Genomic DNA, 48,252 nt, shown 5'->3' on the forward strand with positions numbered 1-48,252 from the left:
GTTCTGCAGAACGTGATGTTCGGCCTTGAATGCACCAAGGCTCCGCTACTCGCACGCCTGTTCGGCGATGCGAAAAAGCGCGCCGCCGCCGAAGCCACCGCCATGCTCCAGGCGGTCGGCTTGGGTGATAGCCTGAACCTCTACCCTTCGCAGATGTCCGGCGGCATGCAGCAGCGCCTCGCCATCGCCCAGGCCCTGATCATGCGCCCACGCATCCTCCTGCTCGACGAGCCCTTCGGCGCGCTCGATCCCGGCATCCGGGCCGACATGCACGTGCTGATCCGCCAGCTGTGGCAGGACTTCGGCCTGACCATCATCATGGTCACGCACGACATCAAGGAAGCCTTCTCGCTCGGCACCCGCGTCCTCGCGCTCGACAAGCGCCGCCACGATCCCCACGCCCCGCACCGCTACGGCGCGACGGCGGTCTACGATCTGGAACTGCGCAAGGACGCGCCGACGCCCGAGCCGGAACCGGAAGCGGCATGATGTCCAGCGAACCCGCCAGCCTCGCCCGCCTCAGCATGAGCCTGCCTGCCGATCTGTTCCGCAAGCTCGACATGATGGTCGAGGAACGCCAGCTCCCCTCGCGCTCGCAACTCATCGCCGAACTGATCCGCCACGCTCTTGCCGCCCACGAGGCCTTGACCCGTCCGGACGAGATCCTCGCTGGCACGATCACCCTCGTCTATCGTGGTGACCGGGGCCGCGTCCGCCAGCAACTCGCCGGCACGCAGGCCGATTTCCAGACCGAAGTTATCTCCACCCAGCACGTCTTCCTCAAGGACGACCAGTCGCTGGAAGTCCTGCTCGTGCAAGGCCCCGCCGCCCGGCTCAAGGGTCTGGCCGATGCCCTGCGCCGCGTGCGCGGGGTCCAGCAGCTCCAGCTTGTCACCACCACCGCCCTGCTGCCGCCTCTGTCAGAGGCCGGCCCCGGATCGAAGAAAGGAGCCGCCGCATGACCGACGCGCCCACCTCAACATTGGCCAATCCCAACGCTGCCCGCGATCACGCCCGTTCGATGGCGGGAACGGTCGTGGAATCCATGCCGATCCTCCCGCCGGTCGCAGCCGACGTGCCGAAAGGCGTGAGCCCAGACGACCTGCTCTGGGAAGAAACCGTCGCCCCCGGCGGTTACGCCACGCGCCGCATCGCCCGCGGCACCCGCCTGCGCCTGATCGACGTCAAGGGCGACGCCTGCGCTTCCCTCAACATCTTCAACGCCGAAATGCCGACCGAGCGCCTGAACTTCGCCGATACGGTCAAGGTCCAGTGGAACGCTTACCTCTGCACCGGCAAGCTCCTGCTGTCCGACATGGGCCGCGTGCTGATGAGCATCGAGGCTGACGATGCGGCCACGCACGACTGCTTTTCCGGCACCTCGAACGCCGCCACCAACGCCGCCAAGTACGGCGAAGGCCGCAACAGCGGCGCCTATCCCAACGGGCGCGACCGCTTCCTCCTCGGTGCCGCCAAGCACGGCCTCGGTCGCCGCGATGTCCACCCCTGCATCACCCTGTTCAAGGGCACCCGCATCGAGGACGATGGCACCATCACCCCGCTCGTCGGCCCCTATGCGCCGGGCCGCAGCGTGATCCTGCGCGCCGAGATGGACGTGATAGTCGTTGTCACCAACGTCCCGCATGTCCTTGATCCAAGGCCGGAATACAGCGTCACCCCTTTGCGCCTCACGGCATGGCGCGGGCCGGTGACCAGCGAAGCCGACCCCATCCGCAACGCGACGCCGGAGGGCCAGCGCGCCTTCCTCAACGTCGAAGACTACTACCGCCGCTGAAAAGGACAGGCCTCATGACCGATCCCCACCTCTCCGGCCTTTCCGGCAGCATCGTCCACGACGAGATCATCCCTGCCCGCGCGCCCTGGGCCCACCACGTCAAGCAGGGCGAGACGCTGCGCATCGTCGATCTCGAAGGCAACCAGGCGGTCGACTTCCTGATCTACAGCGCCGCCGACGATTCCGAACGCTACAGCGCGCAGGATACCGTGGCGGCACAGGGCAACCTGTTCCTGCGCGAAGGCACCGTGCTGCTCTCGAACGAAGGCCGTCCGCTGATGACCATCACCGGCAGCGCGGTCGAATACCACGACACCATCGGCGGCGCCTGTTCCTGTGAATCCAACACCTTGCGCTACGGACATCACACCAAGTCGCAACATGCCTGTGTCGAGAACTTCCTTGAAGCCAACCTCTGGGAAGGCCGCGGAAAGCGCGACATCGTCTCCAACATCAATTTCTTCATGAACGTGCCGGTCGAGGCTGACGGCGCATTGGGCATCGTCGACGGCATCTCCGCCCCCGGCCTGACGGTGGACCTGCGCGCCGAGATGGACGTCATCGTCGTCGTCTCCAACTGCCCGCAGATCAACAACCCCTGCAACGCCTTCAATCCCACCCCCGTCCGCATGATCGTCGTCGCATGACCGCCGCTCCCGCTTTCGATACGGTCCTTATCGCCAATCGCGGCGCCATCGCCACGCGCATAATCCGCACCTTGCGCAAGATGGGCCTGCGCTCGGTCGCGGTCTACTCCGAAGCTGACGAAGCCTCGCTCCACGTCGCGCAGGCGGACGAAGCCGTGTGCATCGGCGGCGCGCGTCCGTCGGAAAGCTACCTCAACATCGCCGCGATCATCGAAGCGGCCAAGCGCACCGGCGCGGGCGCGATCCACCCCGGCTACGGCTTCCTTTCCGAAAACACCGAATTCGCCGCCGCTTGCGCCGAAGCAGGGATCGTCTTCATCGGCCCCACGCCCGACAACATCCGCACCTTCGGCCTCAAGCACAGCGCCCGCGAACTCGCCGCCGCCCATGGCGTCCCGCTCGCGCCGGGCAGCGACCTGCTGACCAGCGAGGACGAAGCCCTCGCCGCAGCCGAGGCCATCGGCTTCCCGATCATGCTCAAGGCCACTGCGGGCGGCGGCGGCATCGGCATGCGTGTGTGCGAGAACGCAGACGACATCCGCGAAGGCTTCGCCGCCGTCGCTCGCCTTGGCCAGAGCAATTTCGGCGATGCCGGGGTGTTTCTCGAACGTTTCGTCCGCCGCGCCCGCCACGTCGAAGTGCAGATCTTCGGCGATGGCCAGGGCCGCGTCGTCGCCCTGGGCGAGCGCGACTGCTCGCTCCAGCGCCGCAACCAGAAGGTTGTCGAAGAAGCCCCCGCGCCGCTCCTGCCCGCAGAGGTCCGCCAAGCGCTCTACACCGCCGCGATCCGCTTGGGCGAAGCGGCCCGCTACCGCTCGGCAGGCACCGTAGAATTCCTCTACGATTCCGAGCGCAAGGAGTTCTTTTTCCTCGAAATGAACACCCGCCTGCAGGTCGAACACGGCGTGACCGAAATGGTCATGGGCGTCGATCTGGTGGAATGGATGATCCGCGGCGCCGGCGGCGACTACAGCTTCCTCGATACCGCCCCGACCACCCCCAGCGGCCACTCGGTCCAGATCCGCCTCTACGCCGAAGACCCCGCGCTCGATTACCGCCCTACATCCGGCACCCTGACCTGCGTCGAGTTCCCCGACGACATCCGCGCCGAAACCTGGGTCATGGCGGGAACCGAAATCAGCGCCTGGTACGATCCCATGCTCGCCAAGCTGATCGTCCACGCCCCCACCCGCGCCGAAGCCGTCATTGCCATGCAGCAGGCGCTCGCGAAGTCCCGCGTCGATGGCATCGAGACCAACCTGCGCTGGCTGCGCAGCGTCGTCGCCGCACCGGCCTTCACTTCAGGTGAAGTCTCAACCCGTACGCTTGAAGACGTTGTTTTCAAGCCACAATCCATCCGCGTACTAAGCGGCGGCACCGCCACCACCGTGCAGGACTGGCCCGGCCGCCAGCACCTCTGGGCAGTCGGCGTTCCCCCCTCCGGCCCGATGGACGACCAGTCCTTCCGCCTCGGCAACCGCCTGCTCGGCAATCCCGAAGGCACCGCCGGACTGGAGATGACCGTCACCGGCCCCACCCTCCAGTTCGCCGCCCCGGCCACCCTCTGCCTGACCGGCGCGGACTTCGGCGCAACGCTCGATGGCCAACTAGTCGCTCACGGCCAGCCTTTCGCGGTTGAGGCCGGGCAAACGCTCAGCATCGGCAGGGCAAAAGGCGGCGGCATGCGCGGCTACTTGCTCGTCGCTGGCGGCTTCGACATCGCCCCCTATCTCGGCAGCCGCAGCACCTTCGAACTCGGCCAGTTCGGCGGCCACGCCGCGCGCCGCCTCGTCGCAGGTGACGTGCTCCACCTCGCCAACGAACCGACCGGCGATCCACTCGCCCCGCCAGCCCTGCCCGCACTCCCCACCGACTGGTGCGTGCGCGTGCTCTATGGCCCGCACGGCGCGCCGGACTTCTTCACCGAGGCCGACATCGACATGGTGGTCACCGCCGAATGGCAGGTCCACTACAACTCCAACCGCACCGGCGTCCGCCTCGTCGGCCCCAAGCCGGAGTGGGCGCGGCGCGATGGCGGCGAGGCCGGTCTGCACCCGTCGAACATCCACGACAACGCCTATGCCATTGGCGCGGTGGATTTTACCGGCGACATGCCGATCATCCTCGGCCCCGATGGCCCTTCCCTCGGCGGCTTCGTCTGCCCCTTCGTGGTCATCGCGGCAGACCGCTGGAAGATCGGCCAGCTCGTCCCCGGAGACCGCGTCCGCTTCGTCCCAGTCACCATGGACGAGGCCACCGCCGCCGACCGCGCCCAGCAGGAATACCTCGCCTGCGGGGCCAAGCCCCCATCGAGCCGCCCCTGCGATGCCGCCACGCAGACGCCGATCCTTGCCACAATACCCGAAGGACATGGCCGCCCCGGCGTGGTCTACCGCCAGCAGGGCGATCGCAACATCCTCGTCGAATACGGCCCGCTGGTGCTCGATCTCGAACTGCGCATCCGCGTCCACGCGCTGATGACCGAGCTGGAGCGCATGGCCCTGCCCGGCGTGATCGACGTCGTTCCCGGCATCCGCTCGCTGCAGCTGCACTTCGACGGCCGCAGCCTGACGCAGGCGCAGGCCCTCGCCGCGCTTATGGCCGCCGAAGAAGGCCTCGGCGATCTCGAGGACTTCGCCATCCCCTCGCGCATCGTCCACCTGCCGCTCAGCTGGCGCGATCCCGCCACGATCGAGACCATCGAGAAGTACATGAGCGCGGTGCGCGACGATGCGCCGTGGTGCCCGGACAACATCGAATTCATCCGCCGCATCAACGGTTTGCCCGACGCTGCTGCGGTCGAGAATCTGATCTTCGAAGCCAGCTACCTCGTCATGGGCCTGGGTGACGTCTACCTCGGCGCGCCAGTCGCCACCCCGGTCGATCCGCGCCACCGCCTCGTCACCACCAAGTACAACCCGGCCCGCACCTGGACGCCGCCCAACGTCGTCGGCATCGGCGGGGCATACATGTGCATCTACGGCATGGAAGGCCCCGGGGGCTACCAGCTGTTCGGCCGCACCGTGCAGGTGTGGAACACGCATCGCCAGACGGCGGACTTCATCGAAGGCAAGCCCTGGCTTCTGCGCTTCTTCGACCAGATCCGCTTCTATCCGGTCAGCGCCGAGGAACTGGCCGAATGGCGCCGCGATTTCCCCAGCGGCAAGCGCGCTTTGAGGATCGAACCATCCGAATTCCGACTGTCCGACTACCGCAGGTTCCTGACCGACAACGCCGAGGACATCGCCGCCTTCGAAGCCCGCCGCACCGCCGCCTTCGATGCAGAGCGCGCGGAATGGGAACGTCGCGGCGAGTTCGACCGCGTCAACGCGCTCACCGAAAGCGAGACCCCGGCGGAAGACGCAGTAGAGGTGCCCGAAGGCGCAGACCTCATCGAAGCGCCCTTCGGCGGCAGCGTGTGGAAGCTGCTCGTCCAGCCCGGAGACACCATTGCGGCGGGCGAGACCATCGCGGTGATCGAGGCGATGAAGATGGAATGCCCGGTCGAAAGCCCCGGCGCGGGTACGGTCGCCGCGCTCTACATCAAGGAGCGCCAGCCGCTGCAGCCCGGCACTCCCATGCTGGCCCTGCGGAGGAGCGCATGACCACGCTCGACCGCCGCAGCGCCGCCGCCATCGCCGCCGGGGTCAATGCCGGCACCACCAGCGCGGTCAGCGTGATCGAGGATACCCTCGCCCGCATCGCCGCCTACGATGCGATCCAGCCGCAAGTGTGGATCAGCCTCGCGTCGGTCGAGGACCTGCTCGCTCAGGCCAGCGCCATCGATGCGCGGGTGGCTGCAGGGGAGGTCCTGCCGCTCGCGGGCGTGCCCTACGCCGCCAAGGACAATATCGACGTCGCGGGCCTCGAAACCACCGCCGCCTGCCCCGCCTTCGCCTATGCGCCAGCCGAAGACGCCACCGTTATCGCGCGCCTCAAGGCAGCAGGCGCGATCTGCGTCGGCAAGACCAACCTCGACCAGTTCGCCACCGGCCTCGTCGGCACGCGCAGCCCCTATGGCGTGCCCCGCAACGCCTACAACCGCGACTATGTCAGCGGCGGCTCCAGTTCCGGCTCGGCCATCGCGGTTGCCGCAGGCCTCGTGCCCATCGCGCTCGGCACCGACACCGCCGGCTCGGGCCGCGTGCCTGCCGCGTTCAACCACCTGATTGGCTTCAAGCCCACCAAGGGCCGCTGGAGCACCAAGGGCCTCGTCCCGGCCTGTCGCTCCATCGACTGCATCACCGTCTTCGCCAGCGACACCACCGACGCCCGCCTGGTCGACCACACGCTGGCCGGGTTCGACGCGGGCGATCCATGGTCGCGCGCACTCTCCGACACCGCGCTCACGCCTAAACGCATCGGCGTGCCCCGCCGCGATCAGCGCGCCTTCTTCGGCGATAGCGAGTCCGAATTCTTCTACGACCGCGCCCTCGCCACGCTGGCGCAGAGCGCCGAAGTGGTCGAGATTGACATCGCCCCGCTGCTCGAAGCCGCGCAACTGCTCTACGGCGGTCCGTGGGTGGCCGAACGCACTGCCGCCATCGCGAAGCTGCTGAAGGACAATCCTGAAGCCGTCGACCCCACCGTCCGCACCGTGGTCGAAGCCGGTTGGGGCAAGACCGCCGTCGAACTGTGGAACGGCGTGTACCGCATGGCCGAACTGAAGCGCCATGCCGACCAGCTGTGGGAGAGCGTCGACATGCTAGCCTTCCCCACCACCGGCACGACTTATCGCGTTGCCGAACTGGCGGTCGCCCCGGTCGCGCTCAACAGCAACCTCGGGTTCTACACCAACTTCGTGAACCTGCTCGACATGGCCGCCGTCGCCGTGCCCGCAGGCGTGCGCCACAACGGCACCGGCTTCGGCATCACCCTGATCGGCCCCGCCGCCACCGACCGCGCCTTGCTCAACGCCGCCGATGCCTGGCTCGAAGCGGCCAACCTCACTCCCCCACCCCCGCTCGATCTGGAGGGCAAGATGCAGACCGTGAAACTGGCCGTCGTCGGCGCACACCTCGAAGGCATGCCGCTGCACTGGCAACTGACCTCGCGCGATGCGAAGTTCGTCGGCGCCTTCGAGACCGCCCCCACCTACAAGCTCTACGCCATCGCCAACAGCACGCCGCCCAAGCCCGCGCTGGTGTTTGATGAAGGCGGCGCGGCGATAAAGCTGGAGGTCTATGAACTCGGCCTCGCCGAATTCGGCAGCTTCACCGTCGAAGTTCCCGCACCGCTCGCCATTGGCACGGTAACTTTGGCAGATGGCACCAGCGTCAAGGGCTTCGTCGCCGAACCGCGCGCGCTTGCCGGTGCCGAGGACATTACGCACCTTGGCGGATGGCGCGCCTACATCGCTTCGCGTAGCTGAGTGGCTGGAAGGAATCCCATGCTCCGCAAACTGCTTCTCGCCGCCGCAGCCCTCGCACCAGCACTCGCCCACGCGCAGGTCGAACAGTCGCAGACCGTCCCCGGTTTCGCCGATTTCCTCGCCGTCGATGGCGATGCCGTCTGGGCCACCAATCGCGGCAAGGTGGAAAAGTGGTCACGCACCGGCAAGCTCGCCGAAGTCGCGATTGCCCGGCCCTGCGGCGCGATGACCGTGGCGTTCGGCTCGTTGTGGGTCGCCAACTGCGCCGATGGCTCGCTGGTGCGGATCGATCTTGAAACCGCGAAGATCACCGCCACGATCCCCACGGGCATCGCCAACCAGAAGCAGGGCGAGCTCATCGTCGCCAATGGCGCTGGCTCGATCTGGCTGGCGAGCAAGCCGGAAGGCGCCGTCGCCCGCGTCGATCCGGAGACCAACAGCGTCCTCGCCTCGATCCCGGTCGATGCCGACACCTGGTATGTGACCTTCGGCTATGACGCGGTCTGGGCGGTCAGCGCCACGAAGCAGACGCTGCAGAAGATCGATCCCGCCACCAACACCGTCGTCGCCCGCGCCGCCCTCGGCACGATGCCGGGCTTCCTTGCCGCGGGCGAAGGCGGTGTGTGGGTGCAGGAACAGGGCGACGGCACGCTCGTCCGCGCCGATCCGGCGACCGGGCAGGTCGTTGGTCGGGTCAAGGTCGGTGCCAACCTCAAGTGGGGCGATATCGATACCGGCGGCGGCAAGGTCTGGCTGCGCACCACCGACGATCAGGTCTGGGCGGCAATCGACCCCAAGACCATGACCGTCGCCCAGCGTGGCGGCAAGCCTGCAGGAAGCGGCGCGCTGCGCTACACGCCCAAGGGCATCTGGACCTCGGCACACGACGTCCACACGCTGTCGTGGTGGCCAGTCGCGCAATTGAACACTCCGCCCAAGCCCTGATTCCCCCCCGGTGCGCCAGTTTCCTAACACAGGTTTGCATTACCAGTCGGACACGCCGCCGACGCGACAATTTCGATGCGTTTTCAAGGTTCGGAGGCGTTGCGGGGATTGCCAGACGGCCAAACTCGGGCAAGATGATCGCGCGTAGCCATCAGGCCGCGTGATCGCTTGCCGAAAGGGCAATGGGGGATGCAATCCGGTCGCCAGGAAGGCGAGGCACACCTGTTCGGCCGATGGCCGTTCTCGCTGTGCCACGTCTTCATCGGACGGCCACTGCCAGGAGTGCTGTCCGCCCTCGCGCTGATCGCCGTCGCGCTGGTGGTTCGCCTTGCCATGGGCACGCCGCCACCGGCACCGCTCCTGCCGTTCTATCCCGCCATCGTCATCGCCACGTTCCTCGGCGGTCGCATCCCCGGCTACACTGCCGCGGTGCTCGCATGGCTTGGCGCCGGCTTTCTGTTCCTGCGCCCCGGCGCGGAAGTGGCGCTGCAATCGGGAGCGCCGCTGGCGATGCTGGTCTACATACCCAGCACGATCATCGTGCTGGAAGTGGTCCATTCGCTGTGCACCAGCGCGATGAGCCTGATTGCCGCCAAGGAGCAGTTGGAACGCGAAGGGCGGGAACAGGCCGAACAGAAGGCCCACCTGCTCGGCGTGATCGACGAGTTGCAGGCGATCTATGACGAAGCCCCCGTGGGTCTCGGCCTGCTCGATGCCGATCTGAAGTTCGCCCGCATCAACACCGCGCTCGCCGAGATGAACGGCTTTCCGGTGGACCAGCACATCGGAAAGTCGGTGTGGGAGCTTGTCCCCGATCTCAAGAATTCGGCTGAACCGCTGCTGCGATCCGTCATGGACAGCGGCGAAGTGATGCGCGGGGTCGAGATAACCGGCGAAACGCCCGCGCTGCCCGGCGTGCAGCGGACCTGGTCCGAAGTGTTCTACCCCGTCCACGGCCCGGACGGCCTGCGCCGCGGCGTAGGCATTTTCTGTGTCGAGATTACCGATCTCAAGCGGGCGCGCGAACGCGAGGACCTGCTAACCCGCGAGGTCGACCACCGGGCCAAGAACCTGCTCGCCGTCGTGCAGTCCATCGTCCAGATGATGAAGGCCCAAGGCACCGTGGCCGAGTTCAAGGACGCCTTGATCGGCCGCATTTCGGCGATCAGCCGCGCGCACAGCCACCTGTCGGAAAACCGCTGGAACGGCGTGCGTCTCCAATCCCTGATCGATGACGAACTGACGCCCTATGGCATATCGTTCGCACTGGCCGACGAGGCGAGCAAGGTCGTCCTCAAATCGAGCACCGCCCAGGCACTCGGCATGGTCCTGCACGAACTCGCGACGAACTCTGCGAAGTACGGTGCGTTGTCGACCGATGGCACGGTCGAGGTCACCTGCACCAGTCCCGGTCTTGAAGGCGATGCGATGCTGCTGCGCTGGACCGAAACCGGCGGTCCGCCCGTGGCCGAGCCAAAGACACGCGGTTTCGGTACGCGCCTGATCGAACGCTCGGTAACCCACGGCATCGGGGGAACGCTCGATTACCAGTTCCGCCCCGAAGGCGTGTTCTGCTCGATCGGCATTCCCCGGACGGCGCTGAGCTAGGGTCAGGACCTATTACTCACGCCTTCGAGGTTTGAGGCAAAATGGCCCAGCGCAAGGCGGATGGGCGCAGGAATAGTGGTTCTATTTCTAGCCCATCCAACGTAGCGATGGGCCATTTTGGTCAAATCCCCCCCGGGACGCCGGAATGGCTTCCATCTCGAACGGAAATCCGCTTGGAAAGGCAACCAGCCTTCCCGGCGCGCATTTCCGCCCGATATGTTCGCCATTCCGGCGCCTCGAAGGCGTGAGTAATAGGTCCTGACCCTAGATCATGCGCGGGCTGCCGGCACTATGCCCGCCGTTGCGCCGCAGGACATCGCTGACCTGACCGCTGTCGGCAAAGTCATCCTCTACCGTGACCAGCACGGCACCGTCCTTCATCCGGTCGTTGTAGTAGGTCGCATCGGCCTCATCGATGCCATGCTTGGTCAGCACTTCGTTGAGCGAGCCGCCGATTGCGCCCAGCGCCGCGCCGATGCCGATGGCTTCCGGCACCGCCGAGGCGGCAATCGCTCCGGCAGCCGCCAGCGGGCCGACGCCGGGAATGGCCAGCGCCGCCACACCGAGGCCGGCACCCAGCGCACCGCCGCCGATGATCCCGCGCAGCACGTTGCGGTGATGCTCGTCGGTCACCTCGCCATCGCCCGACCGGGTCGTGGTGGTGCCACCGTGATGCGCGATCACCGACATCTGCGTGTCACGCACGCCAAGCTCGCGCAGGTCGCTCACCGCGCGTTCGGCCTGGGCGTGGGTATCGAATATGGCGGATGCGGGCATCGTGAACTCTCCTCTGGGATTGGAACCCGAGGAAGCGCCCGCAGACAGGTGCGTTCCCGCCCGAAGGACCAGACGAGCCCGCGCTGCGATGGTGGCGCCGGAGCAATCCTGCGCCACCAACATGGATCAATGATTGGAGATGTGCGTGCCGAGATGCTTGCCAGCGAGATAGCCGAAGGTCAGCCCCGGACCGAGCGTGCCACCCGCACCGCCATAGACCTCGCCCAGCACCGCCGCCATGGCATTGCCCGCCGCATAGAGTCCCGGGATCGCGTTGCCGCTCCAGTCGACGACCTGCCCATCGGCGTTGGTCTTCGGACCGCCCGCCGTACCGAGCGCACCTGCCTCCATCTTTACCGCATAGAACGGCCCCTGATCGATCACGCCCAGCGTGCGATAGGGCGGGTCGAACGCCATGTCGCCCCACATGTAGAAGTTGTCGTAAGTGCTGTCGCCCCGGTTGAAGTCATCGTCATGGCCGTTGCGCACCATCTGGTTGAACCGCGCGACTTCGGCTTCGAGGCCCGCCGGATCGATGCCCGCCTTCTCCGCGAGTTCCGCCAGCGTCGCCGCCTCGATCGCATAGCCCGGCGTGGGTGAGCCGGGCTGCGAGTTGAACAGGGGATACTTGTCGCGATAGCGCTGGTCGATAATCAGCCAGTACGGCAGGTTGGCATATTCGTGCGTGCCGCCCTCGAAGGCATGGAGCGACTTGCCCAGCGCGTTGTAGTTCGCCGCCTCGTTGACGAAGCGCTTGCCCTTGCGGTTGACGAGGATCGCGCCGGGACGGGCGCGCTCGTCCGAACCCAGCATGTAGTTGGGCTTGGCATTGCGGTGCTGCGGCTTGAATTCCAGTGCGCTCTGCATCCAGAACGCGTTCTGCATGTTGCCGAGTTGCGCCCCTGCCTCGATCGCCATGAGCAGGCCGTCGCCTTCGTTCTCGGGCACGCTGACCGGGCCGGTGAGTGGTCCGCGGATGAAGGCCTTGACCAGCGTCTCGTTCCACTCGAACCCGCCGGTGGCGATCACCACGCCGCGCCGCGCCCGCACGCGGAAGTCCTTGCCGTTCTCGTCCTCGGCCACCACGCCGATGATGCGGTCACCGTCCTTGACCAGCTTGCGCGCGCGCTTCTCGAATTCGACCGGAATGCCGCGCTCGATCACGCCGAGGAACAGCGCGCCGACCAGCGCCTGCCCCAGCCCGCGATAGTCGCCTGCCTCGCGCTCGGCCAGCGTCGCCTCGTCGAGCGTGCCGCGCGTCGCCTCGATCAGGCTGCCGCGCAAGGGGTAGGCCATCTTGCTCGGGTTGACCCGCGCTGCCCACTTGCCCAGCCGCGCAAAGCTGAACGCCTCATTGTCGAGCGAGCGACCGCCATCGGGCTTGGCCCCCGGCGAATAGGGCTGATAGTCCGGGAAGTCGGAGAACGAGGCCATCCGCACCGGCGTATTGTCCTCGAGGAACCGCAGCATTTCCGGGCCGCCCTGCATAAATGCCCACAGCGTTTCAGGATCCAGCGCACCGGGCGCCAGACTGTCGAGGTAGGCCACGACATCCTCGTCGGACTCCTCGATCCCCGCCGCCAGCTGATGGTGGTTGCCCGGAATCCACAGCATCCCGCCCGACATCGCGGTTGTGCCACCGACCATGCCGGAACGTTCGAGGATCACCACCTCCTTCGCGCCATGGTCATGCGCGGCAATCGCCGCCGTCAGCGCCGCCCCGCCCGAGCCAAGCACGACAACATCCGCCTCGCGGTCCCACAGCATCTCACCGCCACTCATCTGATTTCTCTCCGGAAAAATTCTTCTGTTGTTGATGTTGTCAGCGGCCCTGCCGCCCCTCGATCCAGTCATTCAGCACTTCATGGAAGAACCGGATGCGCGTCTCCTGATCGGAAAGATAGGCGTCGGTATACCCGCGCGAATGCATGCCTGCCTGCATCGCCTCGGCCAGTTCCATGTCCTGATAGACGATCTGTCCGGCCAGTTCCGGCACCCCGCGCCCGCCGTCGAATACGCGGTGCTCGCACTCGGCCACCTCGCGCAAGGGCTTCATGCCTGCCATGATCGACTGCACCTCGCTCTGCCCCTCCACCGGAAAGGCCATGCACCACAGGTCGAAGTAGCACTTCTCCGGATCGGTCGGGTGCGGTTCGCTGCGGAACAGGATCAGGTTGTCGGGCAGGAAGCTGATCGTCACGTTGGGGAACATCACCGTGTGCGGGCTGTCGGTGATCTCCTCGTCGTCCATGTGCTCGTAGTGGAGATAGCCCTTCTCCCGCCACAGCTTCTGCTTGGCGGCTTTCAGATCGAGCCAGCCCTGCATCGCGAAGTCCTCGTACGTGGCGTAGGAGGCAGGATCGATGTCCCACTTCGCAAGCTCCGCCTCGAACATGGCATTGCCGCCGCCCTCGGGCCGGTCGGTGAGCGAGGGGCGCATCGGCTGCACCGTGCGGCCATGGCCCTTCGGCCACATCTCGTGCCGCGCGGAATCCACGTCCTGATCGATCCACGGCGGCACTTGCGGGTGCGCGGTGCGGGTGTGGTAGCTCTCAGAGAAGTTGTCGGTGACGAACTTCCAGTTGGCGTTGATCTCGATCCGGTACCACGCCACCCGCACGGCCTTGGCCATCGGGTAGTTCTTGTACAACTCGGGCATCGGCTCGAGGAAGTCCATCAACGAAGGACTGTCGTCCGACATCGAATACCACACGAACCCGCCCCAGGTGTCGCAGCGCAGTTCCTTCAGCTTCAGCTTGCCGCAGGGGTTGCCTGCCTTGAAATCGACATCGGCGTCCTGGGCATGGGCCAGCACCCCGTCGATGCCCCACTTCCAGCCGTGATAGGGGCAGTGAAACGCCTCTACCGAGCTGGAATCATGCACCATCCGCATGCCGCGATGGCCGCAGGAATTGTAGAACGCACGGACCGAACCATCCTCCTGGCGGACCGCAATCACCGATTCCTTCATGAAGTTATGGACGAGGAAATCGCCCGCCTCGGGAATGTCGGCGGTGCGCCCGGCGATGTGCCAGATGCGCGTCCACATGTGGTCCCATTCCTTCTGCGCGAACTCGGCGGAGAAGTAGCGGTCACCGGTGATCGCATCGCCGCGCAGGTGCGAAGGATCGCGCCCGTCCATCGGCAGGGGAACATGTCCACGAAGGCTCATGCGTGTTCTCCTCAAGCCGCCCAGTGGGCGTGGACCGGGTCCTGCGGCCCGAAGCAGCCCCGGTTGGTCAGCGCCTCGTAGAAGCCGTCGCGCTCCATCGTCGATTCATGCGAATGGCTCCAGTCGGCCACGAAGGTCCGGCTCTGGATCAGCCAGCGCCCGTCGCGGCGGACATAGCGGTCGATATAGCGCCCGCCGGTCAGCACTTCGGTGCCTGCCTGCACCATTTGCGCGATCACGTAATGCTCGCCCACCGCTTCATCGCCGCGCACGTCGACCCATTCGTTGGCCACCGAATGGAAGCACATCTCCAGATTGCCGGAGACGAACGCAGTGATCTCGCGGGCAAAGTCCTTGCCCGATCCGTTGACCACGCCCGAAATCACCGTGGAGTCCTCGGTGAAGATCGAGGCGAGCAATTCGGCATCGGCCCGGTCCACCCCGCGCGCATAGGCCATGCACAAGTCGTGGATCTCGGCGCGGGCGAGCGCTGCATCAAGAGCGGCTTCCCGGTTCTGGGTCGTGGTCATCGTGGTGTTCCTTGCACTTGCGGCGTGGAAGGCGAGCAGCGCCCGGCCCGGATCGGCGGCGCCCTTGCCGCCTGCGGGGACGAAATGTTCAAAGCCTGTCGGCGGATCGGCGCGCGCGGCGCTGCTCGGACGGTTCACATTGCCGTCGAGCACATAGGTCCGATGGCTCAGCCGCCACTCCCCGTCGCGACACTCGTGCCGGTCAAGGTAGCGCCCCAGCACGAACCGCTGCAGCTCCGCTTCCTCGACATAGGCGATCACATACGATTCCGAAGTCGCCCGCTCGCCATCGACCCTGATCCAGCAGTTGGACGTGCGATGCAGCGTCGGCAGCGCCCCCCTCTGCGCCCCGGCCAGAATCTCCACCAGCGTCGCGGCAGGCCCGGCATAGAACCCGTAATCCACCGTCGCATCGGCATGATAGGCCGACCCCAGCAAATTGGCATCCGCCCGATCCACACCCCGGCTGTGATTGGCCAGCGCATTGAGAATGCCATGGCGCGCGATCAGATCGTCGGCAGTCAACACCGTCCCGGCACTCCACTCTCCCGGCCCTTTGAATTCAGGACCTTGCTTTGAGCCACGGGAAAATCCGGCAGCCTTGCCGGTTTCATCGCAGAGGGGAACGGCCAATGCCTACTGGCGCTTTTGGCAGGATAGCGCGGATCAAGGCGATCCCTGCCCTTATCACAAAGCGCAAAAGGGCAGGATCAGCGGCAGCTGTCCGGAACGCTCTTCAAAATCGGCCGATCAGGAACCGACGCCGTTGCTCGATTGCGCACAAGGAAGCTATTGAACCCCATGAGCAGCCCATCCATTGAGAAATTGTGGTCGAGTCTTTGGTCAGCCCGCTTTGGCTTCGAGGACGTTCGACTACGTTTCGAACTTGGCGGCGAAGAGTTTGATAACACTGCACAGCCAGTTCCTCGTTTTCTTCAGGCGCACCGTCGGGCATCGGCCATCGCCGACGCGCTTTTCTCTGAAAACTGCACAGGCGTTGTGGCTTGGAACGGCCTCCTGCCAAATCAGACTGGTCTCCCTGAAGAAGTGAAAGACGGATTCGTGGCTCTTCAGTCCAGCGGATTTGATGCGCCACAGATCAGCGAATGGCAGGCAAGCCTTTATCCGGATCCCGACGATGAGAGTGAAGTCTGGGACATCCGCAGCTACGATCTGGGTCCTGACAAGAACGCCCGCGACGCCCTTCTGTGGCATGCGATAGCATCAGAAATGCCCATCTTTCCTAGCGCTCCAGTCGTTACCTTTCTGATCGACCCCAAAAAGTCTGTCATGCTGCACGTTTATGATGATCGCGGAATGGATGTTAGTGCTTATGATTCCGCAGCACTTCACGGGGTTTACTCTGGCTTTGCAGACTGGCTCCTCGACTACGATCGTGAGCGTATGTCGAAGCTGTTCTGACACTTGAGCGACCGGTGCTTCGCGCCCGAAAGGCGCGCATCCGGCCCCCACCTCAAACCCCGTCGTCCCGGACTTGATCCGGGACCCCGCTTTTCTGGCACCAAAGCGCGCACGCGAAGGAAAAAGCGCAAGCCCGGGAAGACGTAAAAGGAGGCGAACGCCCTCTCACCCGATCATCATCAAACTCGCATTGCCCCCCGCCGCGGTCGTGTTGATCGAGGTCGAGACCTCCTCCAGCAACCAGTCGCAATTCCACGCCAGCGGCACGCCCGGATCGGCCGCGTGGACGGTGACGATCGGCCCGTCCAGCGCCGCCACCTCGGCCAGTACCGCCCGCACCCGCTCCGCCCCGCCCTCGACCAGCGCGACCGACGCGCCTTGCGCATCGCCCGCAAACCGCCGCGCCACGCTCTCGGGCAACCCGCTAGGCAGGCTCATCCCGCGCACCACCCCGCGATTGCCGGTGGCGAGCACCGCCGCCATCTGCTCGAGCAAGCCGTCCTCGCTCACCGCATGCAGCACCACCACCCCGCGCGGATGCAGCGCATAGAGATTGCGCTCGCCCACCGGCCCCGCCAGCTCCAGTTCCGCCCCCAGCGCCGAGGCATCGGCATAGCGCCGCGCCTTGCGCGCCAGTTCGGCCTTGCCCTGCGCGTCGAGCCAGTCGGCAAAGTCGTGCACCGCGACGGACACGCGGCCCCCACGCGCGGCGAACACCGGCGCGCGCCGCACCAGTCGCCCGAGATAGAGCGGCCCGCCCGCCTTCGGCCCCGTTCCCGAAAGCCCGCGCCCGCCGAACGGCTGCACGCCGACAATCGCGCCGATCACGTTGCGGTTGATGTAGATATTGCCCACCCGAACGCGCGCGGTGACGTTCGCCACGGTCTCGTCCAGCCGCGTGTGCAGTCCGAAGGTCAGGCCATAGCCGCTGGCGTTGATGTCGTCGATCAGCCGGTTCAGCCCCTCGCGCCGGAAGCGCAACACGTGCAGCACCGGCCCGAACACCTCGCGCCCAAGGTCCGCCATGCTGTCGATCTCGATCACCGTCGGCGCGACGAACGTGCCATGTGCGCAATCCTCGGGCAGCGCCACCTGGCTCACCTTGTGCCCCCGCGCCCGCATCGCTTCGATGTGCCGCGCGATATTGCCCTGCGCCTCCGCCGTGATCACCGGTCCGACATCGACATTCAGCGCATCGGTCCGCCCGATCCGCAACTCTTGCAGCGCGCCCTTGAGCATCGCCAGCGTGCGGTCGGCCACTTCCTCCTGCATGCACAGCACCCGCAGCGCCGAACACCTCTGCCCCGCGCTGTCGAAGGCCGAAGCGATGACATCGGCCACCACCTGCTCGGCCAGCGCCGAACTGTCGACCACCATCGCGTTCTGCCCGCCGGTCTCGGCGATCAGCGGGATCGGCCTGCCATCTGCGGTGAGCCTGCCCGCCAGTTGCCGCTGGATCAGCCGCGCCACCTCGGTCGATCCGGTGAACATCACCCCCGCCGTCTGCTCGGCAGCCACCAGCGCCGCGCCGATCGCGCCATCGCCGCAGACCAGTTGCAGCGCGTCCTCGGGCACCCCCGCCTCGTGCAGCAGGCGCACTGCCTCGGCGGCGATCAGCGGCGTCTCCTCGGCAGGCTTGGCCAGCACCGCATTGCCCGCCACCAGCGCCGCCGCAACTTGGCCGGTGAAGATCGCCAGCGGGAAATTCCACGGGCTGATGCACACCACAGGCCCCAGCGGCACTTGCGCCGCGCCGAAAGTGCTGCGCGCCTGCGCCGCATAATAGCGCAGGAAATCAATCGCCTCGCGCACTTCGGCAATGGCATTGGGCAGGGACTTGCCCGCCTCGCGCATGATCAGGCCGAGCAGCATCGGCATCCGCGCCTGCATCGCACTCGCCGCCCGCTCAAGCCTTGCCGCCCGGCTTGCCACCGGCTCATCCGCCCACCGCGAAGCCGCCGCCCGCGCCACCGCAGCTACCGCCTCCTCAGCCGAAACCTCCGCCACATGCCCGACAACATCGCGATGGTCGGCAGGACTTAGCACCACCCGCCTCTCGCCTTCCCCCGCGCTCCAGTCCACTGCAGCACTGGCCTGCAACTCGCGCGTCAGCCCCTCCAGCACCGCCTCTGAAGCCAGATCCAGCCCTCCCGAATTGCGGCGGTCCGCATAGAGATCGCACGGCAGCGCAATCCCGTCATGCCGCGCCCCCGGCTGCGGCATCGCCCGCACCACCTCCACCGGATCGGCCACCAGCTCCGCCACCGGTACCGCCGCATCGCCAATCCGGTTGACGAAGCTGCTGTTCGCCCCGTTCTCCAGCAAGCGCCGCACGAGGTAGGCCAGCAGCGTCTCATGCGTCCCCACCGGCGCATAGATGCGGCACGGTCGGTCCAGCTTGTCCGCGCCGACCACCTGCCGGTACAGCGGCTCGCCCATCCCGTGCAGGCACTGGAACTCATAGTCCTCAGACCGATAATCCGGCCCGGCAAGATGATAGATCGTCGCCAGCGTCTGCGCATTATGCGTGGCAAACTGCGGGAACACCGCATCGGGCGCGGCCAGCAGCTTGCGCGCACAGGCTATGTAGGCAACGTCGGTATGGACCTTGCGGGTGTAGACCGGAAAGTCCTCCAGCCCCTCCACTTGCGCGCGCTTGATCTCGGCGTCCCAGTACGCTCCCTTGACCAGCCGCACCATCATCCGCCGCCCTGCGCGCCGCGCCAGATCGACGATCCAGTCGATCACCATCGGGCAACGCTTGCCATAGGCCTGGATCACGAAGCCCAGCCCCTGCCAGCCCGCCAGCTCGGGATCGGTCGCCAGGCTCTCCAGCAGGTCGAGCGAAAGCTCCAGCCGGTCCGCCTCCTCGGCATCGATGTTCAGCCCGATGTCATAGGTCATGCACAGCTTGGCGAGCGCCTTCACCCTCGGCAGCAGCTCGTCCATCACCCGGTCCGCCTGCGCCCGCGAATAGCGCGGATGCAGCGCCGAAAGCTTGATCGAGATGCCCGGCCCTTCGATGATGCCCCGGCCTGCCGAAGCCGCGCCGATCACGTGGATCGCCTTCTCGTAGTCGGCGTAATAGCGCGCCGCATCCGCCGCCGTCGTCGCGGCCTCGCCCAGCATGTCGTAGCTGTAGCGGAAGCCCTTTGCCTCAAGCTCACGCGCCCGGCCGACCGCCTGCTCGATCGTCTCGCCGGTCACGAACTGCTCGCCCATCATGCGCATGGCCAGGTCCACGCCGCGCCGGATCACCGGCTCCCCGGCCCGCGCCACCAGCCGCGTCAGCGCCGCGCCCAGGCCCCGATCGTCGACGCTGCTCACCAGCTTGCCGGTCACCGCCAGCCCCCACGAAGCCGCGTTGACGAACAGCGAGCGTCCGCCGCCAAGGTGCGCGCTCCAGTCGCCATCGGCGATCTTGTCACGGATCAGCGCATCGCGCGTCGCGGTGTCGGGAATGCGCAGCAGCGCTTCGGCCAGACACATCAGCGCCACGCCCTCCTCGCTGGAGAGTGAATATTCCTGCACCAGTCCTTCCACGCCCGTGCCGCGATGCTCTTGGCGCAGCGCCGTCACCAACCGGCTTGCCGTCGCACGAATGTCCGCGCGCATGTCGCCGGGCAGCGTCGCCGCACGCAGCAAGGGCGCGAGCGCCTCGGCCTCGTCGATCCGCGCCGCAGCGGTAATCGCGCGGCGCAGCGGCGTGGCAGGGCGGACAGGCGGGGCGAACGAGGCGAATGGCGTGCTCATGCGCATTGACATACCACGAGGCCACGCGGCAATCTGACCGAACAGGCTCCACAGATAGGACCATTTGCCTTTTAATCCGGCCTTGGAAGGACGATAATGCACAGAACAGGCCTGACATCGGTCGATCTGGACGACTATGACCGCAAGATCCTCAAGGCCCTCCAGGCCGACGGCCGCATCCCCGTCACCGCGCTTGCCGAGAAGGTCGGCCTCTCCAAGACCCCCTGCCAGGTCCGCCTCAAGCGTCTGGTCGAAGGCGGCGTGATCCGCGGCTTCGCGGCCCAGGTCGATTACGCCCGCCTCGGCATGGACCACGTGGCCTTCGCCGAAGTGAAACTGTCCGACACCCGCGACAAGGCCCTCGCCGAATTCAACGCCGGCGTCCTGCGCATCCCCGAAATCGAGGAATGCCACATGATCGCCAGCAGCTTCGACTACCTGCTGAAAGTGCGCACACCAGACATCCGCCGCTATCGCACGGTGCTGGGAGAGAAGATCTCCGCCCTGCCGCACGTGGCGAGCACATCGACCTTCGTGGCGATGGAGACGGTCAAGGAGTAGAGCGGGGTGGAGAAGGAGAGAAAGCAAGAGAGTGAAAGGCCTGCGGCGTAGCCGCTCCCAAACCTCATCTTCTTCTCTGGGCTCTCTGCTCTCTCTGCGCCTCTGCGCGAAACCCCTTCCCCCCTCGTCATTCCCGCGCTGGCGGGAATCCAGCGACAAGCAACACCGTCGCCCCGCGACGTCAAACCTTGTGCCATCTGGATTCCCGCCTGCGCGGGAATGACGAGAGGGGTGGGCAAGCACCTTGACAAAACAAACCATATAGGTTATATGCCCCGCCACAGGTCAGGAGAGGGCACAAGGCCAACCCGCTCCTCTCCCTTCGGAAGCTGAAGCTGTGTGCTGATGCTTCCGGCGCGATCGGTGCGGCAGGTACTCGCGGGTTCAATGCGGGGCGTTAAGCCCAAGACCCACCGGGCAATCCCTGCCGTTACCCAAGGACAGACAGGACACCCCAGGGCTGATAGCACGGCGCCGAACCCTGAGCGACGCTGCGGATGCGGAACCCGCCATGACTTGCGTGACGAAGTCTGCGCAAACGACAGGTTCTTTTCACGCAGCCGCTTGCCAGAAGCCAAAGCAGCCCCGCGAGCCGCTGCCACAGCTTCGTCCTGTCACATATGTCCGCCCTCAGGCTGAGCCGACCAGGGGCCCGGAACCGCCCCCCGGCCATTCGCAACCGGTCCCGCGCCCTCCCCGCGCGTGCCGCAACGGCACCCGCACCGGTCGCGCGATCTGTGCTTATCCCTCCGGCGTTACCGTCCGCACTCGCCAGCGGATGAGGCTTCATATCACGTATCCCGCTCATCCTGAGCTTGTCGAAGGATGCCCACCCCCAACCCCTCCCGCCTGCGGGAGGGGAGACAAGCGCAGCGTCTTGCCCTCCCGCAGGCGGGAGGGCCGCGAGACTTACTGAACGCAGTGAAGTTAGTCGCAGCGGGGTGGGCAAGCAGCGCCGCGCCAGACATATCTCACGCAAAGCCGCAAAGACGCAAAGATGTCACGTCCGCCGCAGGCGTCCGACATCCCCGACACGCCCCGATGCACAAGCACCGTAACCCCAAAGTGCAACATCTTCGCGCCTTTGCGGCTTTGCGTGACTATCATAAAGAACGACGCGGCCGACGCAGCGCGAAATCGGAAAGCTACTCCGCCGCCGCCAAGGCCTGCGCCAGGTCCGCCACAATGTCATCGCGATGCTCGATCCCGATCGACAGCCGCACCGTCGAATCGCGCACGCCGAACTTGTCGCGCAAGTCCGCCGGCACACCCGAATGCGTGGTTGTCGCAGGATGGCTCGCCAATGACTCCGTACCGCCAAGGCTCACCGCCAGCTTGAAGATCTGCAGCGCATTGAGAAAGCGGAACGCCGCCGGTTGCCCGCCGCAAATGTCGAACGAGAACGTGGATCCCGCCCCGCCGCACTGCCGCGCGAACACCTCAGCCTCCGCCGAACCACTTTCCGCAAACAGTGGCGAGGCCACGCTCTCCACCGCCGCATGGCCTTTGAGGAACTCCGCCGCCGCCACCGCATTGGCATTGGCCCGCTCCATCCGCAGCCCCAGCGTTTCCAATGAACGCCCCAGCATCCAGCAGCTGTGCGCATCAAGCTGCGTGCCGATCGCGCTGCGCAGCAACCGCACCTCGCGCATCAGCTTCGCCGACCCCAGCGCCGCGCCTGCCACCAGATCGGAATGCCCGCCGACGTACTTGGTCAGCGAATAGACCGAGATGTCCGCCCCGTGCTGCAGCGGCTGCTGGTACACCGGCCCGAGCAGCGTGTTGTCGCACACCAGCAGCGGTCGCTTCCCTTGCCGCTCTCCAATGGCCGCACACACCCGCGCCACCATCGCGATATCGACCAGCGCGTTGGTCGGATTGGCCGGCGTCTCGATCATCACCAGCCCCACGCTCCCGCGCGCCAGTGCCCGCTCCGCCGCATCCATGACCGCGCTTTCGCTCAGCCCATCGGAAAAGCCTTCCGCCCCGATGCCGAGATTGGCGAAGGTTTTCGCCAGCAGCGTCTCGGTCCCGCCGTAGAGCGGCTGCGAATGCAGGATCACCTCGCCCGGCTTCACGAAGGCCAGCAGCGTCGTGGTGATCGCCGCCATGCCGGAAGAGAACACCACGCCTGCCTCCGCCCCTTCGTAGACCGCCAGCCGGTCCTCCACGATCTCGCTGTTGGGGTGGTTGAAGCGCGAATAGACGAGGCCCCGCCCCTGCCCCGGCGGCGGCTCCTTGCGCCCTGCCACGTAGTCGAAGAAGTCGCGCCCCTCCTCCGCTGTCGGGAACACGAAGGTCGAGGTCAGGAACACCGGCGGCTTCACCGCGCCTTCGGACAGGTGCGGATCGTAACCATAGTTGAGCATCAGCGTCTCGGGATGCAGTGCATGGTTGCCGATCGCGGTCTTGCTCTCGCGCGGTGCGTTCATCGTATCCTCCTCCGGTCCATGTCGATCTTGCGCGATACAACGCGCGAGCGTTCGACCGGTTGCATGGGCCTTGCCTTTGCCGCGCACCGTCGCCAATCAGCCGCGATGCGCATCGCCCTGTTCGAACCCGAGATTGCCGGAAACGTCGGAAACGTCATGCGGACCGCCGCGTGCATGGGCGCCGATGTCCACCTGATCGAGCCGCTCGGCTTCACATGGGACGACCGGCGCGTGCGCCGCGCGGCGATGGACTACATCGACCACGTCCAGGTCACCCGCCACGCCAGCTTCGCCGCCTTCCGGGCAAGCGTCGGTCCCGGCAGACTGGTGCTGTTCACCACCAAGAGCAGCGCCTCGATCTACGATTTCGCCTTCGAACCCACAGACATCCTGCTGTTCGGCAAGGAAAGCGCAGGCGTGCCCGCAGAGGTGGCCGACCTCGCCGACGCGCGCGTGCGCATCCCGATGCGCGCGCAAGTCCGCTCGATGAACCTCGCCGCCTCGGCCGCCATCGCGCTGTCCGAGGCCCTGCGCCAGACCGGCCAATTGCCCTAGAAGCGCAAGCCCAGTTCGAACGCCTCGCCCTCGGCCAGTCCCTCGGCCTTGCGCACCGCGGCCTTGACCGGCACCATCCACCCTTGCGCCTTTGATGGAAACGCCGAGGTCCGCCACTCCGTCTCGCCGACGCGCGCGACGACCTTGACCGAGCCCCAGCCCGACCGTCGCCCGCTCTCCAGCCGCTGCATCAGCGCCGTCGCCGAAAGCGCCTCGCCCACCGCGCCGTCGATGCTCGCGAAGAACCAGTCGCCGCCATTCGCTCCGCCCGCCCAGCGCCACAGCGTCACGGTCAAGCAGTAGTAGTCCTCGCTGCCGCTCACTTGCGCCGCCGCACCGGCACCTTGAGATTGCAGATGTCCACCCCGCCTGCCGGCTGCACGTAGAACGGCTCACGATGATTGGCGCTCGCCTCGGCATAGCTGCGGAACGAGGCGCTTTCGGTCGACAGGAACTCGTAAACCGGCAGGTCCGCCACCTCGCTCGCCGGACGGACCGAAACGATCGGCGTCCGCTCGGCCGGATCGGCATAGACGCCCATCGGCGCGGGACCTCGCGGCAGCGAGGACATGAACGCCATCCCCTCGATCACCCGGCCAATCACGGCAAGGTTGCGATCCAGCTGGCGCGGCGCATGCCCGATCGCCACGTAGAGCTCGGCCCCGGTGCCGGTATCGGGCGGCATGTCGCGCGCAACGCCGATGCTGCCATAGCAATGCACCGGCCACGCGCTCGGCCCCGCTTGCGAGGCAGCCACCGGCCAGCCGCGATAGAAGAAGGTCTCGTCGGCATAAGGGTCGGAATCCTTGACCTTCGCCCCCTTGCGCGCCAGCGCATGCCATGCGCCGTGCGTGCCCTCGATCGTGGCCAGCCAGGTGTCGAGCTCTTCGTGCGTGGCGCTGCGCTCAGGCCCTTCGGGACGCACGACATAGCGTTCCTGCGGAACCTTCTCGATGCCTGCCGGCAAAGGCTTGGCCTTCGCCGCATCCTCGCCATCGGCATCGCCCCACTGCGAAACCCAGTTGTCCTGCACGCGGTAGACGGTCAATCCGTCCCACCAGTGCGCGCCCGCCAGCGTGCGCACGTTCGCCACCCAGCCTTGCGAGAACGGCTCAGGCATCAACTGGATCACCACGCGCCGGGGCTTGCCACCGGCATCGGGCGCAAGGTCCATGACCAGCAGGTCATCAGGCGAAATCGCCTGCCAGTCGGTCGCCGGGGAAGCCGCCACGACCTCCCCCGGAGACAGCGCGACGGCAGGCTTGGAAGCGGCGGGCGAAGCGGCAGCGGCGGCCAATGCAAGAAGAAGCGACATAACTTCATCATTGCAGGAAGCCACGCCTTGCGAAAGCGATCTTGTGCGGCTAGGGGGCGCCTTCCAGAGCGATTTGGTTGATCGCCTGATTCACGTTTCCTGCTTCGCAAGAAACGATCAGGCTTATGCGGAGCGGTGGCCGAGTGGTCGAAGGCGCTCGCCTGGAAAGTGAGTATACGTCAAAAGCGTATCGAGGGTTCGAATCCCTCCCGCTCCGCCACCGACTGTCCAGCACGGTCCCGCACCATCGCGAAACCCCCGGAAATCCGCCGTTTATCAAACTTGGTGTCCACGACAGTTTCGCGCAGTTTCCTGCAATCCTGGCTCTGGTGTTCTGCTCCCGGCCGCTAGCGCCAGGATACTGGCTAGAATTCCGACCAGTCGTCCGCCAGGGCCAGATTGCCGCTCACCGATTGACGTAAGACCGGCAGCTCCTCTGTCCGGATCCCGGGTGACCTCGGCGCCAGCAGGTCGGAGGAGGCAGGCGTTGGCAACCGTTGGTTCTTCGGACCGATCCGGAAACTGGAGAAGGCGTTGGAAAGCTGGCCTGCTTCCTGCGTCAGGTTCTTCGTGGCGGCGTTGGTCTCTTCGACCATGGCCGCGTTCTGCTGGGTCATCTGGTCCATCGCACTGATGGCGCCGTTGATCTTTCGCAGGGCAATGCTTTGCTCGCCCGCCGTTTCGGCAATGGTAGAGATCGACGAGGTGACTGCGCCGACGCGGCTAATGATCGTCTCCAGCGCCGAACCGGTCTCGTTGACCAGCGACACGCCGGACCGGACATGGCTGGTTACGGCTTCGACGCGCTGCTTGATGGCGTTGGCAGCTTCCGTGGCGCGCAGGGCCAATGCGCGGACTTCGGAGGCGACCACGGCGAAACCCTTGCCCGCCTCACCTGCCCGCGCCGCCTCCACGCCGGCGTTGAGCGCAAGGAGGTTGGTCTGGAAGGCGATGCCGTCGATCATGGTCGTGATCTCCGAAATCTCGGTGCTGGCACGTTCGACATTGTCCATGGCTTCGATTGCCCTGCTGACGACCTTGCCCCCGTTCTCGGCCTCGCCGCGCGCATCGATCATCGACCCGCTGACCTCTGCGGCAATCTTGGCATAGTCCTCGATCTGGGTGGTCAGGTGCTCCATCGCGCTGGAGGAAGCCTGCAGGCTGGCCGCCTGCTGCTCGCTGCGAGCGGCCAGGTCAGTGGTGGCTTGCTGAATTTCCGAAGACGTGAGGTTGATCGCAACGATGCTGTCCTGCACCAGCCCCATTGCCTGGCACAGCCGTTCCATCGCTTCGTTGAAGTCGTCCGCCACGCTCTGGAATGCGGGCGGGACCCCGGTGATGCGCACCGAAAGGTCGGCGTGGGCAACGGCCGAAAGACGCTCGCCGATTTGCGCCATGGCACGTTCGCGATCGGCGACAGCGTTCGCGCGGTCAACAGCGGCATCGCGGAAGACAAGAACGGCCCGTGCCATGTCGCCAAGCTCGTCGGCACGGCTGGTGCCGGGAATCGGCGCGTCGTTCTGGCCGTCTGCCAGTGCAGTCATCGTTCTGGTCAGTTCCGAAATTGGCACCGCAATCGAGTGCGCAAGCCGTCGCGACAGCACCAGGGCCAGGCCGATCAGGGTGGCGCCACCAATGGCCAGCGCGATCCAGGCAAAGAGGATCGCACTCTCCTGGCGCGCGGTCTCTTCGGCGATCTCGGCGGACGTGGCGTCCTTTATCGCGCGCAGCGGCAGCACGGCGTCGCTGACCAGAACGGCCTTGCCTGCCGCACGGACCGCTTCCTGCGCCGCATCGCGCTGGCCACTCTTGACCACGTCAATGTACTTGTCGCCCCAGTTCTCGCGCCATTTCAGCGTCTCGGTGCGCGAACGGCGCACCAGATCTTGCAGCGCAGGGTCGGCAAGACGGGCTTCGAGAGCGGCCGAGGTCTTGTCGTAATCGTCGCGGCCCTCGTAATAGGATTTGAGATAGCTTTCGTCTGCTGTCACCAGAAAGCCGCGCAACTGGCTGTTCTGCCGCAGCAAGGCGGTTTCCAGCGCCAGCGTATCCGCCAGTACTCCCTGGCTTTCCGTGTTTCGCGCCGAGACGCTCGATACCATCGCCAGGCTTGCACCGAAGACGACCATCATAAGGGCCGCCGTGACATTCAGGGCGACAAAAGACAGGCCGAGGCGGCGCGGGATGTTCATGCGGTCGAACACTTTGGTATCCTTGGCAAACGTCGACTATGACGGGGGTGGCGGCCCGCCCGATCAAGGGCAGGCCGCCGGGGGTTCAGAACGAGAAGCGGAGCGCGGCGGTAACGGTGCGCCCGTTCATGACCTGGGCGTTGGCCAGTCCGCCTGCCGGGATGACGGCAGATGCGATCTGGACCACGGCCAGCTTGTTGAACACGTTGAAGGCGTTGAGCGAGAGTTGCACGCGATCGACTGGTCGCACCTGCAGGAACGGGCTGACAAGGACATAGCCAGGCTGCCTCAGGATGTTGCTGTCCTGCGCAAAACTGCCGGTCGTGCCATTCACCACCGCGCCGAAGGTCACTTTGTCCAGTTCGACCTGCGGACGAGCCTGGAACGAGAACTTCGGGATATGGCGCGGACGGTTTCCTTCGAGCGCCGGGTCGGTACGGTCCTTGGTGATCTTCGCGTCGGTCCAGGTCGCGCCAAGAGCAAGCGCGAAGGGACCCTCGCGCACTTCACCCTCCAACTCGATGCCCTTGGCGCTGTAAGTGCGATTGATCGGGATGACCACGACCTGACCCGAATTGTCGGCGCCAATCTGGTAGTTCCGTTCGCTCGTCGATGCCCAGAACCCGGTGATATAGGCGGTAAGACCGCCCTGGCGGAACTTCACCCCGCCTTCGGCCTGCTTGACCGGGTTGTACGCCGTCGATGGATCGGTCAGCTTGCCGGTCAGAGGGTTGAGCGAGCCTGCGCCAAGAATGCGCTCGGCATTTGCGCGACCGCCGCGGCTGTAACGTGCGAACACCGAAAGAGGCTGCGAAATGCGGTAGTTCACGCCTGCCGAGTAGGACAGGTAGTCATAGTCGTAATCGACGTTCGCGGCCTGGCCCAGTGGCAGGATTGCCACCTTGGTTTCCGCCTCCGAGATATCGCCATCGCCGTTCATGTCGACAATCGCAGAACCGGGACCCATGAGCGATGCAGACAGGATGTTGCCCGAAACGCGGCCCTTGTCCCAGCGCACACTGCCACCGATGGCAAGCTTGCCGATCTGGTAATTGAGCGAGCCATAAGGCGCGAGGATGCGGTAGTTGAGGTCGTACCGGGTGTGGTAGGCCGCGAGAGGCACGCCAAAGCCGAAACCATACGCATAGACGCCAGCGTCGCTTTGCGGCACGCCGCCGGCGTCGGCAAGATTCAACGGGTTGTTGCGCCCGTTCCCCGCCAGGTCATTGAGCGTGTTGGCAAAGTTCCAGTACATGTCGACTGATTGCGATGCGGCGTAGATGCCAGCGGTGGTCGTCAGCTTGCCACCACCGGTTGCCCAGACACGACTGGCGCGCAGGTCGTTCGTGACGTTGTCGATCTTGTTCAGACGGGCATTGATCTTGATCGAGATCGCAGCCAGCGCCGCAGGGCTGAACGGGTTGCCCGCATTCGGTCCGCCAGCGTAGGTGAACGAGCCGCCCGGGCTGCCGAGGATTGCGCCAAGGACGGCGGCCGGGGCCGTAACCATCGGAATGGATTCGTTGTACTCGCCGCTCACATCGGCATAGCGGAAGCGGTTGCTGATGGTGAAGCCGCCAACCTCGAACTGCGCTTCCAGGCCGACCGCCTTGTTGATCCCGCGGAGCCCGACACGGCCGTCCAGGGTCGTCCGGTTGTTTTCCTGGTCGAGCGCAAGATGGCTGGCTGTCAACGGCGATTCATAGACATCGCCGCGCACGCTGTTGCCCGGCAAGTCGTTGATTTTCACAGCGTCGTTGGTGCCGGTCAGCAGGACGGGGTAAAGCGAGTAGTTCGGCTGGCGATCGTCGAGATATTTGCCGTAGAAGCGGACGTAGCCACCGGAAAACTGCTTTGTGACGTTGAGCTTCACCTGGCCACCGCGGAACCCGTCATAGCCAATGTCGCGCGGCCCCTCACCCTGGCGGTAGAAGCCTCCGACATGGAAACGCCAGCCGCCGCCCAGCGGCGCGCCGTAAGTGAAGTCGAGCCGCTTGAGATCGTACCCGAGGCCGCTCGAAAGCTGCACCGCGCCGCCTTCGGTCTCGCCGGTCCTGGAGATGAAGTTGACCACGCCACCGGGCGAATTCGAAGCAAACGTCGAGGCCGAGCCGCCGCGGATCGCCTGAACCTGCGAAAGCGAGAGATCGGCACGAATGAACTGGTCGGCCGAGGCAAAGTGCAGGTCGCCGAACTCCAGGACGGGCAGGCCGTCTTCCTGAAGTTGCAGGAACTTCGAGCCATCGGCCGAAAGCGGCAGGCCGCGCACGGTAATCGAGGAGAAGCCGTCGATGTCCGAGGTCTCGGCGCGGATGCCTGGAATGTTCTGCATGATCCCGGCAACCGAACTGACCGACAGCTTGGGCAGGTCCGCCTCGTCGATCACGCTGGCGGAAATCGCCGTGTCCAGAAGGTCGCGACCCTTGGCAACGCCGGTGCTGAAGGCCTTGCCCGCGGACTTGCCCGGAGTCTCGACTGCCCGCGCGTGGGCCGATGCTGGAGCACCGGCTTCAGTATCGGCATCTTCGTCAGCAAAGGCGGGGGTTGCAAGGCCGAAGCCGAGAACCGTGGCGGCGAGCAACTGCCATTTACGCATAACATTCCTCATGTGGTTTATCTTGTTCACCACAGTTAGCTGTGAGCGATTAATTCACGGCGAGGAGGTGCTTACGTAATGCTACGCCCGAAAACCGCCGAGACTGTTGCATCTTCCTTCAGCAATACGGAGAAACCGAAAGGGAAGTTTACCGGCTTCTTGGGGATGTTCGGCTAGGTTCATAATCGTCCGGGTGCATTGCCAACATCGTGAAAGAACAAGCCCTTGCCCATCACCGCCATTGCCGAGCCAGCTTGTCCGCCGGCTCCTGTCCGAGGGCGGGCAGCAAAGCAGCTTGGCATTGAAGCAGCCAAGGCGCGCAGCTTCGGCAAAGTCTTCGTCGCAGCTGTTCTGGAAAGCGTGGCACGGACCCTGCAGCAGGCGCCGTGCCTTGCCCATGCAATCGAAACCTGGCCCGCAGATCTTGCCAGCGCCGGCGTGATCTTCCGGCTCAACGCGGGGCTTCATGCCATGGCGCGTTCGGGGCGGCATCCGGATCTTGCCGCCATCTATTGCGACGCGCGCGCAGATACTGCTCCTGACCAGCTGCTGCTCGACTTCACGCTGGCGCGGGTGCTCCGCGACAGTGAGCGGGACCTTCTGCAATGGATGTGCGGGCCGACCCAGACCAACGAAGTGGCGCGCGTTGCGGCGCTTGCCGCCGTGTTGCTGGAACTTGATGCCCACGCACCGATGCGGACGAGCGTGCTCGAACTGGGATCGAGCGCCGGATTGAACCTCAATTTCGAACACTACGATATCCACATGGGCTCGCAGCGCTATGGGAGCCTGTCCAGCGAAGTCTGCATTGCGCCACGCTGGACCGGGCGTGCACCGCTTCCTGGCCTTACGCGCATCTCGAGCGCGAAAGGCGTTGATCTCAACCCGCTCGACGTACGGCACGAAGCCGACAGCGAGCGACTGCACGCCTATATATGGCCAGGCGAACGCGCACGCTCGGAACGCCTGCGCGCGGCCATTGCACTTGCCCGTCTCCACCCGCCCCAAGTAGACAAGGGCCGCGCCGGCGAGTGGCTGCAACAACAGCTTGCCCTGCCGCAGTTACCGGGTGAAAGACGCGTCGTCTTCCATTCGATGGTCGCACAATATCTGCCGGAGACGGAACGCCGCATGATCGACCGCATGCTCGGGCAAGCAGGTCGCGCGGCTACAGCATCGACGCCTCTGGTGCGCATCGGCCTGGAATGGAACGCCGGCCGCACCGAGGTGCAAGTTTCGGTTACGCAGTGGCACGGGCAACCAGGGCCGGCGCTGCATGCAATCGTGGCCGAATGCCACCCTTACGCTGAATGGTTCGCCTGGGCCGGTCTCTGACCTCGTTCCGTCGCGATCCGAGATGCGCGTTTCAATCTCATGCTGCTCGGCCATAGGCTTCATCGGAGTATCAATGCATTACCCTCCGGAGAGGCCCCGCTTCAGCAAGTCTATGGGCAATCGTCCACGGATGGTCAGCCTACGTCCTCGCGTCCTTGATGCAGTCTGCCGGGAGCCGGTAGCAGTGACGCTCCGCAGCTCCCACCAGCAATCACCTTGCCATGCGACACGGCCCTACACCGCAACAGGTGCAAGCTTCGGGCACAGCAGATGCACAACTGCCAGGGCAAGCAAGTAGCTGCAGGCACAAATGGCGAAGAGCACTTCGTAGGAACCGCCGGTCTTGTCGAGGATGTAGCCGGTGAAGAGGGCCATGCCCATGCCTCCCAAGGCTCCTACGGTCCCGCCGATGCCGACGACCGAACCTACGGCGCCGCGCGGAAAGACGTCTGACGGGAATGTGTAGAGGTTTGCAGAAAAGGCCTGATGTGCTGCGGTTGCAAGTCCGATGATGAGGACGGCAGCCCACACACTGTCGAGGCTTTGTGCAAACCAGATCGGCAGGACCGCCACGGCACACAGCAGCATCGTCGCCTTGCGGGCAAAGTTCGGGGTGCGTCCAGCCTTGATCAGGCGGGAGGACATCCAGCCGCCGAAGATCGAACCGCCATCGGAAATCAGGTAGATCGCGGCCAGCGGCAAGCCGAAGGTCTTGAGGTCCATGTCGTAGCGCTCGAACAGGTAGCCGGGCAGCCAGAACAGGAAGAACCACCAGATAGGGTCGATCAGGAACTTGCCGAGGGCATAGGCCCAGGTCTCGCGCACGGTGAGCAGGCGGGTCCAGCCGATCTTCTCTACCGGATCTGCCGGGTCCTGCTGGATCCAGGCAAGTTCGGCGGGCGAGACCCGGCTGTGCTCCGACGGGTGGCGGTAGACCAGCCACCACGCTGCCAGCCATACCACGCCGAAAATGCCGGTAATGAAAAAGGCCGCACGCCAGCCGAACCACAGCACCAGGGCTGGCACCAGCAGCGGCGTGATGATCGCGCCGACGTTTGCTCCTGCATTGAACAGGCCGATGGCATAGGCCCTCTCGCGCTGGGGGAACCAGTCGGTCACCGCCCGGATGCCGGCGGGGAAGTTGCCGCTTTCGCCCACGCCAAGGCCGAAGCGCGCCGCGGCAAAGCTCGCCAGCCCGCTGGCAAAGCCGTGGGCGACGTGGCCCAGTGTCCAGACCACGATGGCAATGGTGTAGCCCAGCCGTGCGCCCACGACGTCGACGATCCGCCCGAAGCCGATGTAGCCGATCGCATAGGCGACCTGGAACCAGAACACGATCTGCGCGAAGTCGGTCTCGGTCCAGCCGAACTCGGCCACCAGCGTTGGCTTGAGCACGCCAATCATCTGGCGATCGATGTAGTTCACCGCCGTCGCCGCAAACAGCAGCGCGACGATCACCCAGCGATAGCGCCCTGCCCTTCCGGCAGCGGCATCCATGGCGGCGTTGGAATTTTCGACCATTGCTACTCTCCCGGAAGGGTGCCCGGCTCTGACCGGTCCACCGCCAGTTCTCTCAACGCGCGCTTGCCGCGACGATCCGGCAATTCACCTCGCCGCAGCCATCGAAGGCTGCACGGAACGACTGGCCCGGCGAAATCTCGTGCACGCCGGTGATGGCGCCAGATGAAACCCACAGCCCGCGCGAGACGTCGAAACCGCGCGCGATCAGGTTTGAAAGCAGGAAGCGAACGGCACCGTAAGGACCGTCGAGCATCGTCGCCGCCGTGGCCTCGCCCACGCACGTGCCATCGATCTCGCTGCGCACCTGGATTGCGCAGAGATCAAGCTCGCGCCATCCCGCGATTGCACCACCTCTTACAAGGCCGGCATTGTTGCCGAAGTCGGATACGGTGACCAGCGGCCCATCGGCATTGATGCCACGATAGGGCGAACTGGCGATCTCGATGCCGAGCCGCACATCGTCGAGGATGGCCTTGGTGCCGGCATCGTCGGTCGGCACCGCACCGGAAAAGCCGGGGGCGATGTGGAGCAGAATCTCGGCCTCGGCAGCGGCGAATCCGCCAGCAAAGACAGCCATCGCCGGAACTTCGTTCGCAGCGGCATCAACCACGCAGTCGGCAAAGATCGGGCCGGAAAGGCGGTTGGCACCGAGCTGGCCGTCAAGCGGCGGATTGATCCGCCCGACCTTCCAGCCGATCACCGGCCTTCCATCCACCAGGATCGCTCGGTCCTGAATGCCATAAGCAGGACCCAGCGCCTGTGGTGCTTCACCGGGATAGGCATCCAGCGCACGCGCCTGCCGCCGGGCACTGACAAAGGCCTGTGCGACAAGTTCCGCATTCTCGTTCAACTCGATCCCCATCCCTTGGTCCTTCATTCGTCCGGCTGCGTAATGGAAACCGGTGTCATTCGCAAGTCTCGGTACATTCATTCGATTGGTCTCAAAGCGTCACGCCGCGTTTCCAGATCGCGATTGCGCGTTGCCCGTTGCGCTCCGCTGCGGTCGGCTGGCCCGAGGCGATGGCGAGCAGGCTTTCGAGGAATGCCGCATCAGCTGCCTCCCTGCCCTCATCAAGGACCCGCGAGGCGTCGAAATCGATCCAGTGCGGCTTGGCCTGTGCCAGCGTACGGTTGGACGCCACTTTCACGGTCGGCACCGGAACGCCGAGCGGCGTGCCGCGACCGGTCGTGAACAGCACCAGCGTGGCGCCAGCGGCGGCAAGTGCGGTCGAAGACACCGCATCGTTGCCTGGCGCCTCCAGCAGGGCGAGGCCGGGCTGACGCGCCTGCTGCCCGTAATCCAATACCGAAGCCAGCGGTGCCGTTCCCGCTTTCTGCACGGCGCCTGCGGATTTCTCCTCGAGCGTGGTGATCCCACCGGCAATGTTGCCGGGCGAAGGGTTCTCGGACACTGGAAGCCCCTGATCGAGGTAGTAGCGCTTGAAGCGGTTCACCAGTTCGGCGGCAGCCTCGAACGTCGATGCATCGACCGCGCGTTCGAGCAGAGCCTGTTCTGCGCCGAAGATCTCGGGGATCTCGGTCAGCACCGGAGTCCCCCCGGCTGACGCCAGCCGCTCGCTGAAGCGCCCTAGCAGCGGGTTCGCGGTAAGGCCGGAAAACCCGTCCGACCCTCCGCACTTCAGACCGACCGTCAAGGCCGATAGCGGCAGTTCCTCACGCCGGGCCGACGCGGCATCGGCTACCAAGGCGTCGATGATCTTCGCTGCAGCGGCCATTTCGTCGCCGACGCCTTGGGACGAAAGTGTGCGGACCTTGGCGCGTACCGCCAACGGAATGGCTTCAAGCAATTCTGCCAGCTGGTTCGACTCACAGCCCAGGCCCAGCAGCAGCACACCCGCTGCATTGGGATTGGCGGCGAGCCCCGCCAGCAAAGCTCGCGTACCGCCAAGATCGTCGCCGAGTTGCGAGCAGCCATGCGGGTGCGCAAAGGCATGGATGCCATCAATCCCGCCCCGCGCGATAACGTCGGCGTGCCGCGTTTGCGCGGCGCGGACCACCTGCTCTGCGGTCAGCCCGACGCAACCGACCGTGGGAAGCACCCAAATCTCGTTGCGCGTTGCCGCGCGCCCATCGGAACGGCGATAGCCGAGCCACGTCGCGGTCTCGACGGGCGTCTTGGCTTGGCGCGCCGCACCTGATCCGCCAGCGTAGGTGCATTCTCCGACCAGCGCCGTGGCAAGGTTGTGGACGTGGACATGCTCGCCAGTCGCGATCGCGGCCGAAGCGCGACCGATCGGCAGGCCATAGCGACGCACTTCGTCGCCGGTGCGATGGTCGTGCAGCGCAAACTTGTGCCCCTGCGCGATGTCCGCGCGGAGCGTGATCGCACGACCTGCGACGAGCACTTCCTCACCACCCCGCAAGGGACGCAGGGCCACGGCCACGCCATCGGTCGCATGGACCTGAAGCGCATCGGGCACAGTGGCAAGGTGGCTGGACAAGCGTGATTCTCCTGCGGAGGGAATACATGATCGCGATTTAGGTAACCGGTGTCAATCAGGTGCCATTGCAAAGCGGGGCACGGACGCGCTAGGAGATCCACGCCCATTGACACCGGTGTATGGCACTGGTCCAACGGCGTATCGGAGCTTGGGGGCGCACGCGTGAAGAAGGCAAGGGACGGCAAGCCGACGATCAATGATGTCGCGCGGATCGCCGGAGTTTCCAAGAAGACCGTCAGCCGCGTGATCAACCGCTCGCCCCTGCTCAACGAGGCGACGCGCGAGAAGGTCGAGGCGGTAATCGCCGAGCTGGGCTACGTGCCCAACCCGCAGGCGCGCGCACTTGCGCTGCGCCGGAATTTCCTGATCGGCCTGATCCACGACAACCCGAACGCGCAGATGGTGCTGGGCGTGCAGGAAGGCATCCTCTCGGCCATTCGCGATACCGAGTTCGCGCTGGTCGTCCGCCCGGTCAACCGCCGTTCGCTTGACATGCTCGACGACGTGCGCGCCTTTCTCGAACAGCAGCGCCTGTTCGGAGTCATGCTGCTGCCGCCGATCTCGGAGAACGATGCCCTGGCGGAATTGTGCGAAGACCTCGGCGTCACCTACGTACGCATGGGGTCGGTCAGGCTGGACGAGGACGAACACATGGTCGCCTCGAACGATCGTGAGGCCGTGGCCAATGCGGTGGGCTATCTGGTCGAGCGCGGCCACCGGCGCATCGGCTTCGTCGCCGGCCCCGAAGGTTTCCGCTCCGCCGCCGAACGTGCGCTGGGCTATCGCGACGCACTCGAACAGGCCGGCCTCGCCCTCGATCCGGCGATCATGGCCGAAGGCAGCTACACGTTCGAGACCGGCATTGCTGCGGGCGAAAAGCTGCTGTCCGCATCCACTCCGCCAAGCGCCATCTTCGCCAGCAACGACGAGATGGCGGCAGGCGTGCTCCACGCCGCACGCACGCAGGGGCTTTCGGTGCCCGAGGACCTGTCGATCGTCGGCTTCGACGATACCGCGATTGCTGCACACATCTGGCCTCCACTGACCACCGTGCGGTGGCCGATCCAGGCCATGGCCAAGGCAGCAGCGATCAAGCTGATCGACCCGGCGCAGGCCCGCAAGCAGCCTTCGCATTTCCTCTCCGACCTGATCGAGCGCGCTTCCGTCCGTCCGGCCTGAGCCTCGCCGGGAGACGTCAGAAACGTCTTGCGCGAATTTATGACACCGGTTACCTAGGCACCAATTCGACAACGCAAAAGCTGCGCGAGATGCGCGCGAATCCAGAGGATTTCCCATGAAGATCGCCCTGATCATCGAGAACAGCCAGGCCGCCAAGGCGAGCATCGTCCACGAATCGCTGGTGTCGGTGGCCGAGCCGCTGGGCCACGAAGTGCACCATTACGGCATGTACACGCCCGAGGACAAAGCCTCGCTGACCTATGTGATGAACGGGTTGCTGACCGGCATCCTGCTCAATTCGGGCGCGGCCGATTTCGTGGTGACCGGTTGCGGCACGGGCATGGGCTCGATGCTGGCGGCCAACAGCATGCCGGGCGTGTTCTGCGGTCTGGTGATCGACCCGACCGACGCCTTCCTGTTCGGCCAGATCAATGACGGCAATGCCATCTCGATGCCCTATTCCAAGGGTTTCGGCTGGGCCGCCGAGCTGAACCTGCAGGACGTTTACCGCAAGCTGTTCGATGGCGAACGCGGCCTCGGCTACCCCAAGGAACGCGCGGCGATCATGAAGACCAACCGCGGGATCCTGAAGGGCCTCAAGGACGCCTCGTGCCGCGACATGCTGACCGTGCTCAAGACCGTCGACCAGGACCTGCTCAAGGCAGCGATCGCCGGCGAGAAGTTCGCCGAGCTGTTCTATGCCAACAGCAAGGACGAGGCGATCTCCGACTATCTGCGCGGCCTTTCGGCCTGACACCCCCGACCAAGGGGAGAGGATAACGATGAGCACGTTTGACCTTTCGGGCCGCGTCGCGGTCGTCACCGGTGCCAACACGGGCATTGGCCAGGGCATTGCCGTTGCGCTGGCGCAGGCCGGAGCGGACATCGCCGCTGTCGGCCGCTCGCCCGCCGATGAGACTGCAGAGCTGGTCCGCGCACTCGGGCGCAAATGCGAGCTGGTGGGCGCGGACCTGTCGAGCATCGCCCCGGTGCAGACCGTCGTAGACTATGTGATCGAAACGCTCGGCGGGCTCGACATCCTTGTGAACAACGCCGGTATCATCCGCCGGGCCGACGCGGTGGACTTCACCGAGGAAGACTGGGATGCGGTGGTCGACACCAACCTGAAGACGGTGTTCTTCCTTTCGCAATCTGCCGGGCGGCACATGATCGCCAATCGCGAAGCGACCGGTCGTCGCGGCAAGATCATCAACATCGCCTCGATGCTGAGCTTCCAGGGCGGGATCCGCGTGCCAAGCTATACAGCAAGCAAGAGCGGCGTGGCTGGCCTGACCAAGCTGCTCGCTTGCGAATGGGCAGCCAAGGGCGTCAACGTCAACGCCATCGCGCCGGGTTACATCGCCACCAACAACACCGCCGCCCTCCAGGCTGACGAGACGCGCAACCGCCAGATCATGGAGCGCATTCCCGAAGGTCGCTGGGGAGATCCTGCGGACATCGGTGGCGCAGCGGTGTTCCTCGCCAGCAGTGCTGCGGACTACGTGCAGGGGCACGTGCTGGCGGTCGACGGCGGCTGGCTGGCCCGATGACTGGTCAGGTCGTCTGCTTTGGCGAGATGCTGCTGCGGCTTTCACCGCCGGGTGCGCGCCTGATGGTGCAGGCGCAAAGCCTCGAGATGGTCGTGGGCGGAGCGGAAGCCAATGTCGCCGGAGCGCTCGCCTCGCTGGGGCATGAGGCGCGGATGGTGACGTTGCTGCCTGCCACTCCGCTGGGCGACAAGGCCCGTGCCGAACTTGGTGCGGCAGGCGTGGACACGCGGTTCGTGGCGCGCGCAAGCGGACGCATGGGGCTCTACTTCATGGAGCCGGGCGCGGGCCTCAGGCCATCGTCCATTACCTACGACCGCGCAGGTTCGGCCTTTGCCGAGGCGGACGCGCAGACCTTCGATTTCGCTGGCGCTCTTGCCCGGACGAGCCTGCTGCACATGTCTGGCATCACCCCTGCGCTGGGGCCGAACGGTGTCGCGCTGGCACGCGCTGCCGTTGCTGCCGCACAGTCAGCTGGCGTGCCGGTGTGCTTCGACGGCAATTATCGTGCGCAACTGTGGGAAAGCTGGGACAGCAATCCACGCGATGTACTGACCGAACTGGTCGGTGCAGCGACCGTGCTGATCGGCAATCACCGCGACATCTCGCTACTGCTGGGCCGGACGTTTTCCGGCGACGGGGCGGAGCGGCGCAGGGAAGCGGTCGAGGCTGCCTTTGCCGCGTTTCCGAAGCTCGAACTCGTCGCCTCGACAGCCCGCCACGTGGTCAGCAGCGATCACCATCGCATCGCCGCACGGGTCGATACACGTGAGGTCAAGCACCAGACCGCAGAGATCGACGTCACCGGCATCGTCGACCGCATCGGCACTGGCGATGCCTTTGCCGCTGGCGTGCTGCATCAGTACCTGCAGGGCGGCGACGCACAGGCCATGGCAGAATGCGGCCTTGCACTGGCAGCGTTGAAGCATTCGCTCCCGGGCGACTTCTGCCTGATCCGCCCGGATGAACTGGCGGCATTCTCGGCCCAAGGCGGCGATGTCCGGCGTTGACCTGACGCGCCGCACCCTGCTCGGTGCAGGCGCCGCGCTGGTTGCGATGCCGGCAGTGGCACGCAGCCGGGACCCGCGAGTCGGGCCATTCATCGGCTTGCGCGAGGATGGCGTTCTGGCCTTCAAGGGCATCCGCTATGGCCGCGCCGTTCGGTTCGAACGTGCGGTGGCAGAGCCACCTGCAACTCATCCGATCAAGGCTCAGGCGTTCGCCCCGATCGCGCCCCAGCGCGGCAATCCCGACATGGCGCAGAACGAGGAGTGCCACTTCCTCAACGTCTGGACGCCGGATGCGAACCCGTGCGCGGGTCGCGCGGTCATGGTCTATTTTCATGGCGGGGCCTATTCGAACGGCACGGTCACCGATCCCCTCACCCACGGCGGGAAGCTGGCTGCCCAGGGCGACGTCGTGGTCGTCACCGTCAATCACCGCCTCAACGCGCTGGGCTATGCGTGGCTCAAGCCCTTCGACCCGCGCTATGCCGACAGTGGCAATCTCGGCCAGCTCGACCTGATCCTCGCTCTGGACTGGGTGCGCGACCATGTCCGCAACTTCGGCGGGGATCCGGCTCGCGTGATGGTATTCGGCCAGTCGGGCGGCGGTGCGAAGATCGCCACGCTCATCGCCATGCCCGCTGCCCGCGGCCTGTTCCACAGCGCGGCGACCATGAGCGGGCAGCAGGTCGTGGCAAGCGGGCCCAACAACGCATGGAAACGCACGCAGTCGTTGATGGCGGCGCTCAAGCTGGCGCCCGGCGACGTCGAGGCCTTGCGCACCATGCCGGTCGAGCGGATCATCGAGGCCTTGGGCGCAACCGATCCGGTCATGGGCGGGAGTCTCTACTTCGGCCCTGTGCTCGACATGACCAACCTGCCGCGCCATCCGTTCTGGCCCGACGCTGCGCCGCAATCGCTGCATGTGCCGATGATCCTTGGCAATGTGCGCGAGGAGACACGGGCCTTCATCGATCCGCGAGGACCCAAGCTGCGCGGGCTCGGCTGGGACAACCTTGCCGCCCGCATCGCACCCGAAATCAAGATCGATCTCGATGTCGACTGGGTGGTGGCACGCTATCGTACGCAGTACCCGCAATGGACGCCCGAGCAGGTGTTCTACTCCGCAACCACGGCGGGACGCTCATGGCCGGGACAGGTGATCGAGGCCGACGAGCGCGCCAAGGCGGGTGCTGCAGCCACATGGGTCTACCAGCTCGATCGCCCCTCGCCACTCGATCCCTTGCGCGGCGCTGCGCATACCGATGACATTCCCTACGTGTTCGGAACGCTTGACGCGCCCGGCAGCATGAGCGGCCTGGATCAAGGCGCGCGGATGACGCGGGATCTGATGATGCAGGCGTTTACTGGCCTTGCGAAGACCGGCAGGCCGGGGCTTGCAGATTGGACGCCCTACACCCTGCCCGGCCGCGCCACGCTGGTGGTCGGTGATGGCACGGCGCAGGTCGTTGACGACCCGCGCCGCTGGGAGCGCGAGCTGTGGGCTACGGCGCCTTACGTTCAACCGGGTAGCTGACGATCAGCGCCAGCGGCTGGTCGCCGGTCTGTCGGATGCCGACGACCGCGCCCTCGTAGAGATATGCGGTCATGCCCTTGCGCAAGATCGCGCGCTGCCCGTCCGAGACAACTTCACCCTCGCCCTCCAGCACGTAATAGACTTCGTCATGCGCGATCGGGTGCTCGCCGATGGCAGCGCCGACATCGAGCGTGCGGCGACGGAACTCCATGCGGCGCGGCTGGGGCGCAAAGTCGCTGATGCGCCAGGCCGTGCTCTTCCCGATCGCCCCATGCGGCGGAGGTTCCCGCCGCACGGTATCGGCCTCGTCGATCACCGCCATCGGCGGTGCGGCGGCGAGGATCAGGGCAAGGACCGCGCTCATGGCTGGCGCATCGCGGCATCGCGGGTGGAGAGCTTCTCCTGCGCGCCTGCCTTCTGGCCGGGATAGCGGCCGGACTTCGGCGTCATGGTATCGAGGTTCCAGTCGGCTTCCACGAAGGGCGCGAAGGTTGCCACCGGGTGGGGGTAGCCGCCAACCTGCTTCTCGTCGTCAATGATGTCACCGCGCCCCTCGGCAACGAAGAACAACACGCGGATGTCGTCGGGGGCGCGGTCCCACGGGCGCGCGCCAACCGTCTGGAGAACAGAAGTCTCGACCTCGCCCGAGGGCAGGACGGAGTAGCGCGACACGTCGGTCATCGGGGCCTTGGCCGTGATCAGCCTGGCCTTGGTCTCGCCATAGCGGCCGAACTGCGGGAGCGGATTGCCGTGGCGGTCGACCGCGCGGTTGTCCTTGCCGAAGTATTTCAGGTCGCCGTCACCGCCGAGCATCAGGAACGGCAGACCCGGATCGGTATCGTTGCCGCCGCGCATCACGTTGCCAACTGCCGTGATCTCTCCCGTCACGTAATCGTGGCCGGTCCATTCGAGGTTCATCAGGTTGTAGTGCACCGCGCGGTGGCCGGGGTTGTAGATTACATTGTTGATCATCGTGACCTGCGCCCCACCCTTCACCAGCGGCGCGCGCTCGACATTGTGCGCCCAGACGTTGCGATAGAACGTGATGTTGGTCGCATTGTCGTGGATCAGCGATCCCTTCGAGTGCTCACCCTTGGGATGGCTCGAATTGGCGAGCCCCTCGGCGGCGAGGTTCTCGCGGAATACCACGTCGTGGCTGGTGCCTGCGCGCCACTCGGCCACGCTGTTGCCGGTAAAGCGCGGGCCTGAGGCGGACATGTTCTCGTCCAGCGCCCAGAGGAAGCTGCAGTGCTCTACCACCACGTTGTGCGCGGCGACGGTGGAGAAGGCGTCGGCCTCCCAGCCTGAAAGCTTGGCCTGACCGTCCGCGCCGGTCATCACGCGCAAGTGCGAGAGCACGACATCGTGGGTCTTGAGGTCGATTCCGCCTTTGATAATGGTCACGCCAGGCGAAGGCGCGGTCTGGCCAGCGACGGTCAGGAACGGTTCAGTGATCTCCAGCGTGTCCCGCCCAAGGTCGATCACCCCGCCCACTTCGAACACGACCGTGCGCGGGCCTTTCGCCGCCAACGCTTCGGCCAGCGATCCAGGCCCCGCCTTGGCAAGCGTGGTCACGCGGATGATTCGCCCTCCTGCACCGCCTTTTGTCGGATCGGCCGGGTGAGGTTCAGCGTGAGCCACGCCGGCCAGCAACGTGGCGAGCATGGCGGAAATGGCGGCTTTTTGCAGTGTCTTGCGCATCGGCGACTCTCCCAATGCCATGGTTATTGACAGACCCGCGAAGCGAGGGCAATAAATAATGACACCGGTTACCCAAGTGACAGTTCTTGCTTCGGCAAGCTGATCGAAAGGAACCGGATCGACTGCCGGTGCCCTGCGGGTTGCAGCATCGGCGTGCGGGAGCAGTGGTGCACAGGAAGGTTCAGCGCAGATGCGCGTTCCCCTTTGACACCGGTAGCAATAGCCCTGAAAAGGGTCACGAGGGGATTTGGCATGCGTAGTTCACTTTCGCGCGTTTCGCTTTTCAGGATGGCCTTGCTGGCTGGCGGCGCGCTTGCCGCTGCAGGCACCGCGCAGGCACAGGATGCCGCCGCCACGGAACCGCAGGTCGCCGCCGAAGACGCCGCGCCCAACGACGCGATTGTCGTCACCGGTTTCCGCCAGTCGCTGCAGGCCGCGATCAACGTGAAGAAGAATGCGGTCGGTGCCGTTGACGCCATCGTCGCGGAAGACATCGCCAAGTTCCCTGACCAGAACTTGGCCGAATCGCTCCAGCGCATCCCCGGCATCTCGATCTCGCGCGATGCCGGCGAGGGCCGCGCAATCACCGTTCGCGGTCTGTCGAGCCAGTTCACCCGCGTCCGCGTCAACGGCCTGGAAACCGTCGCCACCTCGACCGACGGTGCCTCGGCCAACCGCGACCGCGCGTTCGACTTCAACGTCTTCGCTTCGGAACTGTTCAGCTCGATCGTGGTCCACAAGACCGCCGAGGCCAGCCTCGATGAAGGTTCGCTTGGCGCCGTGGTCGATCTCAACACGGGCAATCCGCTGGCAGCAAAGGCCGGTTTCACCGCCGTCGCCTCGGTCGTCGGCAGCTACAACGACCTCTCGGACTACTTCGGCCCGCGCCTTGCAGGGCTTGCCAGCTGGCGCAACGACGCCGGCACGTTCGGCGTCTCGCTTTCGGCTGCCTACCAGAAGACCCGCGTGCTCGAACTGGGCAACAACACCGTGCGCTGGGCACAGGCGCGCTTCGACTCGGTCGACGGCGCGCCATGCTTCACGCAGAGCGCAACCAACCTTGCCGGTCGCCCCAATTCGGGCGGCACCTACACGGTCGGGCGCAACGCCGCTTGCGACAAGGCCGCTCTGGCCTTCCATCCGCGCATTCCGCGCTACGGCGAGGTCAAGCATGACCGCGAGCGCCTTGGCCTCACCGGCTCGGTCCAGTTCGCGCCGACCGACGCCACCAAGATCTCGATCGACGGCTTGTTCTCGCGCTTCAACGCAAGCCGCGAAGAGCAATGGGGCGAAGTGCTGCTGCGTTCGAACGAGCGTTCGATCGATGTCGTGAACCCGGTCTACGACAGCAACAACAACATGATCTCGGCCACCCTCAACGACGCGTGGGTGCGCACCGAGCATTACCTGCGCAAGAGCAAGACCGAGTTCTATCAGGTCGGCGGCACCTGGGATCAGGATCTGTCCGACAGCCTGCGCTTCACCCTGCTCGGCGGCTTCTCGAAGTCGACTGCCGACATCCCTGTCGAAACCACGATGATTTTCGACGATCGCGACGCGCAAGGGTACAGCTTCGACTACACCGACATGAAGCGTCCGAAGCTGACCTTCGGCACCAGCGTGACCGATCCGGCCAACTTCCAGCTCGCCGAGATCCGCGACCGCCCGTCGAGCGTCGTCAACAAGTTCAAGACCGTGCAGCTGCGCACCGAATGGGACGTGGCCGATGGCTTCACCATCAAGGCCGGCGGCATGTGGCGCCGCTTCAACTTCGATACCGAAGCCTACACCCGTGATACCGCGGTCTGCGGCAACGGCGGCGTCGATCGCATCTTCGGCACGATCAACTGCTCGGCCTCGTCGGTGTTCGGCCCGACCGCCGTCTATGGCATTCCCGTAACCGCGCAGCTGGCCCAGCTGTTCAATCTCGGCAACGCCGGACAGCCAGCCGGCAACACCAACTCCTGGCTCGTCCCCAACCTCGATGCCACGACTTCGCTGACCAAGCTCTATGAGCGCGCGCTGGTCGCCGATGCTGGCAACATCCGCGGCGTGCAGGAAACCACCAAGGGCGGCTACCTCCAGTTCGACGGCAAGGGCGAACTGCTCGGCCTGCGCTTCGCGCTCAACGCCGGCATCCGCTACGTCAAGACCGACCAGTCGTCCTACGGCCTCGTCAGCGGCGTCCAGGCAACGGTCAAGCGCAGCTACGAAGACTGGCTGCCCTCGGCCAACCTGGCCCTGTACCCGACCGAGAACGTCATCATCCGTGGCGCCATTGCCGACGTGATCACCCGCCCGACGCTGGGTTCGCTGACTCCGGGAGGCTCAGCCGACGGCTTCAACTTCCGCGTCAACAGCGGCAACCCGTTCCTCGAGCCGTTCCGCGCCACCAACTACGACCTCGGCATCGAGTGGTACTTCGCGCCTCAGGCCCTGATCTCGGTCGCGGGCTTCATCAAGGACGTGAAGAGCTTCACCCAGTCGGCCGCGATTACCGAGGCGACCTTCGCCCAGACCGGGCTGCCGGTGTCGGTGCTCAATCCGTCCTCGCCCGCCGCGCTCAACCCGGCGCTGCTGACGCAGCCGATCTGGACGCTGACCACCACGGTCAACGGCACCGGCGCAAAGCTCAAGGGTATCGAACTGGCTGCGCAGGTGCCGTTCAAGATCTTCACCGAAGGCTTCCTCGGCAACTTCGGCGTGATCGCCAACGCGACCTTCATCGACAGCAACGCCGACTATACCCTGCAGGGCCCGGCCACGACGCCAGGCGGCGCACTGGTCAACGTGACGCGCCGCGCCGCGCTCGCCAACGTCTCGAAGCGCGCCTACAACGGCACGTTCTATTATGACGACGGCAAGTTCTCGGCCCGCGTCATGGGGACTTATCGCAGCGCCTACCACGAAGGCGCGAGCGGTACGGGCAACGTTCTGGAAGGCTACGGCCCGATGTGGAACGTCGATGCGTCGATCCGCTACAAGGTGACCGAGTGGCTGGAAGTCTCGGTCGAAGGCAACAACCTGCTCGACACCTATCGCTACCGCTACACCGACATCGATACCCAGCGGAACTACGAGAACAATCACTTCGGCCGCAACTTCCTCGTCGGCGCGCGCCTGAAGTACTGATCCAGACTACCCTGCCGGGCGCATCCCTCCTCGCGCCCGGCCACTTTCAAGGAGCTGCCATGACTGTCGCCGCATCGCTTGATCGTCGGTACTTCATGGCGGCTTCTCTTTTATCTCTGGGTCTTGGGCCAATGGCGCGCGGCCAGACGCCACCGCCCGCTGTTCCGGGTGGCCCCCTGCCCCCCGGCCTGCCGCAACCGGCCGAGACGATCGACCTCTGGCCCAATGGTGCGCCCGGCCAACCCGCCAGGGCGCTGATCGAGACGGTCCAGGAACGCTCGACCGACCGTCTCGTCACCGACCGCGCCGTCTTCGGCATTTCCCGTCCACGCATGGCCGTGTTCCGGCCTGATCGTCCGAACGGTGCCGCGGTCCTGATCACGCCGGGCGGGGGCTATCGCTGGGTCGTGGTCGACAAGGAAGGCTACGAGATGGGCCGCTGGCTGGCCGCGCGTGGCTTCACCGCCTTCGTCCTGTTCTATCGCCTGCCCGGTGAAGGCTGGGCGAGCGGCCCCGATGTTTCCCTCTCCGACGCACAACGCGCCATGCGCCTGATACGGCACCGCGCGCGCGATCTTGCCATCGATCCCGAGCGCGTCTCGGCCATGGGCTTTTCTGCCGGCGGCCATCTCTGCGCCGATCTCGCCACCCGCTTTGCCGCAAACACGTACGCGCCCGTAGATGCCGCCGACGCGCTCTCGGCAAAGCCCCACAGCGCCGCGCCGATCTACCCGGTCATCTCGATGTCTGCCCCCGATGCCCATCCCGGCTCGCGCGAACTGCTGGTCGGCAAGAGCGCTTCAACCGCGCTCGAAGCCGCCCACTCGCCACAACGCAATGTACCCAAGGACGCGCCGCCCTTCTTTCTGCTCCACGCCGAGGACGACGACGCCGTGCCAGTCAACAACACCTTGCTCCTGCGCGCCGCGCTCAAGGCGCAGGGCATACGCGTCGAAACCCACCTGTTCGAATACGGAGGCCACGGCTTCGGCCTGCGCAAGGCCATCGGCAAGCCGGTCGAGGTCTGGCCCGAGCTATGGCGGGCCTGGGCGCGTACAACGGGATTGGCGCTATGACGATCAACCGGCGTGACGCGCTGAAGTCTGTCGCCCTTTCCTCCCTCGGCCTTGCCATCCCTCTCCCGGCAAGCGCCGAAAGTGCCCCGGCGCTGCGACCAATCTTCTCGCGACGCCGGGGCTTCGATAACCAGCGCATTGCCGATCTGGGCGATGGTACGTTCCTCAATCCGGTCCTGTCCGGCGACCGGCCCGACCCGGCGGTCCTCAAGGACGGCAAGGACTACTACCTCACCTTCTCCAGCTTCGAGTCCTACCCCGGCCTGCTGATCTGGCATTCGCGCGATCTGGTGAACTGGCAGCCGCGCAAGCCCGCGCTCACCCGCAACATCGGCTCGGTCTGGGCCGTCAGCCTCGAGAAGCACAAGGGCCGCTACTTCCTCTACATCCCGGTCAAGGCTTCGCCGCGCAACGAGATCTACGTGATCCACGCCGATCATATCGACGGACCGTGGAGCGATCCGGTCCCGCTCGGCCTGCACGATCACATCGACCCGTGCCACGCCGTCGGCGAAGACGGGTCGCGCTGGCTGTTCCTCTCGGGCGGAGACCGCGTGCGCCTCACCGACGACGGGCTGAAAGTCGCAGGGCCGGTCGAACACGTCTATGATCCATGGCGCTATCCCGATGAGTGGGACGTCGAAGGCTTTTCCCCGGAAGGGCCCAAGATCCACCGCGTCGGCAAGTGGTTCTACATGATCACCGCCGTGGGCGGCACGGCAGGTCCGCCAACCGGCCACATGGTCATCGCCGCGCGCTCGAAATCGATCCATGGGCCGTGGGAGCAGCACCCCGGCAACCCGCTGGTTCGCACCACTGACGTGCGCGAGGCGTGGTGGTCGCGCGGACACGCCAGTCTGGTGGAAGCACCCGATGGATCGTGGTGGAGCCTCTACCACGGCTTCGAGAACGGCTTCTGGACACTGGGTAGGCAATGCCTGCTCGATCCCGTCCAATGGACCGCCGACGGCTGGTTCCACATGACCGGAGGCGATCTGTCGCAACCCCTGCCAAAGCCGAAGGGGGGGCAGGTTCTGCCCCACGGCATGCCACTCAGCGATGACTTCTCCTCGCTGCAGATCGGCACGAAATGGTCGTTCTTCCGCCCCGCGCCCGACGAGGCGGATCGCGTGCGCGTTGCCGACAAGACCCTGTTCCTCAAGGGCAAGGGTCTCGCCCCCTCCTCATGCTCGCCGCTCCTGCTGATCGCGGGCGATACCTCCTATCAGTTCGAATGCGACATCGAGCTGGCCGAAGGCGCCACCGCTGGCCTCGTGCTGTTCTATGACGACAAGCTCTATGCGGGCCTCGGCTTCGACAAGCACCGCTTCGTCACCCACCAGTACGGCATGGAGCGCGGACGGCCCGCCAACCCGCACGGGCCTGTCATGCGCATGCGCGTGACCAATCGCCGCCACATCGTCAGCTACCACACCTCGGGCGATGGCGGCCGCACCTGGCGCAAGTTCGACCGTGGCATGGAAGTCTCAGGCTACCATCACAACGTACGCGGAGGCTTCCTGATGCTGCGCCCGGGCCTTTACGCCGCAGGCCCCGGCGAGACGCGGTTCCGCAACTTCACATTTACCGCACTGGACGACTGATGCCCCGCAATCTTGAGCTTCACCCTGACCGTCTGTTTCCGGCCGAGCCATCGTTGCGCGCGATGGCGCGAGAGTTGTATGCGGGCGTGGCGGGGCTGCCGATTGTCAGTCCGCACGGGCACACCGATCCGCGCTGGTTTGCCGGGAACGAGACTTTCGGCAATGCGAGCGATCTGTTGCTGGTGCCCGATCACTACGTCTTCCGCATGCTCTATTCGCAAGGGGTGGCGCTCGAGGATCTGGGCGTGCGCAATCGTGGTGTCGATCCGCGTGCGGCTTGGCGGTTGTTTGCGCAAGCGTATGGGCTGTTCCGGGGCACGCCGTCGCGGATGTGGCTCGACTGGGTGTTCGCCGAAGCCTTCGGCATGGGCGTGCAGCTTTGCGCGGAGACCTCCGACCTCTACTTCGACACGATCACCGAGATGCTCAGCACTGAGGCTTTCCGCCCGCGCGCGCTGTTCGAGCGCTTCAACATCGAGGTCA

At 65.6% G+C, this 48,252-nt stretch carries 36 protein-coding genes and 1 tRNA gene (1 of these 37 only partly in view); 22 read left to right on the forward strand and 15 right to left on the reverse strand.

The genetic code is table 11. From position 1 onward, the window contains the following. The 8 genes from I2488_RS14605 to I2488_RS14640 all read left to right on the forward strand — a co-directional run. Positions 1 to 489: the 3' portion of an ABC transporter ATP-binding protein gene (locus I2488_RS14605; RefSeq protein WP_196276551.1), read on the forward strand. 270 nt of this gene lie to the left of the window's left edge; the window shows 489 of its 759 coding nt (coding positions 271–759); its start codon lies off the left edge, out of view; it ends in the stop codon at positions 487 to 489. Next, on the forward strand, positions 489 to 962 hold the full coding sequence (locus tag I2488_RS14610; RefSeq protein ID WP_062347447.1) for a CopG family ribbon-helix-helix protein: 474 nt from the start codon (positions 489 to 491) through the stop codon (positions 960 to 962). The genes I2488_RS14605 and I2488_RS14610 overlap by 1 nt, the downstream gene beginning before the upstream one ends. Next, a complete protein-coding gene (locus I2488_RS14615; RefSeq protein WP_196276552.1) occupies positions 959 to 1,795 on the forward strand; it encodes an urea amidolyase associated protein UAAP1 in 837 nt (278 codons plus the stop codon). The genes I2488_RS14610 and I2488_RS14615 overlap by 4 nt, the downstream gene beginning before the upstream one ends. A 14-nt stretch (positions 1,796 to 1,809) precedes the next feature. Beyond that, positions 1,810 to 2,442, forward strand: coding sequence for an urea amidolyase associated protein UAAP2 (locus tag I2488_RS14620; RefSeq protein ID WP_196276553.1), 633 nt, complete (start codon positions 1,810 to 1,812; stop codon positions 2,440 to 2,442). Continuing rightward, entirely contained in the window at positions 2,439 to 6,047 is a 3,609-nt protein-coding gene (gene uca / locus I2488_RS14625; protein ID WP_196276554.1) for an urea carboxylase, read from the forward strand. Before I2488_RS14620 ends, uca begins: the two co-directional genes overlap by 4 nt. Next, the gene (gene atzF / locus I2488_RS14630; RefSeq protein ID WP_196276555.1) at positions 6,044 to 7,813 is read left to right on the forward strand and encodes an allophanate hydrolase; all 1,770 of its coding nucleotides are present in this window, start codon (positions 6,044 to 6,046) and stop codon (positions 7,811 to 7,813) included. Before uca ends, atzF begins: the two co-directional genes overlap by 4 nt. An 18-nt stretch (positions 7,814 to 7,831) precedes the next feature. Continuing rightward, positions 7,832 to 8,758, forward strand: a complete 927-nt coding sequence (locus I2488_RS14635) for a Vgb family protein (protein ID WP_196276556.1) — start codon at positions 7,832 to 7,834, stop codon at positions 8,756 to 8,758. 189 nt (positions 8,759 to 8,947) lie between these two features. Further along, a complete protein-coding gene (locus I2488_RS14640) occupies positions 8,948 to 10,366 on the forward strand; it encodes a sensor histidine kinase (protein WP_196276557.1) in 1,419 nt (472 codons plus the stop codon). A gap of 264 nt (positions 10,367 to 10,630) precedes the next feature. Here I2488_RS14640 and I2488_RS14645 read toward each other — a convergent pair whose 3' ends face one another. The 4 genes from I2488_RS14645 to I2488_RS14660 all read right to left on the reverse strand — a co-directional run bounded on the left by I2488_RS14645 (position 10,631) and on the right by I2488_RS14660 (position 15,373). Next, entirely contained in the window at positions 10,631 to 11,143 is a 513-nt protein-coding gene (locus I2488_RS14645; protein ID WP_196276558.1) for a hypothetical protein, read from the reverse strand. 126 nt (positions 11,144 to 11,269) lie between these two features. Next, positions 11,270 to 12,925 carry an FAD-dependent oxidoreductase gene (locus I2488_RS14650; RefSeq protein ID WP_196276559.1) on the reverse strand — a complete coding sequence of 552 codons (1,656 nt, stop codon included), beginning with the start codon at positions 12,923 to 12,925 and terminating at the stop codon, positions 11,270 to 11,272. A 40-nt stretch (positions 12,926 to 12,965) separates the two neighbouring features. After that, entirely contained in the window at positions 12,966 to 14,315 is a 1,350-nt protein-coding gene (locus tag I2488_RS14655) for an aromatic ring-hydroxylating oxygenase subunit alpha (RefSeq protein ID WP_196276560.1), read from the reverse strand. Positions 14,316 to 14,326: 11 nt separating this feature from the next. Beyond that, positions 14,327 to 15,373 (reverse strand): nuclear transport factor 2 family protein, encoded by a 1,047-nt coding sequence (locus I2488_RS14660; RefSeq protein ID WP_196276561.1) that lies wholly within the window; start codon positions 15,371 to 15,373, stop codon positions 14,327 to 14,329. Between the two features lie 273 nt (positions 15,374 to 15,646). Here I2488_RS14660 and I2488_RS14665 point away from each other — a divergent pair, with 273 nt between their 5' ends. Beyond that, the gene (locus I2488_RS14665; protein ID WP_196276562.1) at positions 15,647 to 16,267 is read left to right on the forward strand and encodes a DUF3885 domain-containing protein; all 621 of its coding nucleotides are present in this window, start codon (positions 15,647 to 15,649) and stop codon (positions 16,265 to 16,267) included. Positions 16,268 to 16,432: 165 nt separating this feature from the next. Here I2488_RS14665 and putA read toward each other — a convergent pair whose 3' ends face one another. Beyond that, positions 16,433 to 20,026 (reverse strand): trifunctional transcriptional regulator/proline dehydrogenase/L-glutamate gamma-semialdehyde dehydrogenase, encoded by a 3,594-nt coding sequence (gene putA, locus I2488_RS14670; RefSeq protein WP_196276563.1) that lies wholly within the window; start codon positions 20,024 to 20,026, stop codon positions 16,433 to 16,435. A gap of 90 nt (positions 20,027 to 20,116) precedes the next feature. Between putA and I2488_RS14675 the strand changes: the two genes are divergently transcribed. After that, on the forward strand, positions 20,117 to 20,581 hold the full coding sequence (locus tag I2488_RS14675) for an Lrp/AsnC family transcriptional regulator (protein WP_196276564.1): 465 nt from the start codon (positions 20,117 to 20,119) through the stop codon (positions 20,579 to 20,581). A gap of 1,145 nt (positions 20,582 to 21,726) precedes the next feature. Here I2488_RS14675 and I2488_RS14680 read toward each other — a convergent pair. Continuing rightward, positions 21,727 to 23,013 carry a cystathionine gamma-synthase family protein gene (locus tag I2488_RS14680; RefSeq protein WP_196276565.1) on the reverse strand — a complete coding sequence of 429 codons (1,287 nt, stop codon included), beginning with the start codon at positions 23,011 to 23,013 and terminating at the stop codon, positions 21,727 to 21,729. 105 nt (positions 23,014 to 23,118) lie between these two features. Between I2488_RS14680 and I2488_RS14685 the strand changes: the two genes are divergently transcribed. Then, positions 23,119 to 23,568 carry a tRNA (cytidine(34)-2'-O)-methyltransferase gene (locus I2488_RS14685; RefSeq protein ID WP_196276587.1) on the forward strand — a complete coding sequence of 150 codons (450 nt, stop codon included), beginning with the start codon at positions 23,119 to 23,121 and terminating at the stop codon, positions 23,566 to 23,568. On the opposite strand, the gene I2488_RS14690 is transcribed toward I2488_RS14685, so the two are convergent. Beyond that, on the reverse strand, positions 23,565 to 23,891 hold the full coding sequence (locus I2488_RS14690) for a DUF1905 domain-containing protein (RefSeq protein WP_343071079.1): 327 nt from the start codon (positions 23,889 to 23,891) through the stop codon (positions 23,565 to 23,567). The genes I2488_RS14685 and I2488_RS14690 overlap by 4 nt on opposite strands. After that, positions 23,888 to 24,883 carry a peptidylprolyl isomerase gene (locus I2488_RS14695; protein ID WP_196276566.1) on the reverse strand — a complete coding sequence of 332 codons (996 nt, stop codon included), beginning with the start codon at positions 24,881 to 24,883 and terminating at the stop codon, positions 23,888 to 23,890. Before I2488_RS14695 ends, I2488_RS14690 begins: the two co-directional genes overlap by 4 nt. Before the next feature lie 129 nt (positions 24,884 to 25,012). Here I2488_RS14695 and I2488_RS14700 point away from each other — a divergent pair. Beyond that, positions 25,013 to 25,103: transfer RNA gene (locus I2488_RS14700), tRNA-Ser, on the forward strand. A 145-nt stretch (positions 25,104 to 25,248) separates the two neighbouring features. Here I2488_RS14700 and I2488_RS14705 read toward each other — a convergent pair. Both I2488_RS14705 and I2488_RS14710 read right to left on the reverse strand, forming a co-directional pair. Beyond that, positions 25,249 to 27,087: a methyl-accepting chemotaxis protein gene (locus I2488_RS14705; RefSeq protein ID WP_196276567.1), complete on the reverse strand. Its 1,839-nt coding sequence runs from the start codon at positions 27,085 to 27,087 to the stop codon at positions 25,249 to 25,251. Positions 27,088 to 27,160: 73 nt separating this feature from the next. After that, on the reverse strand, positions 27,161 to 29,671 hold the full coding sequence (locus tag I2488_RS14710; protein ID WP_246465685.1) for a TonB-dependent receptor domain-containing protein: 2,511 nt from the start codon (positions 29,669 to 29,671) through the stop codon (positions 27,161 to 27,163). A gap of 225 nt (positions 29,672 to 29,896) precedes the next feature. Here I2488_RS14710 and I2488_RS14715 point away from each other — a divergent pair, with 225 nt between their 5' ends. Further along, positions 29,897 to 31,006, forward strand: coding sequence for a DUF2332 family protein (locus I2488_RS14715; RefSeq protein WP_196276569.1), 1,110 nt, complete (start codon positions 29,897 to 29,899; stop codon positions 31,004 to 31,006). A gap of 234 nt (positions 31,007 to 31,240) precedes the next feature. Here the strand turns inward: I2488_RS14715 and I2488_RS14720 are convergent, their stop codons facing one another. The 3 genes from I2488_RS14720 to I2488_RS14730 form a co-directional block, all read right to left on the reverse strand. Then, positions 31,241 to 32,527, reverse strand: a complete 1,287-nt coding sequence (locus I2488_RS14720) for an MFS transporter (protein WP_196276570.1) — start codon at positions 32,525 to 32,527, stop codon at positions 31,241 to 31,243. Positions 32,528 to 32,579: 52 nt separating this feature from the next. After that, positions 32,580 to 33,404: a 2-keto-4-pentenoate hydratase gene (locus tag I2488_RS14725; protein WP_246465686.1), complete on the reverse strand. Its 825-nt coding sequence runs from the start codon at positions 33,402 to 33,404 to the stop codon at positions 32,580 to 32,582. Between the two features lie 64 nt (positions 33,405 to 33,468). After that, positions 33,469 to 34,989: a UxaA family hydrolase gene (locus I2488_RS14730; RefSeq protein ID WP_196276571.1), complete on the reverse strand. Its 1,521-nt coding sequence runs from the start codon at positions 34,987 to 34,989 to the stop codon at positions 33,469 to 33,471. 162 nt (positions 34,990 to 35,151) lie between these two features. Here I2488_RS14730 and I2488_RS14735 point away from each other — a divergent pair, with 162 nt between their 5' ends. The 5 genes from I2488_RS14735 (at position 35,152) to I2488_RS14755 (ending at position 40,256) form a co-directional block, all read left to right on the forward strand. Continuing rightward, a complete protein-coding gene (locus I2488_RS14735) occupies positions 35,152 to 36,168 on the forward strand; it encodes a substrate-binding domain-containing protein (protein WP_196276572.1) in 1,017 nt (338 codons plus the stop codon). Positions 36,169 to 36,283: 115 nt separating this feature from the next. Next, a complete protein-coding gene (locus I2488_RS14740) occupies positions 36,284 to 36,922 on the forward strand; it encodes an RpiB/LacA/LacB family sugar-phosphate isomerase (RefSeq protein ID WP_196276573.1) in 639 nt (212 codons plus the stop codon). A 28-nt stretch (positions 36,923 to 36,950) separates the two neighbouring features. Then, the gene (gene kduD / locus I2488_RS14745; protein WP_196276574.1) at positions 36,951 to 37,718 is read left to right on the forward strand and encodes a 2-dehydro-3-deoxy-D-gluconate 5-dehydrogenase KduD; all 768 of its coding nucleotides are present in this window, start codon (positions 36,951 to 36,953) and stop codon (positions 37,716 to 37,718) included. Next, positions 37,715 to 38,725: a sugar kinase gene (locus I2488_RS14750; RefSeq protein ID WP_196276575.1), complete on the forward strand. Its 1,011-nt coding sequence runs from the start codon at positions 37,715 to 37,717 to the stop codon at positions 38,723 to 38,725. The genes kduD and I2488_RS14750 overlap by 4 nt, the downstream gene beginning before the upstream one ends. After that, positions 38,712 to 40,256 carry a carboxylesterase/lipase family protein gene (locus tag I2488_RS14755; RefSeq protein WP_196276576.1) on the forward strand — a complete coding sequence of 515 codons (1,545 nt, stop codon included), beginning with the start codon at positions 38,712 to 38,714 and terminating at the stop codon, positions 40,254 to 40,256. Before I2488_RS14750 ends, I2488_RS14755 begins: the two co-directional genes overlap by 14 nt. Here the strand turns inward: I2488_RS14755 and I2488_RS14760 are convergent. Then, positions 40,225 to 40,620, reverse strand: coding sequence for a cupin domain-containing protein (locus tag I2488_RS14760; protein WP_196276577.1), 396 nt, complete (start codon positions 40,618 to 40,620; stop codon positions 40,225 to 40,227). The genes I2488_RS14755 and I2488_RS14760 overlap by 32 nt on opposite strands. Beyond that, on the reverse strand, positions 40,617 to 41,957 hold the full coding sequence (locus I2488_RS14765) for a pectate lyase family protein (RefSeq protein WP_196276578.1): 1,341 nt from the start codon (positions 41,955 to 41,957) through the stop codon (positions 40,617 to 40,619). The genes I2488_RS14760 and I2488_RS14765 overlap by 4 nt, the downstream gene beginning before the upstream one ends. 252 nt (positions 41,958 to 42,209) lie before the next feature. Between I2488_RS14765 and I2488_RS14770 the strand changes: the two genes are divergently transcribed. From I2488_RS14770 to I2488_RS14785, 4 genes are all read left to right on the forward strand, one after another. Next, on the forward strand, positions 42,210 to 45,089 hold the full coding sequence (locus I2488_RS14770) for a TonB-dependent receptor (protein ID WP_196276579.1): 2,880 nt from the start codon (positions 42,210 to 42,212) through the stop codon (positions 45,087 to 45,089). Between the two features lie 131 nt (positions 45,090 to 45,220). Further along, positions 45,221 to 46,165 (forward strand): alpha/beta hydrolase, encoded by a 945-nt coding sequence (locus tag I2488_RS14775; protein ID WP_246465687.1) that lies wholly within the window; start codon positions 45,221 to 45,223, stop codon positions 46,163 to 46,165. After that, the gene (locus tag I2488_RS14780) at positions 46,162 to 47,769 is read left to right on the forward strand and encodes a family 43 glycosylhydrolase (protein ID WP_196276580.1); all 1,608 of its coding nucleotides are present in this window, start codon (positions 46,162 to 46,164) and stop codon (positions 47,767 to 47,769) included. Before I2488_RS14775 ends, I2488_RS14780 begins: the two co-directional genes overlap by 4 nt. Next, positions 47,769 to 48,252: glucuronate isomerase (locus I2488_RS14785; protein ID WP_196276581.1), on the forward strand; the 484-nt coding region annotated here is incomplete at its 3' end. The genes I2488_RS14780 and I2488_RS14785, both read left to right, overlap by 1 nt.

Origin of the sequence: Novosphingobium jiangmenense, assembly GCF_015694345.1 — a bacterium.
Classification (GTDB): Bacteria; Pseudomonadota; Alphaproteobacteria; order Sphingomonadales; family Sphingomonadaceae; genus Novosphingobium; species Novosphingobium jiangmenense.

Excerpts from the sequence above, each read along its gene's own strand:
- I2488_RS14610 (WP_062347447.1), top strand. The coding sequence starts at position 489 with ATGTCCAGCGAACCCGCCAGCCTCGCCCGCCTCAGCATGAGCCTGCCT.
- I2488_RS14615 (WP_196276552.1), top strand. The coding sequence starts at position 959 with ATGACCGACGCGCCCACCTCAACATTGGCCAATCCCAACGCTGCCCGC.
- I2488_RS14620 (WP_196276553.1), top strand. The coding sequence starts at position 1,810 with ATGACCGATCCCCACCTCTCCGGCCTTTCCGGCAGCATCGTCCACGAC.
- uca (WP_196276554.1), top strand. The coding sequence starts at position 2,439 with ATGACCGCCGCTCCCGCTTTCGATACGGTCCTTATCGCCAATCGCGGC.
- atzF (WP_196276555.1), top strand. The coding sequence starts at position 6,044 with ATGACCACGCTCGACCGCCGCAGCGCCGCCGCCATCGCCGCCGGGGTC.
- I2488_RS14635 (WP_196276556.1), top strand. The coding sequence starts at position 7,832 with ATGCTCCGCAAACTGCTTCTCGCCGCCGCAGCCCTCGCACCAGCACTC.
- I2488_RS14640 (WP_196276557.1), top strand. The coding sequence starts at position 8,948 with ATGCAATCCGGTCGCCAGGAAGGCGAGGCACACCTGTTCGGCCGATGG.
- I2488_RS14645 (WP_196276558.1), bottom strand. The coding sequence starts at position 11,143 with ATGCCCGCATCCGCCATATTCGATACCCACGCCCAGGCCGAACGCGCG.
- I2488_RS14650 (WP_196276559.1), bottom strand. The coding sequence starts at position 12,925 with ATGAGTGGCGGTGAGATGCTGTGGGACCGCGAGGCGGATGTTGTCGTG.
- I2488_RS14655 (WP_196276560.1), bottom strand. The coding sequence starts at position 14,315 with ATGAGCCTTCGTGGACATGTTCCCCTGCCGATGGACGGGCGCGATCCT.
- I2488_RS14665 (WP_196276562.1), top strand. The coding sequence starts at position 15,647 with ATGAGCAGCCCATCCATTGAGAAATTGTGGTCGAGTCTTTGGTCAGCC.
- putA (WP_196276563.1), bottom strand. The coding sequence starts at position 20,026 with ATGCGCATGAGCACGCCATTCGCCTCGTTCGCCCCGCCTGTCCGCCCT.
- I2488_RS14675 (WP_196276564.1), top strand. The coding sequence starts at position 20,117 with ATGCACAGAACAGGCCTGACATCGGTCGATCTGGACGACTATGACCGC.
- I2488_RS14680 (WP_196276565.1), bottom strand. The coding sequence starts at position 23,013 with ATGAACGCACCGCGCGAGAGCAAGACCGCGATCGGCAACCATGCACTG.
- I2488_RS14685 (WP_196276587.1), top strand. The coding sequence starts at position 23,119 with ATGCGCATCGCCCTGTTCGAACCCGAGATTGCCGGAAACGTCGGAAAC.
- I2488_RS14695 (WP_196276566.1), bottom strand. The coding sequence starts at position 24,883 with ATGTCGCTTCTTCTTGCATTGGCCGCCGCTGCCGCTTCGCCCGCCGCT.
- I2488_RS14710 (WP_246465685.1), bottom strand. The coding sequence starts at position 29,671 with ATGCGTAAATGGCAGTTGCTCGCCGCCACGGTTCTCGGCTTCGGCCTT.
- I2488_RS14720 (WP_196276570.1), bottom strand. The coding sequence starts at position 32,527 with ATGGTCGAAAATTCCAACGCCGCCATGGATGCCGCTGCCGGAAGGGCA.
- I2488_RS14725 (WP_246465686.1), bottom strand. The coding sequence starts at position 33,404 with ATGAAGGACCAAGGGATGGGGATCGAGTTGAACGAGAATGCGGAACTT.
- I2488_RS14740 (WP_196276573.1), top strand. The coding sequence starts at position 36,284 with ATGAAGATCGCCCTGATCATCGAGAACAGCCAGGCCGCCAAGGCGAGC.
- kduD (WP_196276574.1), top strand. The coding sequence starts at position 36,951 with ATGAGCACGTTTGACCTTTCGGGCCGCGTCGCGGTCGTCACCGGTGCC.
- I2488_RS14750 (WP_196276575.1), top strand. The coding sequence starts at position 37,715 with ATGACTGGTCAGGTCGTCTGCTTTGGCGAGATGCTGCTGCGGCTTTCA.
- I2488_RS14755 (WP_196276576.1), top strand. The coding sequence starts at position 38,712 with ATGTCCGGCGTTGACCTGACGCGCCGCACCCTGCTCGGTGCAGGCGCC.
- I2488_RS14760 (WP_196276577.1), bottom strand. The coding sequence starts at position 40,620 with ATGAGCGCGGTCCTTGCCCTGATCCTCGCCGCCGCACCGCCGATGGCG.
- I2488_RS14765 (WP_196276578.1), bottom strand. The coding sequence starts at position 41,957 with ATGCGCAAGACACTGCAAAAAGCCGCCATTTCCGCCATGCTCGCCACG.
- I2488_RS14770 (WP_196276579.1), top strand. The coding sequence starts at position 42,210 with ATGCGTAGTTCACTTTCGCGCGTTTCGCTTTTCAGGATGGCCTTGCTG.
- I2488_RS14775 (WP_246465687.1), top strand. The coding sequence starts at position 45,221 with ATGGCGCGCGGCCAGACGCCACCGCCCGCTGTTCCGGGTGGCCCCCTG.
- I2488_RS14780 (WP_196276580.1), top strand. The coding sequence starts at position 46,162 with ATGACGATCAACCGGCGTGACGCGCTGAAGTCTGTCGCCCTTTCCTCC.